Source organism: Microbacterium sp. 18062 (assembly GCF_902706225.1).
Lineage (GTDB): Bacteria > Actinomycetota > Actinomycetes > Actinomycetales > Microbacteriaceae > Microbacterium.
On sequence record NZ_CACSKB010000010.1, the window covers coordinates 1 to 56658 of the forward strand.

53 protein-coding genes and 4 tRNA genes (1 of these 57 only partly in view) are annotated in these 56658 nt (G+C 70.4%); 31 read left to right on the forward strand and 26 right to left on the reverse strand.

Annotation, left to right across the window (positions count from 1 at the left end; genetic code table 11):
• The first annotated feature begins 127 nt into the window (after window positions 1–127).
• Complete coding sequence (locus GVL03_RS05390) at window positions 128–1318, forward strand: APC family permease (RefSeq protein ID WP_200847072.1); 1191 nt, start codon at window positions 128–130, stop codon at window positions 1316–1318.
• Window positions 1319–1409: 91 nt separating this feature from the next.
• Here GVL03_RS05390 and GVL03_RS05395 read toward each other — a convergent pair.
• The 3 genes from GVL03_RS05395 to GVL03_RS05405 all read right to left on the reverse strand — a co-directional run bounded on the left by GVL03_RS05395 (window position 1410) and on the right by GVL03_RS05405 (window position 2262).
• A tRNA-His gene (locus tag GVL03_RS05395) sits at window positions 1410–1485 on the reverse strand.
• Window positions 1486–1522: 37 nt separating this feature from the next.
• Window positions 1523–2143, reverse strand: a complete 621-nt coding sequence (orn, locus tag GVL03_RS05400; RefSeq protein WP_159499972.1) for an oligoribonuclease — start codon at window positions 2141–2143, stop codon at window positions 1523–1525.
• Between the two features lie 46 nt (window positions 2144–2189).
• Window positions 2190–2262: transfer RNA gene (locus GVL03_RS05405), tRNA-Arg, on the reverse strand.
• Window positions 2263–2348: 86 nt separating this feature from the next.
• Between GVL03_RS05405 and GVL03_RS05410 the strand changes: the two genes are divergently transcribed.
• Window positions 2349–2552 (forward strand): methyltransferase, encoded by a 204-nt coding sequence (locus GVL03_RS05410; protein ID WP_159499973.1) that lies wholly within the window; start codon window positions 2349–2351, stop codon window positions 2550–2552.
• On the opposite strand, the gene GVL03_RS05415 is transcribed toward GVL03_RS05410, so the two are convergent.
• The gene (locus GVL03_RS05415; protein WP_159499974.1) at window positions 2512–3147 is read right to left on the reverse strand and encodes a YitT family protein; all 636 of its coding nucleotides are present in this window, start codon (window positions 3145–3147) and stop codon (window positions 2512–2514) included. The genes GVL03_RS05410 and GVL03_RS05415 overlap by 41 nt on opposite strands.
• A 61-nt stretch (window positions 3148–3208) precedes the next feature.
• Between GVL03_RS05415 and GVL03_RS05420 the strand changes: the two genes are divergently transcribed.
• The gene (locus tag GVL03_RS05420; RefSeq protein ID WP_159499975.1) at window positions 3209–4639 is read left to right on the forward strand and encodes a PLP-dependent aminotransferase family protein; all 1431 of its coding nucleotides are present in this window, start codon (window positions 3209–3211) and stop codon (window positions 4637–4639) included.
• A gap of 77 nt (window positions 4640–4716) precedes the next feature.
• Here GVL03_RS05420 and GVL03_RS05425 read toward each other — a convergent pair whose 3' ends face one another.
• On the reverse strand, window positions 4717–4965 hold the full coding sequence (locus GVL03_RS05425) for a hypothetical protein (RefSeq protein ID WP_159499976.1): 249 nt from the start codon (window positions 4963–4965) through the stop codon (window positions 4717–4719).
• A gap of 234 nt (window positions 4966–5199) precedes the next feature.
• Here GVL03_RS05425 and GVL03_RS05430 point away from each other — a divergent pair, with 234 nt between their 5' ends.
• From GVL03_RS05430 to GVL03_RS05450, 5 genes are all read left to right on the forward strand, one after another.
• Entirely contained in the window at window positions 5200–5685 is a 486-nt protein-coding gene (locus GVL03_RS05430) for a single-stranded DNA-binding protein (RefSeq protein WP_159499977.1), read from the forward strand.
• Between the two features lie 16 nt (window positions 5686–5701).
• Window positions 5702–6187, forward strand: coding sequence for a hypothetical protein (locus tag GVL03_RS22000; protein WP_200847074.1), 486 nt, complete (start codon window positions 5702–5704; stop codon window positions 6185–6187).
• 53 nt (window positions 6188–6240) lie between these two features.
• Window positions 6241–7920 (forward strand): energy-dependent translational throttle protein EttA, encoded by a 1680-nt coding sequence (gene ettA / locus GVL03_RS05440; RefSeq protein WP_159499978.1) that lies wholly within the window; start codon window positions 6241–6243, stop codon window positions 7918–7920.
• The gene (locus GVL03_RS05445) at window positions 7913–8413 is read left to right on the forward strand and encodes a thioesterase family protein (protein WP_159499979.1); all 501 of its coding nucleotides are present in this window, start codon (window positions 7913–7915) and stop codon (window positions 8411–8413) included. The genes ettA and GVL03_RS05445 overlap by 8 nt, the downstream gene beginning before the upstream one ends.
• 61 nt (window positions 8414–8474) lie before the next feature.
• Window positions 8475–8855, forward strand: a complete 381-nt coding sequence (locus tag GVL03_RS05450) for a PGPGW domain-containing protein (protein ID WP_159499980.1) — start codon at window positions 8475–8477, stop codon at window positions 8853–8855.
• Between the two features lie 27 nt (window positions 8856–8882).
• Here GVL03_RS05450 and GVL03_RS05455 read toward each other — a convergent pair whose 3' ends face one another.
• On the reverse strand, window positions 8883–9752 hold the full coding sequence (locus tag GVL03_RS05455) for an acyl-CoA thioesterase II (RefSeq protein WP_159500047.1): 870 nt from the start codon (window positions 9750–9752) through the stop codon (window positions 8883–8885).
• An 83-nt stretch (window positions 9753–9835) separates the two neighbouring features.
• Between GVL03_RS05455 and GVL03_RS05460 the strand changes: the two genes are divergently transcribed.
• Window positions 9836–10504: a hypothetical protein gene (locus GVL03_RS05460; protein WP_159499981.1), complete on the forward strand. Its 669-nt coding sequence runs from the start codon at window positions 9836–9838 to the stop codon at window positions 10502–10504.
• 11 nt (window positions 10505–10515) lie between these two features.
• Here GVL03_RS05460 and GVL03_RS05465 read toward each other — a convergent pair whose 3' ends face one another.
• From GVL03_RS05465 to pepN, 8 genes are all read right to left on the reverse strand, one after another.
• Window positions 10516–12180 (reverse strand): FAD-binding dehydrogenase, encoded by a 1665-nt coding sequence (locus GVL03_RS05465; protein ID WP_159499982.1) that lies wholly within the window; start codon window positions 12178–12180, stop codon window positions 10516–10518.
• A gap of 2 nt (window positions 12181–12182) precedes the next feature.
• On the reverse strand, window positions 12183–12659 hold the full coding sequence (locus GVL03_RS05470) for a globin (RefSeq protein ID WP_159499983.1): 477 nt from the start codon (window positions 12657–12659) through the stop codon (window positions 12183–12185).
• Window positions 12656–13828, reverse strand: a complete 1173-nt coding sequence (locus GVL03_RS05475; RefSeq protein WP_235038031.1) for a mechanosensitive ion channel family protein — start codon at window positions 13826–13828, stop codon at window positions 12656–12658. Before GVL03_RS05475 ends, GVL03_RS05470 begins: the two co-directional genes overlap by 4 nt.
• A gap of 52 nt (window positions 13829–13880) precedes the next feature.
• Window positions 13881–14549 (reverse strand): response regulator transcription factor, encoded by a 669-nt coding sequence (locus GVL03_RS05480; protein WP_159499984.1) that lies wholly within the window; start codon window positions 14547–14549, stop codon window positions 13881–13883.
• Window positions 14546–15850: a sensor histidine kinase gene (locus GVL03_RS05485; protein ID WP_159499985.1), complete on the reverse strand. Its 1305-nt coding sequence runs from the start codon at window positions 15848–15850 to the stop codon at window positions 14546–14548. Before GVL03_RS05485 ends, GVL03_RS05480 begins: the two co-directional genes overlap by 4 nt.
• Window positions 15851–15860: 10 nt before the next feature.
• Window positions 15861–16703, reverse strand: a complete 843-nt coding sequence (locus GVL03_RS05490) for an ABC transporter permease (protein ID WP_159499986.1) — start codon at window positions 16701–16703, stop codon at window positions 15861–15863.
• The gene (locus tag GVL03_RS05495; RefSeq protein WP_159499987.1) at window positions 16700–17611 is read right to left on the reverse strand and encodes an ABC transporter ATP-binding protein; all 912 of its coding nucleotides are present in this window, start codon (window positions 17609–17611) and stop codon (window positions 16700–16702) included. Before GVL03_RS05495 ends, GVL03_RS05490 begins: the two co-directional genes overlap by 4 nt.
• A gap of 166 nt (window positions 17612–17777) precedes the next feature.
• The gene (gene pepN / locus GVL03_RS05500; RefSeq protein WP_159499988.1) at window positions 17778–20318 is read right to left on the reverse strand and encodes an aminopeptidase N; all 2541 of its coding nucleotides are present in this window, start codon (window positions 20316–20318) and stop codon (window positions 17778–17780) included.
• Window positions 20319–20535: 217 nt separating this feature from the next.
• Here pepN and GVL03_RS05505 point away from each other — a divergent pair, with 217 nt between their 5' ends.
• From GVL03_RS05505 to GVL03_RS05525, 5 genes are read left to right on the forward strand one after another with little or no spacing between them, the layout of a single operon-like run.
• A complete protein-coding gene (locus GVL03_RS05505) occupies window positions 20536–21720 on the forward strand; it encodes a ferrochelatase (RefSeq protein WP_159499989.1) in 1185 nt (394 codons plus the stop codon).
• Window positions 21721–21740: 20 nt separating this feature from the next.
• Window positions 21741–22289: a ribose-5-phosphate isomerase gene (locus GVL03_RS05510; protein WP_159499990.1), complete on the forward strand. Its 549-nt coding sequence runs from the start codon at window positions 21741–21743 to the stop codon at window positions 22287–22289.
• Window positions 22289–23287 (forward strand): Fpg/Nei family DNA glycosylase, encoded by a 999-nt coding sequence (locus tag GVL03_RS05515; protein ID WP_159499991.1) that lies wholly within the window; start codon window positions 22289–22291, stop codon window positions 23285–23287. Before GVL03_RS05510 ends, GVL03_RS05515 begins: the two co-directional genes overlap by 1 nt.
• A gap of 24 nt (window positions 23288–23311) precedes the next feature.
• A complete protein-coding gene (locus GVL03_RS05520; RefSeq protein ID WP_159499992.1) occupies window positions 23312–23947 on the forward strand; it encodes an FMN-binding negative transcriptional regulator in 636 nt (211 codons plus the stop codon).
• The gene (locus tag GVL03_RS05525) at window positions 23944–25437 is read left to right on the forward strand and encodes an amidohydrolase (RefSeq protein ID WP_159499993.1); all 1494 of its coding nucleotides are present in this window, start codon (window positions 23944–23946) and stop codon (window positions 25435–25437) included. The genes GVL03_RS05520 and GVL03_RS05525 overlap by 4 nt, the downstream gene beginning before the upstream one ends.
• Before the next feature lie 60 nt (window positions 25438–25497).
• Here GVL03_RS05525 and GVL03_RS05530 read toward each other — a convergent pair whose 3' ends face one another.
• Complete coding sequence (locus tag GVL03_RS05530) at window positions 25498–25983, reverse strand: Dps family protein (RefSeq protein WP_159499994.1); 486 nt, start codon at window positions 25981–25983, stop codon at window positions 25498–25500.
• A 161-nt stretch (window positions 25984–26144) separates the two neighbouring features.
• On the opposite strand from GVL03_RS05530, the gene GVL03_RS05535 reads away from it, so the two are divergent.
• Together GVL03_RS05535 and GVL03_RS05540 are read left to right on the forward strand one after the other, a co-directional pair.
• Window positions 26145–28286: an acyltransferase family protein gene (locus tag GVL03_RS05535; RefSeq protein WP_159499995.1), complete on the forward strand. Its 2142-nt coding sequence runs from the start codon at window positions 26145–26147 to the stop codon at window positions 28284–28286.
• Window positions 28287–28338: 52 nt separating this feature from the next.
• Complete coding sequence (locus GVL03_RS05540) at window positions 28339–28875, forward strand: gamma carbonic anhydrase family protein (protein ID WP_159499996.1); 537 nt, start codon at window positions 28339–28341, stop codon at window positions 28873–28875.
• 466 nt (window positions 28876–29341) lie between these two features.
• Here GVL03_RS05540 and GVL03_RS05545 read toward each other — a convergent pair whose 3' ends face one another.
• From GVL03_RS05545 to GVL03_RS05565, 5 genes are read right to left on the reverse strand one after another with little or no spacing between them, the layout of a single operon-like run.
• Entirely contained in the window at window positions 29342–30733 is a 1392-nt protein-coding gene (locus tag GVL03_RS05545) for an HNH endonuclease signature motif containing protein (protein ID WP_159499997.1), read from the reverse strand.
• A gap of 45 nt (window positions 30734–30778) precedes the next feature.
• Entirely contained in the window at window positions 30779–31567 is a 789-nt protein-coding gene (locus tag GVL03_RS05550; protein ID WP_159499998.1) for a hypothetical protein, read from the reverse strand.
• Window positions 31568–31571: 4 nt separating this feature from the next.
• On the reverse strand, window positions 31572–32741 hold the full coding sequence (locus GVL03_RS05555; RefSeq protein WP_159499999.1) for a hypothetical protein: 1170 nt from the start codon (window positions 32739–32741) through the stop codon (window positions 31572–31574).
• A complete protein-coding gene (locus GVL03_RS05560; protein ID WP_159500000.1) occupies window positions 32741–33037 on the reverse strand; it encodes a hypothetical protein in 297 nt (98 codons plus the stop codon). Before GVL03_RS05560 ends, GVL03_RS05555 begins: the two co-directional genes overlap by 1 nt.
• Window positions 33034–33351, reverse strand: coding sequence for an SAV_915 family protein (locus GVL03_RS05565; RefSeq protein ID WP_235038032.1), 318 nt, complete (start codon window positions 33349–33351; stop codon window positions 33034–33036). The genes GVL03_RS05560 and GVL03_RS05565 overlap by 4 nt, the downstream gene beginning before the upstream one ends.
• 80 nt (window positions 33352–33431) lie before the next feature.
• Here GVL03_RS05565 and GVL03_RS05570 point away from each other — a divergent pair, with 80 nt between their 5' ends.
• Window positions 33432–34322 carry an alpha/beta fold hydrolase gene (locus GVL03_RS05570; RefSeq protein WP_235038033.1) on the forward strand — a complete coding sequence of 297 codons (891 nt, stop codon included), beginning with the start codon at window positions 33432–33434 and terminating at the stop codon, window positions 34320–34322.
• A 78-nt stretch (window positions 34323–34400) separates the two neighbouring features.
• Here GVL03_RS05570 and GVL03_RS05575 read toward each other — a convergent pair.
• Window positions 34401–34474 (reverse strand) — tRNA-Gly (locus GVL03_RS05575).
• Window positions 34475–34597: 123 nt separating this feature from the next.
• Between GVL03_RS05575 and GVL03_RS05580 the strand changes: the two genes are divergently transcribed.
• The 8 genes from GVL03_RS05580 to GVL03_RS05615 all read left to right on the forward strand — a co-directional run bounded on the left by GVL03_RS05580 (window position 34598) and on the right by GVL03_RS05615 (window position 41051).
• Window positions 34598–34671, forward strand: a tRNA-Pro gene (locus GVL03_RS05580).
• Window positions 34672–34744: 73 nt separating this feature from the next.
• Window positions 34745–36202, forward strand: coding sequence for a trigger factor (gene tig, locus GVL03_RS05585; protein ID WP_159500001.1), 1458 nt, complete (start codon window positions 34745–34747; stop codon window positions 36200–36202).
• A gap of 77 nt (window positions 36203–36279) precedes the next feature.
• Window positions 36280–36816 (forward strand): tetratricopeptide repeat protein, encoded by a 537-nt coding sequence (locus GVL03_RS05590; RefSeq protein WP_159500002.1) that lies wholly within the window; start codon window positions 36280–36282, stop codon window positions 36814–36816.
• 34 nt (window positions 36817–36850) lie between these two features.
• The gene (locus GVL03_RS05595; protein ID WP_159500003.1) at window positions 36851–37441 is read left to right on the forward strand and encodes an ATP-dependent Clp protease proteolytic subunit; all 591 of its coding nucleotides are present in this window, start codon (window positions 36851–36853) and stop codon (window positions 37439–37441) included.
• 28 nt (window positions 37442–37469) lie between these two features.
• Window positions 37470–38135 carry an ATP-dependent Clp protease proteolytic subunit gene (locus tag GVL03_RS05600; RefSeq protein ID WP_159500004.1) on the forward strand — a complete coding sequence of 222 codons (666 nt, stop codon included), beginning with the start codon at window positions 37470–37472 and terminating at the stop codon, window positions 38133–38135.
• A gap of 174 nt (window positions 38136–38309) precedes the next feature.
• Entirely contained in the window at window positions 38310–39578 is a 1269-nt protein-coding gene (clpX, locus tag GVL03_RS05605) for an ATP-dependent Clp protease ATP-binding subunit ClpX (RefSeq protein WP_159500005.1), read from the forward strand.
• Between the two features lie 586 nt (window positions 39579–40164).
• Complete coding sequence (locus GVL03_RS05610) at window positions 40165–40365, forward strand: hypothetical protein (RefSeq protein ID WP_159500006.1); 201 nt, start codon at window positions 40165–40167, stop codon at window positions 40363–40365.
• 122 nt (window positions 40366–40487) lie between these two features.
• A complete protein-coding gene (locus GVL03_RS05615) occupies window positions 40488–41051 on the forward strand; it encodes a dihydrofolate reductase family protein (RefSeq protein WP_159500007.1) in 564 nt (187 codons plus the stop codon).
• A 34-nt stretch (window positions 41052–41085) separates the two neighbouring features.
• Here GVL03_RS05615 and GVL03_RS05620 read toward each other — a convergent pair whose 3' ends face one another.
• The 3 genes from GVL03_RS05620 to valS all read right to left on the reverse strand — a co-directional run bounded on the left by GVL03_RS05620 (window position 41086) and on the right by valS (window position 46131).
• Window positions 41086–43143 (reverse strand): M3 family metallopeptidase, encoded by a 2058-nt coding sequence (locus GVL03_RS05620; RefSeq protein ID WP_159500008.1) that lies wholly within the window; start codon window positions 43141–43143, stop codon window positions 41086–41088.
• A gap of 167 nt (window positions 43144–43310) precedes the next feature.
• Window positions 43311–43559, reverse strand: a complete 249-nt coding sequence (locus GVL03_RS05625) for a hypothetical protein (protein ID WP_159500009.1) — start codon at window positions 43557–43559, stop codon at window positions 43311–43313.
• Between the two features lies 1 nt (window position 43560).
• Entirely contained in the window at window positions 43561–46131 is a 2571-nt protein-coding gene (gene valS / locus GVL03_RS05630) for a valine--tRNA ligase (protein ID WP_159500010.1), read from the reverse strand.
• 83 nt (window positions 46132–46214) lie between these two features.
• Here valS and GVL03_RS05635 point away from each other — a divergent pair, with 83 nt between their 5' ends.
• From GVL03_RS05635 to ndk, 5 genes are all read left to right on the forward strand, one after another.
• Window positions 46215–47081: a Cof-type HAD-IIB family hydrolase gene (locus GVL03_RS05635; protein WP_159500011.1), complete on the forward strand. Its 867-nt coding sequence runs from the start codon at window positions 46215–46217 to the stop codon at window positions 47079–47081.
• A 414-nt stretch (window positions 47082–47495) separates the two neighbouring features.
• Entirely contained in the window at window positions 47496–50972 is a 3477-nt protein-coding gene (gene ileS, locus GVL03_RS05640) for an isoleucine--tRNA ligase (RefSeq protein ID WP_159500012.1), read from the forward strand.
• Window positions 50969–52321 (forward strand): folylpolyglutamate synthase/dihydrofolate synthase family protein, encoded by a 1353-nt coding sequence (locus tag GVL03_RS05645; protein ID WP_159500013.1) that lies wholly within the window; start codon window positions 50969–50971, stop codon window positions 52319–52321. The genes ileS and GVL03_RS05645 overlap by 4 nt, the downstream gene beginning before the upstream one ends.
• Window positions 52318–52722: a DUF4233 domain-containing protein gene (locus GVL03_RS05650; RefSeq protein WP_235038034.1), complete on the forward strand. Its 405-nt coding sequence runs from the start codon at window positions 52318–52320 to the stop codon at window positions 52720–52722. The genes GVL03_RS05645 and GVL03_RS05650 overlap by 4 nt, the downstream gene beginning before the upstream one ends.
• 7 nt (window positions 52723–52729) lie before the next feature.
• Window positions 52730–53146 carry a nucleoside-diphosphate kinase gene (gene ndk, locus GVL03_RS05655; RefSeq protein ID WP_159500014.1) on the forward strand — a complete coding sequence of 139 codons (417 nt, stop codon included), beginning with the start codon at window positions 52730–52732 and terminating at the stop codon, window positions 53144–53146.
• Window positions 53147–53232: 86 nt separating this feature from the next.
• Here ndk and GVL03_RS05660 read toward each other — a convergent pair whose 3' ends face one another.
• The gene (locus tag GVL03_RS05660; RefSeq protein WP_159500015.1) at window positions 53233–53835 is read right to left on the reverse strand and encodes a vitamin K epoxide reductase family protein; all 603 of its coding nucleotides are present in this window, start codon (window positions 53833–53835) and stop codon (window positions 53233–53235) included.
• Between the two features lie 287 nt (window positions 53836–54122).
• Here GVL03_RS05660 and GVL03_RS05665 point away from each other — a divergent pair, with 287 nt between their 5' ends.
• Entirely contained in the window at window positions 54123–56576 is a 2454-nt protein-coding gene (locus GVL03_RS05665; RefSeq protein ID WP_159500016.1) for an Rne/Rng family ribonuclease, read from the forward strand.
• A 7-nt stretch (window positions 56577–56583) separates the two neighbouring features.
• Here GVL03_RS05665 and GVL03_RS05670 read toward each other — a convergent pair whose 3' ends face one another.
• Window positions 56584–56658: the 3' portion of a DUF4031 domain-containing protein gene (locus GVL03_RS05670; RefSeq protein ID WP_159500017.1), read on the reverse strand. Its footprint extends 198 nt past the window's final position; only the last 75 of its 273 coding nucleotides appear in the window; its start codon lies beyond the right edge, outside the window; the stop codon is at window positions 56584–56586.

Here is a 56658-nt window from a genome sequence, read left to right on the forward strand (position 1 = left end):
CAACGAGGTCCGCCCGCACGAGGCGATCGCTTGGAACCGGCCGATGGAGGTGCACCTCGGCCTGGCCGACCCCACCATCCCCAACTTCGAAAGAGAAGAAATCCTGCCAACTACTTGACGCGGGACAATGGGCCCCAGGGCGGCGCTGGTCGGCTCGTGGGGGATCGTGGGCGGGTATGTCACCGTGGCGATGTTCCAGTCGGTCGCGGTCCCGCGCGCTGCGGGCTATCTGTTCCCGGGGCTGAACCAGTTCTCCGTGTGGTCGGTGGCGGGGTCGGAGGTGTATCTGCCGTGGATCGTCATCGGTGTCGTGACGTCGATCCTGCTCACCGTGATGAACATCCGCGGCATCCGCTACGCGAGCCTGTTCCAGACCTCCGTGATGACGTTCCTCGTGGTCGTCGCGGTCGTGCTGGCGGCATCCGCCGTCTTCGGAGGACAGCCCGCCAACCTCGAACCCCTCGTGACGGGGGGCAGCGGCGGCGTGATCGCCGTGCTGCTGGTCGTGCCCTTCCTGTTCCTCGGCTTCGACGTCATCCCGCAGTCGGCGGAGGAGGCGAAGGTTCCGCCGCGGCAGATCGGGAAGCTGATCGTGATCTCGGTCATCATGGCGACCCTCTTCTACATCGTGATCGTGCTGGCGACCGCCTACGCCGCGCCACGTGACGAGGTGGTCGTCTTCGACCTCGACACGGCGGACGCGCTGGCCTACATGCTGGGCCACCCCTTCTGGGGCCAGCTCGTCGTCGCCGGCGGCCTGGCCGGAATCGTCACGACCTGGAACGCCTTCCTCATCGGCGCGTCGCGGCTGCTCTGGGCACTGGCGAACTCGGGCATGATCCCTGCCTGGTTCGGCCGCATGCACCCCAAGAACGGCACTCCCGTCAACGCCCTGCTGTTCGTCGGCGGCATCACCACCCTCTCGCCGTTCTTCGGCGTCGCGATGCTGGGGTGGGCGGTGGACTCGGGCGGGCCGAGCATCATCTTCACCTACCTGATGGTCGCGCTGGCGTTCCTCGTGCTGCGTCGCAAAGAGCCGGGCATGGATCGGCCGATGCGCATCGGACGACCCGGCGGTGCCCTCGGCCCGATCGTGGGAGCAGCGGCGGTGCTGTCGACAGCGGCGATGCTCTCGCTGTATCTGCCGGGGATGCCGGCCTTCCTCGACGTGGAGCCGTGGCTGATCTTCCTGGTCTGGTGGGCGATCGGCATCTGGTTCGCCGTGCGCATCCCCGGCGGCGTCAAAGCCGGCCCGGACGCCGAGCACGACCTGCTCGCGAAGCTGGCGGAACGGCGTCGGCGCAGGACGAAGGCGTGAGCGAACCGGGATCGGCTGTCCGCAGACGAGGGCGGGCAACGCCCTGCGCCCGGTTACGGCTCCACGGTCGAGAGCTCACCTCTCGCACAATTGGGGTGAGTAACGGGACTTGAACCCGCGGCCCCCTGGACCACAACCAGGTGCTCTACCAACTGAGCTATACCCACCATGTCTCCCGCTCGTGCGGGCAACCCAACGATTCTCTCACACCCGCGGGGCGAATGCCGACACGACGGAGGCGGCGACCGCGCGCGCGTCGTCGCTCGACGGGCCCGGGGGAGCGACGAAGACGGCCTCGCGATAGTAGGCGAGCTCGCGGATGGATTCGCGGATGTCGGCCAGGGCGCGGTGGCCGCCGTCCTTCGCCGGCGCGTTGAAATAGACCCGCGGGTACCAGCGCCGCGAGAGCTCCTTCACGCTCGAGACGTCGACGTTGCGGTAGTGCAGCCACCGGTCGAGGCGCGGCATGTAGCGGGCGAGGAACGCGCGGTCGGTGCCGATCGTGTTGCCGGCGAGCGGCGCCTTGCCCTCGACGGGCGCGAACCGCTGGACGTACTCGAGTGCCTGGAACTCGGCCTCGGCGACGCTCACCCCGTTCGGGATCTCCTCGAGCAGGCCGGAGGTGCGGTGCATCTCGGTCACGAACTCGCCCATGTTCTCGAGCGCGGATGCGTCCGGCCGGATCACCAGCTGGAAGCCCTCGTCGAGCACATTGAGCTCGAAGTCCGTCACGACGATCGCGATCTCGACCAGCTGGTCGACGTCGAGGTCGAGCCCGGTCATCTCGCAGTCGATCCAGACCAGCCTGTCGCCTTCGGTTCCCATACGGTGATCCTCCTCCTGGCCTCCGACGTGCGCCAGAAGCGGTGTGTCCCCCCGGGGTGACTCGAACACCCGACCAAGAGATTAGAAGGCTCCTGCTCTATCCGCTGAGCTACGGGGGGTAGCGGGCTCTAGGTTATCGTGGCCGCTCTGGTGGCGACCCCCTCCCACGGCGTACCGTCGGATCCACCGAGAGAGGAGTTCGATGATGAGCACGACCGAGGGACTGTGGGTGGCCTACGGGCAGAGCGGGGTGGTGGGCACCATCCGCAAGGACGCGGGGGAGTACATCGTCACGATCGCCGACGCCGAGGCATCGCTCGGCCACTACCCGACGATGGACATCGCGAAGGGGGCGCTGCACTCCCACCTCAGGCCGGGGGCCGACTGGCCGCAGTTCCGCCAGCACTGACCTCCGACGACGGCGAGGCGTCGCCGCGGATCGCCAGGAGCGGCAGCATCGCGTGCACCAGCGGCCCGATGAGCAGCGCGAACGCGACGGTGCCGATGCCCACCGTCCCGCCCAGCGCCCAGCCGATGACGAGCACCGTGAGCTCGACCGTTCCGCGCGCCAGCCAGATGGGCCAGCCGAACCGGGCGCGGAGGCCGGTCATCAGCCCGTCCCGGGGTCCGGGACCGAACCGGGCGCCGAGGTAGAGGCCGCTGGCCACCGAGACGGTCAGGATTCCGGCGGCGAGCACGGCGATCCGCGGCAGGAGTCCCTGCACCGGCGGCACGATCGCCAGCACCGCCTGCATGCTTGTGCCGACCAGCAGGATGTTCGCGATCGTGCCGATGCCCGGGCGCTGGCGCAGCGGGATCCAGAGCAGCATGATCGCGAGTCCTAGGATGTTGGTGATCCAGCCGACGCCGATGCCGGTGTGCCGTGAGATCCCCTGGGCGAGGACCGTCCACGGGTCGACTCCGAGTCCCGCCTCGACCGTGAGCGCGCAGCCCGCGCCGTAGAGGGCGAGTCCCGCGAGCAGGTGGACGATGCGGCGGATCATGGAGCCATCTCACCTCAGAATTGGACTGGAACCAAGAGTCCAATTCTCCTATAGTGGCTGCGTGGACTCCCGGATCTCAGCCCGCGCGCTGGCGGCTCTGCTCGGCGGCTGGCGTACCAGCGAGCCGGCGTACGAGGCGCTGGCGGACGGCATCCGGCTTCTGATCCTCGACAACCGGATCGCTCCGCGCACGGCGCTGCCGGCGGAGCGGGAGCTCGCGGGCGTGCTCGCCGTCAGCCGCACCACGATCGCCGCCGCCTACCGCAGCCTGCGCGAGTCCGGGCACATCCGGAGCATCCGCGGCTCGGGCAGTGTGACGCAGCCGCAGGCGTGGGCCGCGGGCGCACGCACGGCCGTCTCCGATCCGGGAGCGATCGATCTTCAGCAGGCGAGCCCGGCCGCATGGCCCGGCCTGTCGAGCGTCCTCGCCGAGGCGGCGGGGTCGGCGACCACGATCCTCGCCAGCCCGGGGTACGACGTCGTGGGTCATGAGGCTCTGCGCGCCGGCATCGCCGAGCGGTACACGCGAGTGGGGATCCCGACCGATCCTGGCGAGATCATGATCACGAACGGAGCCCAGAGCGCGCTGCACCTGCTGGCGACCACGCTCGTCAGCCGCGGCGACCGCGTGCTCATCGAGAGCCCGACGTACCCACACGCGGCGGACTGCTTCCGCGCGGCCGGCGCCCGCTTGGTGAGCCTGCCCGTGACGACGGCGGAGGGCTGGGACCTCGATCGCGCCGAGCAGGCGTTCGGACGTGCGGTGCCGACCCTCGCCTATCTGATGCCGGACTTCCAGAACCCGACCGGGCGCTCGATGAGCGACATCGAGCGCGACGTCATCGAACGTGCCGCCGAACGGGCGGGGACGCTCGTGATCGTCGACGAGACCACCGCGGATCTCGACATCGACCGGCTCGTGGCGCCCCGCGCGTTCGGCGCGGGTTCCGGGGCCGCGTCGGTCGTCCGGGTCGGATCCTTCGGCAAGACCGTGTGGGGAGGGCTGCGGATCGGCTGGATCCGGGCGAGTCCCGACCTCGTCCGCCGTGTGATGGCCGCTCGATTCGCGGTCGAGCTGGGCACGCCGGAGTGGGAGCAACTGGTTGCGCGGCTGCTGCTGCCGCGTCTCCCGGAGATCGTCGCCCAGCGCGCCCACCTGCTGCGTGCCGGGCGGGATGCGGCCGTGATGGCGTTGCGGGAGTCCCTCCCGGAGTGGGGGGTTCCGCACGCCGATGGGGGAGTGTCGCTCTGGGTCGACCTCGATGCTCCGCTCAGCGGTGCGCTGGTGATGGGCCTGCGGTCCGCGGGGGTGCTGCTCTCGGCCGGCCCGCGGTTCTCCGTCGACGGCGGATACGAGCGGAACCTGCGTATCCCGTTCACCGCGCCGCCCGAGCGGCTGGAGCGTGCGATCGACGCGATCGGCACGACCTGGCGACGCGTGCGCGCCGGGGCCGCGCCCGTGATGATCGACCGGATGGACGCCGTCGTCTGAGCCGCCCGGTCACTGGCCGGGGTCTCAGACGACCGGCGAAGGATGCGAAATCTCCCCAATCCGGGGAGAGCTTCGGGTCAACCGTTCCGCAGAGCCGACACGGCGTCGTCGAACCGCCAGAACTCGCCGATCGCCTGGAACGCCCGTGCGTTCCATCGATAGCGGAGAGAGCGGAAGCGCGTGCCTTGAGGGGTCGGAAGCTCTTCCACGAGGCCGGCCACCGTGCCGGTCGAGGTCAGGATGCGCCATCGCCCCCACCCCAGCGGGACGATCGTGGCCGAATCGCGCACGGACGTGCGCGTCGCGGTGATGCGGGATGCGTTCATGCGGACTCCTCGAAGGACGATGAGCCGAGCGTAGGCGCGGCCTCCGACATCGACCGCGCGCGAGCCGGCGGGCCTCCTCCCCAGGCGCGACGGTGTCCGTGCTGTCCACAGAACGCCCGCCGCGGCCGATCCTCGGCCCGCCCGCCCGCGACAGTGGATCTCAGCTGCGGCGCCCGACGGGCACTCGGGCGCCGCAGCACCCGGGGACGGTCCCCGGGGGGAGAGGACACGGACATGAACGAGAGCATCACCGTCGTCGGCAACGTCGCGAGCGTCCCCGAGCGGCGGGAGCTGCCGAACGGGGGAGCCGTCACGAGCTTCCGGCTCGCATCCACGGAGCGCCGGTTCGATCGAAACACGTCGACCTGGACCGACGGCCGGACCAACTACTTCACGGTGAACGCGTTCCGCGGACTCGGCGAGAACGCGCACCGGTCCCTGCACAAGGGCGAGCGCGTCGTGGTCGCCGGTCGGTTCCGCTTGCGCGAGTGGGAGACCGACGCGAAGAAGGGCGTGACCGCCGAGATCGAGGCGGATGCGGTCGGCCACGACCTGCTGTGGGGGACCAGTGTGTTCCGCAAGGGCATGCCGTCGCCCGCCGCGCCGCAGATCGGCGACACGCATCCGATCGCGGACGCGCCGCCCGCCGACGGACCCGATGCGTGGGCGGCACCGGGCGCGCCGCGCGAACTGGTCCCCAGCGGGGACACCCCGTTCTGATGCTTAGACTGGCCGGGTGACCTCGACCCGCTCCGGCCGATCCGCCGCATCCCTTCTCTGCGTGCTGCTCGGCGTCATCGCCCTGGCAGGGTGTACGGTCCCCGAGCCGTCCCCGTCGACGACGGCCTCCGCGACGGCGACCGCCACGGAGGAGCCGTTCGCCGACGCGCCGGAGCTCGTGCCGGACGGCACGGCCGACGACAACCTGCCGTTCTTCGCGGAGATCGTCGCGCAGGTGTGGAACGGGCCCGACCAGGCGTCGGGGCGGGCCTACATCGACGCGCTCACCGCCGCAGGCTTCGACAAGGCGGCGATGGAGGTCACGGCGGATGAGTCGACGGTGGGGAACGCGGCCGAGAGCATCCAGTTCTCGGTGCGATGGGGCGACGAGTGCCTCGTCGGCCAGGTGGGACCGGCGACGGGCGCACCGGTGTCGGTGGTGCTGCCGGGGCTTCCCGACGGCGGGTGCATGCTCGGGCAGACCCGTCCGATCGACTGGTGAGGGCGACGCCCGCGCCCGGCACGACCGGCCGTGACGGCTAGACTGGACCCGATATGGCTGAGTACATCTACCAGATGGTCCGTGCCCGCAAGGCGGTCGGCGAGAAGCTCATTCTCGACGACGTCACGATGGCTTTCCTCCCCGGCGCGAAGATCGGCATGGTCGGCCCGAACGGCGCCGGCAAGTCGACGATCCTGAAGATCATGGCGGGTCTCGACCAGCCCTCGAACGGCGAGGCGAACCTGGCGTCCGGGTTCACCGTCGGGATCCTCATGCAGGAGCCCGAGCTCGACGAGTCGAAGACGGTCCTCGAGAACATCCAGGACGGCATCGCCATCAAGGCGAAGGTCGACCGCTTCAACGAGATCTCCGGCCTGATGTCCGACCCGGACGCCGATTTCGACGCCCTGCTCGCCGAGATGGGGTCGCTCCAGGAGGAGATCGACGCCGCCGACGCGTGGGACCTCGACTCCCAGCTGGAGCAGGCGATGGACGCCCTGCGCACGCCGCCGGGCGACGCTGCGGTGTCGAACCTGTCCGGTGGCGAGAAGCGCCGCGTGGCGCTGACGAAGCTCCTGCTCCAGAAGCCCGACCTGCTGCTGCTCGACGAGCCCACCAACCATCTCGACGCCGAGAGCGTACTGTGGCTCGAGCAGCATCTGCAGTCGTACCCCGGCGCGGTGATCGCGATCACGCACGACCGGTACTTCCTCGACAACGTGGCCGAGTGGATCGCCGAGGTCGACCGCGGCCGCCTCATCGGCTACGAGGGCAACTACTCGACCTACCTCGAGAAGAAGGCCGAGCGGCTCGCCGTGCAGGGCAAGAAGGATGCGAAGCTCGCCAAGCGCCTGGCCGAGGAGCTCGACTGGGTGCGCTCGAACGCGAAAGGCCGTCAGGCGAAGTCGAAGGCCCGCCTCGCGCGCTACGAGGAGATGGCGACCGAGGCCGAGCGCACGCGCAAGCTCGACTTCGAGGAGATCCAGATCCCGGCGGGTCCGCGCCTGGGCAGCGTCGTGATCGAGGCGAGGAAACTGCAGAAGGGCTTCGACGGTCGCTCACTCATCGACGGTCTCAGCTTCAGCCTCCCGCCGAACGGCATCGTCGGGGTGATCGGTCCGAACGGCGTCGGCAAGACCACGCTCTTCAAGACGATCGTGGGTCTGGAGCCGCTCGACGGCGGGGACCTGAAGATCGGCGAGACGGTCAAGATCAGCTACGTCGACCAGAGCCGCGCGAACATCGACCCGAACAAGTCGCTGTGGGAGGTCGTGTCCGACGGCCTCGACATCATCACGGTCGGCAAGACCGAGATCCCCTCGCGCGCCTACGTGTCGAAGTTCGGCTTCAAGGGGCCGGACCAGCAGAAGAAGGCGGGCGTGCTCTCGGGCGGAGAGCGCAACCGCCTGAACCTCGCGCTGACGCTCAAGGAGGGCGGCAACCTGCTGCTCCTCGACGAGCCGACGAACGACCTGGACGTCGAGACCCTGCAGTCGCTCGAGAACGCGCTCCTGGAGTTCCCCGGCTGCGCCGTGGTCATCACGCACGACCGGTGGTTCCTCGACCGCATCGCGACGCACATCCTCGCTTACGAGGGCACCGACGAGAACCCGGACCGCTGGTACTGGTTCGAGGGCAACTTCGAGGCGTACGAGCAGAACAAGATCGAGCGCCTCGGTCCGGACGCGGCGAAGCCGCATCGATCGACGCACCGCAAGCTGACGCGTGACTGACGAGGGCGAGGCCGTCGGCTCCCGGCGGCTGCACGTCCCCATCCACCTGCGCTGGGGCGATCTCGACGCGTTCAACCACGTCAACAACACCTCGATGCTCAAGCTCCTCGAAGAGGTGCGCGTGCGTGCATTCTGGGAGCCCGAGACGGGCGAGTCCTCGTACCCGACGGCGGTCGTGCCCTCGAGCGTCGGGTCCGGCGTGCTCACGCTCATCGCCCGACAGGAGATCGAATACCTGCGACCCGTGCCCTACCAGCGTGCGCCGCTCGACGTGCAGCTGTGGTTCGGTAATCTCGGCGGCTCGAGCATGGAGGTCTGCTACGAGGTCTTCAGCCCCGTGGGGGCCGAGCCGCAGACGCTGTACGCACGGTCGTCGGTCGTCGTCGTGCTCGTGGACGCCGAGTCGGGCCGTCCGGTCCGGCTGACCGAGCGGATGCGGACCGCCTGGGCGCCGTTCCGGGGCGAGCCGATCGTCTACGCGCGGCGTCGCTGACGGCGGGGCCTGGAGCACGCGGGCACAGACTGCTTCCAGACTCGCGATATATCGTGTCTCCATGGACGTGAACGAGCAGCCGACAGTCATCCGAATCGACGAGGAGCCACGCCCGGGTCTCGCCCGGGACCTCCGTGAGACCCTGAGGCGTCACCCGCGGGCGGACCGCATCTACCGCACGTCGGTCGGTGCTGCGGGAGGAGCGGCGACCGCGCTGGGCGTCGTGCTCATCCCGCTGCCCGGCCCGGGGGCGGTCATCGCCCTCGGCGGCCTCGCGCTGCTGGGCACCGAGTTCGAGGGCGCGCGCACGGTGAACGCGAAGGCCGTCGACCTCGTCAAGCGCGGCACCGAGCAGGTCAAGCGGAGCGTCGAGAAGAGGAAGAATGCTCGTGCCGAACGGCATGCCGCCGGTCACCCCGCAGCGGGTGCCGCCGCGGGGTGACGCCATCCGGGCGTATGTCCCGCGGGCTCACTCCGACCCGCCGGGCACCCTCACCATGACCTCCTGCGCGACGCTCGCGACGAGAGCGCCGTCCCGCGTGTAGATCCGTCCGGTCGCGAGTCCCCGCCCGCCCCGCGCCGTCGGCGACTCCTGCACGTACAGCAGCCACTCGTCGACGCGCGCCGCCCGATGCCACCACATCGCGTGGTCGAGGCTCGCGACGCTCAGGCCCGGCGTCGTCCAGGTGAGTCCGTGGGCGCGCAGGATCGACTCCTGGATCGTCATGTCCGAGAGGTACGCGAGCGCCGCGCGGTGCAGGAGCCGATCGTCGGGGAGGCCTCGCCGCGTCCGCAGCCAGACCGTCTGCCGCGGATCCGGGGCGACCGGCTCGTCGCGATAGAGCGACCCGGGAACGTGCTTCACCTCGACCGGCAGGTCACCGAAGCTGCGCATCGTCATGGGGTGCAGCCCGCCCGTCTCCAGGTCGGGGACGTCCTCCGGACCGGGCACGTCGGGAGCGGGCTCGCTGTGATCGAGTCCGGCGTCCTCCGTCTGGAATGAGGCGATCATCGAGAAGATCGGCACGCCCTCCTGATAGGCCTGGGTGCGGCGGGCGCTGAACGAGCGGCCGTCGCGCAGCCGATCGACCGAGAACGTGATGCCGCGCGCGGAGTCGCCCGGGCGCAGGAAGTACCCGTGCATCGAGTGGATGGGGCGTTCGTCCTCGACCGTTCGCGACGCCGCGACGACCGCCTGCGCGAGCACCTGACCGCCGTAGACCCGCCCGAACGGCATCGGCTGGCTGAGGCCGGTGAAGATGTCCTCCGTCGTGCGCGCCTCGGTCGAAGCCAACGACAGCACGGAGATCAGCGAGGAGACGGGATCCGTCTCCGTCACCGGGGGCTGTCCGGAGGGATCGGATCCGGGTGCGTTCACGCTGTCTCCTCGATGCTCGGCTCGCTCTTGGTAGTTTAGGTCGGATGTCCCCACGCCTCGTCTTCCCGGATGCGGACGCCGCCGCCGATGTGCTGACCTTCGCCGGACGGCTCAGCGCCGTCGATCCCGACGCGAGCATCCGACTCGTCGCGGACCGGGGAAGGCTCGTCATGACGACCGGCGTGCTCGCGCCCCGGGGCCTGATGGACGCGATGCCGACCGTGCTCGCCATGCGTGTGCTGCCGGTCGACGCTGAGCTCGAGTGCGACCTCGTAGTCACCGCATCCGGACTGACCGCGACGGCGGCGGACGCGGAGGTGGCTCTTCCGGACACCGCGGTCCGCGCGGCGTGGGCGGGGGTGTCACCGCCGCGCAGCGGCTGGGACCCGGCCGGGAGATTGGCGTCCGCGGTGCTCGCGTCGCGCGCGCAGTGGGGCATGGCGGCGGTCGCGCACGAGCTTCCGGCCGACCCCGGAGAGGACCTCGTGCGCGCGGTGCGCGCGCGGATCTGGGGCGAGGACGACGAGGAGCTCGCGGGGCTCGTCCGTGGAACGGCGTTCGCCGCGGTGTCCATGGGGTTCGTGCACGGCGAGGAGGACGCTCAGGTGTTCCGGGCCCCGGGCTGGGCACGGGTGACCCTCCGTCGCGGACACGTGCTCGTGCGCGGCCCGGTGCGCAGCGGGCTCACCGAGGTTCGCGCGACCGGGCGCTGAACCCGTCCGGCTCAGACCGCGCGGGCCGCGGCGCGTCCGGCGGCGCGTCCGGAGAACAGGCAGCCGCCGAGGAAGGCGCCCTCGAGCGCGCGGTATCCGTGCACGCCGCCGCCGCCGAACCCGCTCGCCTCGCCCGCGGCGAACAGGCCGGGTATCGGCGAGCCGTCCGAGCCCAGCGCCCGCGCGTCGAGGTCCGTCTCGATGCCACCGAGGGACTTGCGGGTGAGGACGTGCAGCTTCACCGCGATGAGGGGACCCGCGGCCGGGTCCAGGATGCGGTGGGGCGCGGCGGTGCGCACGAGCCGGTCGCCGCGGTACGAGCGCGCGGAGCGCAGCATCGCGATCTGCGCGTCCTTGGTGAAGTCGTTCGCCATCTCGCGGTCGCGGGACTCGATCTCGTAGCGGACGCGGGCGGGGTCGAGCACGTCTCCTCCGGGGAGCTCCCGCATCCCGTCGATGAGCGCTTCGAGCGAGTGCCGCACGACGAAGTCCGCGCCGTGATCGAGGAAGTCCTGCACGGGGCCGGGGGCGCCCCTGCCCAGCCGTGACCGCACGAGCAGACGGACGTCCCTGCCGGTCAGATCGGGGTTCTGCTCGCTGCCCGAGAGGGTGAACTCCTTCTCGACGATCCGGTGCGACAGCACGAACCACGAGTGGTCGTGCCCCGTCGACCGCAGATGCGCGAGGGTGCCCAGCGTGTCGAACCCGGGGAACAGCGGCGAGGGGAGTCTGGCACCGGTGGCATCGAGCCAGACCGACGAGGGGCCGGGGAGGATGCGGATGCCGTGCTGCGGCCACACCGGGTTCCAGTTCTGGATGCCCTCGACGTAGTGCCACATGCGGTCGCCGTTGATCAGGTTCGCCCCGCCGCGCGCCGCGGTCTCCAGCATCCGGCCGTCGACGTAGGCGGGCACGCCCGTCACCATGGTGGCGGGCGGAGCGCCGAGGGACTCGGGCCAGCGGGCGCGCACGAGGTCGTGGTCGCCGCCGATCCCGCCGGAGGCGACGATCGTCGCTCCCGCGCGGACGGCGAACGTGCCGACGGGGTCGCGCGAGGTCGCGACGCCGCGCGGCTCGGCCGCATCGGCGAGGACCTCGCCCTCCGCGCCGACGACGGCGCCGTCCTCGATCGTCAGCGCGGTGACGCGGTGGCGCGGGAGGACGGTGATGCGGCCGAGCCCTTCCGCATCCTCGACGGAGCCCTGGAAGGGGGCGACGATGCCCGGCCCGGTTCCCCACGTGATGTGGAACCGGGGAACGGAGTTGCCGGGCCCGGTCGCGATGTATCCGCCGCGCTCCGCCCAGCCGACGACGGGGAAGAACCCGACGCCCTTCTGCCGCAGCCAGGAGCGCTTCTCGCCGTGGGCGAAGTCGAGGTAGGCCTCCGCCCACCGGCGGGGCCATGCGTCTTCGGCGCGGTCGAAGCCGGCCGTGGCGAACCAGTCCTGCCGGGCGAGCTCGATCGAGTCGTGCACGCCCATCCGGCGCTGTTCCGGGGAGTCGATGAGGAACAGTCCGCCGAACGACCACCACGCCTGCCCGCCGAGGTTCGCGCGGCCCTCCTGATCGACGACGACCACACGTCGCCCGGCCGCGGCGGCCTCGCTCGCCGCGACGAGCCCTGCCAGCCCCCACCCGATCACCAGGACGTCGGTCGATACGGGGGAGGCGGTCACGGCTACTCCTTCGTGGGCTCGTCGTTCCGAGCCGTCACCGACAGCCCGTGGCCGTCCCGACCGGCTGCCGTCGGACCGATCCCGGTCGACTCGAACGTGTTCACCATGGCATACGCCGCGCGCTGCAGGTAGTCCCAGAGCGTCGCCTCCAGCAGCGGGGGCAGCTCGACGGCGTCCACCGCGCGGCGCATGTGCGCGAGCCAGCGGTCGCGGGCGTCGGGGTTCACCGGGAACGACGCGTGGCGCATCCGCAGGCGCGGGTGTCCACGGCGCTCGCTGTAGGTCGTGGGCCCGCCCCAGTACTGCTCGAGGAAGAGCAGCATCCGCTCCCGGGCGGGGCCGAGATCCTCCTCGGGGTACATCGGACGCAGCACCGGGTCGTCGGCGATCCCCTCGTAGAACACGCCGACGAGGCGCTCGAAGAACGGTCTCCCGCCGACCTGCTCGTAGAAGCTGATCGGGGATGCGGGATCGCTCACGTCTCCTCCTCGTCCTCGGCCGACGCCGTGTTCTTCGACGACGTCGCGGGCTTCGACGTGCGGCGCGGCTTCTTCGTCGGGGCGGCCGGCTCCGGGGCGGCCGCACGGTCCTCCGCGTCGGCGTCCTCGGAGTCGGAGGTCGCACCCGCCGGTCGCCCGGTGCGCTTCGGCTTCCACACCGGCCGCTCCGGCGTGGCTACCGGGGTGGGCCTGGTGATCGGGGGATTCGCGCCGCGGACGCGCTGCGCGCCCTCGAGGCCGGTGAGCACGATCGAGTTCAGCTGCGGCAGGCGCACCTCCATCGCGTCCATCGCCCGCTTCAGCCGCATCCGCAGCTCGCGAGCGACGTCGTCCTTGGCGTTCGAGCGCGTCTTCATCACGAGCCGGATGACGAGGGCGTCGCCGGTGACGGACTCGAGGCCCCAGATCTCGGGCTGCTCGATCACGCGCGTGCGCCATTTGGGGTCCTTCGCGAGCCCGCGGGCGGCGTCGAGCATCGCCTTCTCGACGGCGTCGATGTCGGCGTCCGTGGGCACGGCGAGGTCGATGATGACTCGGGACCAGCCCTGCGACATGTTGCCGATCCGCGTGATCTCGCCGTTGCGCACGTACCAGAGGGTGCCGTTCACGTCGCGTACGTGGGTGACGCGGACGCTGACGTACTCGACGACTCCGGTGGCCAGGCCCAGGTCGACGACGTCGCCGATGCCGACCTGATCCTCCGCGACGATGAAGATGCCGTTGAGCACGTCCTTGACGATGTTCTGCGCGCCGAAGCCGAGACCTGCGCCGATCGCGGCGGTGAGCAGGGCGAACGAGCCGATCACGCCCGGCGCGAGCACGTTGACGACGAGGACGATCGCGATGATGACGATCGTGACCGCGGCGATGTTCTGCAGGATGGAGCCGAGCGTGCGGGTGCGCTGCACCAGACGCACAGCGGCCAGCGGGGATCGGTCGAGGGCCTGGGTGTCGTCGACGCGGGCCTTGGACTTGGCGCCCGAGACGATCTTCTCGACGACGCGGTGGATGACCTTCTTCAGGATCCATGCCACGAGGAACGCGCCCGCGATGATCAGCAGGACGCTCAAGAGGTTCCCCCCGACGCCGAGGAAGAAGCGTCCTACTGCGGCCCAGGTGTCGGCATCCGTCAGATCGAAGTCGTCCATCATCCCGATGCTATCGAGCACACCTTCGGCGCTCCTGTGCGCGGCCGGTGGATCACGCCGGATCCTCCGGCGGCACCAGCCCCAGACGGTGTGCGAGGACCACCGCGTGCACGCGATCGCGGGCCTCGAGCTTGGCCAGGACGCGTCCCACGTGCGTCTTCACGGTGGACTCGCTGAGGAACAGCTCCGCCGCGATCTCACCGTTGGTGCGGCCGCGCCCGATCGCGAGGAAGACATCGCGTTCGCGATCGGTGAGGGATGCGGTGGGGTCGTGCTGCGGGACGGGCTCGGGCGTGCGCCCGACGAGCTCGATGAGGCGGCGGGTGACGCGCGGCGACAGCGACGCGTCGCCGCGGTGCACGGCGCGGATCGCGGCGACGAGCTCGTACCGCTGCGCGTCCTTCAGGAGGAACCCGCTCGCGCCCGCGCGGATCGCGGCGAACGCGTACTCGTCCAGGTCGAAGGTGGTGAGCACCAGGACGCGCGCGTCGGGATGGGCGCGCACGATCTGCTCGGTGGCGGCGATGCCGTCGGTGCGCGGCATCCGCACATCCATCAGGACGACGTCGGGTCGATGTCTCTCGACCGCACGGACGGCCTCTTCGCCGTCGCCGGCCTCGCCGACCACGGCGAAGTCCTTCTCCTCCTCGAGCACCATCCGGAACCCGAGCCGGATGAGCGCCTGGTCGTCCACGAGCAGGATGCGGATGCCGGTCGTCATGCCTTCTTCTCCTCGCTTGGGGCGGCCGCGGCCGGGATCTCGGCGTGCACGCGCCATCCGCCGCCCTCGCGCGGACCCGCTGCGAACGTGCCGCCGGCGACGGACACGCGCTCGTGCAGTCCGCGCAGCCCGAAGCCGGTGCCCTCGGCCGGACCGGCGACCCCGTCGTCGTCCACCGTCACGTCGGCGCCCTCGTCGGAGTGGGCGATCGCGACGCGGATGCTGCGCGCTCCCCGGGCATGACGCATCGCGTTGGTGAGCCCCTCCTGCACGACGCGTCCGAGCGCGAAGCGGCCGACGGGAGACAGACCGGCCGCATCCCCGCTCGTCGTGAGGGTCACCGGGTAGCCCGCCCGCTGGGCGGTGGCGACCAGATGATGCGGGTCGGGCGGGGCGTCCGGCAGGCGCGGGGCGCCTTCGTCCTCGTCGGCGTCGCGCAGCACGCCGAGCATGGCGCGCATCTCGGTGAGCGCGCCTCGTGCCGTCTCGGCGGCGCCGCGGGATGCGGCGCGGGCGCGTTCGGGATCGCGGGTGGCCGCGGCGCCCTCGGCCAGGGCGACGATGACCGTGAGCGAATGCGAGACGATGTCATGCATCTCCCGCGCGATGCGGGTGCGCTCGGCGGAGGCCGCGAGACGCGCCTGCTGGTCCCGCTCGACGAGCAGCTGCCGGGAGCGGCCGATCAGCGCGTCGATGTAGCGCTTGCGGTTGCCGACGTTGACGCCGACCGATGTGCCGATGAGCAGGAGCACGCCGCCGCTGAGCGCCGTGTTCAGCGCGACGGAGTCGGTGGTGACGCCGTTGAGCATGAGCATCACCGCGAGCGCGCCGACGGAGCCCGCGCCGATGCTCGCCGCGGTCCAGCCGGCGCGGCTGGAACGGTAGACGGCGACGCTGTACGCGGCGGCGACCAGGACCGGGGCACCGGCGGGCAGAGGGGCGAGCAGGAAGGACGCCTGCGCGACGATCGCGAGGACGAAGGGCAGAAGCGGCCAGCGGCGCCGGAGGAGCAGCGCGGCACAGGCGAGGCTGACCGTCGCCGAGACGATGGCCGCCCCCAGGGCGGAGTCGATCGCGGCGGAGGGCGTGACGATCGTGACGACCCCGGCCGGGTCGTCGGAGTCGAGATCGCCCGCCTGGAAGCTCGCGGCGGGCGTCAGGGAGAACAGGAGCGAGCCGAGGGCGAGCAGCACGTCGGCGAACACCGGGTGCCGTGTCCAGAACCGCCGGATGACGCCCGGCGGACGCGGCAGCCGGAGCTCGACCTCGCGAGGGTCGGCGCTCCGGCTGCGTGCAGGCACGGCGTCGACTCTACGCGTCGCGGGTCCGCAGGACCGCCCACGATCCGGCAAGTCCCACCGCGACCCAGGCGACGAGCGCCGTGCCCGCGCTCGCGTCGTCGAGGCCGAGCTCCATGCCCGGCGACATGAGCGCCTGCCCGGCGTTCATCGGAAGGTACCGGGCGACGTCGGCCACCCACTCCCAGCCCGGTGCGGCGGCGAACAGACTCGGCAGGATGGGCAGGATGAACAGGATGCCGACGGTGAGGGCGATCGCCCCCGGGCCGCTGCGGAGCAGGAAGCCGCACGAGAGTCCGATGAGTGCGTACGCCGACATCGACAACGCGCCGTAGAGGAGGGGCAGCAGCGACTGGGTCGGGTCCTGCCAGTCGATCGCCGCCCCGGCGTCGGCGGCGATCGGGGCCACGATCGCCACCGAGATCGCGAAGATCAGCACGCTGGCGAGGAACAGGAGGGCGCCCACGACGACGGCCTTCGCGGCCAGGACCGCTCCGCGCCGTGGCTCCGCCGTGAGCGTCGAGCGGATCATGCCGGTCGAGTACTCCCCGGTGACCGCGATCGCCCCGAGTGCACCGGCGAGCAGCATCGTGAACTGGGTCGGGCCGAGGACGGCGACGATGCCCGCCACCTGGAAGGCGTCTTCGCCCGCCGCCGCCGAGGCCCCGATCGACGCCGACAGGGTGCTCGCGATGAGCAGTGCGAGCAGCACCGACAGGACGGCGACGACGCCGATGGACCACCAGGTCGAGCGCAGCGTGAGCAGCTTGATGGTCTCGCTGCGCAGAAGCCCCACGGCGCTGAGACGGGCCGGTGCGACGTGCGTGGCGCGGGTCGAGACGGGCGCGGCTGTCATGCGATCTCCTTGCTCTTGTACTCGATGGATTCACCGGTGAGGGCGAGATAGGCGTCCTCCAGGGACCCGCTCGTGGTGTGCAGCTCGTGAAGCGGGATGCCGTGCGCCGCGGCGAGGTCGCCGATCTCGGCCGCTGTGCGCCCCGTCACCTGCAGCTCGTCGGCGACGGTCGCGGCGAGCTCGACGCCGGGTGCGGACAGCGCCGTCGCGAGCTCGGCGAGCCGCGGCGAGCGGATGCGGACGGTGGACGTCGTCCACGCCCGCACGAGATCGTCGAGCGGGGCGTCGGCGAGCACGCGCCCGCGCCCGAGGACGACGATGTGGTCGGCGGTCATCGCCATCTCGCTCATCAGGTGGCTCGACAGCAGCACCGTGCGTCCCTCGGCGGCGGCGCGGCGCACCAGGTTACGCACCCAGAGGACGCCCTCGGGGTCGAGCCCGTTCACGGGCTCGTCGAGGATGAGGGTGTGCGGGTCGCCGAGGAGCGCGGTGGCGATGCCGAGGCGCTGTCCCATGCCGAGCGAGAACTTCCCGGCACGTTTTCCGGCCACGGCGCCGATGCCCGTCGCCTCGACGACCTCGTCCACGCGAGAGCGCGGGATGCCGTGGGTGGCGGCGATCGCCCGCAGGTGCGCGCGGGCGCTTCGTCCGGTGTGCACCGCCTTGGCGTCGAGCAGCACGCCCACCTCGGTGAGCGGCGAGCGCAATGTGCGGTACTCCCGGCCTGCGACGGTGACGGTGCCGCGGGTGGGCCGGTCCAGTCCCACGATCATCCGCATCGTCGTCGACTTCCCGGCGCCGTTCGGGCCCAGGAAGCCGGTGACCCTGCCGGGGCGGACGGTGAAGCTGACGTCGGAGACGGCGTGCTTCGCCCCGAAGTCCTTGCTGAGGTTCTCTGCGACGATCATGCGTCCGACGTTACGAACGGAGGACGTCGACGCGCGTCCCCCCGCGGTACCGGATGGGGACCGGCGGAATGGTCTCCCGGGACGACGGAGACCGTGGACGCCTCGCCCCGACGACGGACGCCTCGCCCCGAGCGGGAGGCGAGGCATCCGTCGTGTGTCGCGCGGGCTACTGCGCGTCGCGCTCCTGCACGGTGAGGGCGCGCTCTACGCCGGCGAGGTTCTCGGCGATCAGGCGCCGCAGCGCGGCCGGGGCGTCCGCGTTCTCGACCAGCCACGCGCGCGTCGCGTCGCGCAGGGCGACGTTCGCGAGCGGCGCGGGGTACAGCCCCACGATCAGGTAGCTGGCGATCTGGTAGCTGCGGCTCTCCCAGATCGGCAGCAGCATGTCGAAGTACGCCGGGACGAAGGGCGTGAGCAGCTCCACCGTCGCGGGGTGGGTGAAGCCCGCCGCGGCCGCGCGCACGACCGTGTTCGGCAGGTCGGTCTTGTCGACGAGACCGCTCCACGCGGCCTGCTTGGCGTCGGCATCGGGAAGCGCCGCCTTCGCCTGTGCCGCGAACTCGCCGCCCTTTGCGGTGTTGTCGGCCGCGAGCGCCGCGTCGATGTCGGCCGCGGTCACGGCGCCGCCGGCCGCGAGCGACACGAGCAGCGCCCAGGAGAGGTCGGCGTCGATCTCGAGGCCGTCGAGCACGATCTCGCCGTCGCGGAGGGCTCGCACGGTCTCGACCTGGTCGGGCGTCGCCGCTGCGCTCGCGAAGGCGGTCGTGAACTGCAGCTGGCTGTCGCTGCCCGTCTCCGCCTGCTGCGCGAGCGCCCAAAGGCCGTCGGCGACCGTGACACGGCTCTGCGCGCGCTTGTCCGGTGCGACGTACGAGTTCGCCGTGAGCTGCAGCTGTGCGAGGGTCGTGCGCACCGTGGTCGACTCGGTCTCGGTGCCGATGTTGCCGAGCACGAGGTCGATGTAGTCGGATGCGGACGACTCCGCGTCGCGGGTCTGATCCCATGCGGCGCCCCACACGAGCGAGCGCGCGAGCGGGTCGGAGATCTTCGCGAGGTGCGCGATGGCGGTGGCGAGCGATCGGTCGTCGAGGCGGATCTTCGCGTAGGCCAGGTCCTCGTCGTTGAGGAGGATGAGGTCGGGACGGTGGTGACCGGCCAGCTCGGCGACGTCGGTGCGGTCGCCATCCACGTCGAGCTCGATGCGGTGCACCCGCACCAGCCGGTCGCCCTGCAGGTCATAGAAGCCGACGCCGAGGCGGTGAGGGCGGATGGTGGGGTAGTCCGCGGGCGCCGTCTGGATGATCGAGAACTTCGAGATCGTGCCGTCGACGGACTCGTCGACCGCCGGGGTGAGGGTGTTGACGCCCGCCGTCTCCAGCCACTTCCTCGACCAGGCGGAGAGCTCGCGCCCGCTCGTCGCCTCGAGCTCGACGAGCAGATCGGCGAGCTCGGTGTTGCCCCAGGCGTGCTTGCGGAAGTACGCGGAGACACCGGCGAAGAACTCCTCGATGCCGACCCACGCGGCCAACTGCTTCAGCACCGAGCCGCCCTTGGCGTACGTGATGCCGTCGAAGTTCACCTGGACGTCCTCGAGGTCGGTGATCTCCGCGACGACGGGGTGGGTGGAGGGCAGCTGGTCCTGACGGTAGGCCCAGGTCTTCTCCATCGCGTTGAAGGTCGTCCACGCCTCGGTCCATTCGGTGGCCTCGGCGGTCGCGATGGTCGACGCCCACTCTGCGAACGACTCGTTGAGCCAGAGGTCGTTCCACCATTTCATGGTGACGAGGTCGCCGAACCACATGTGAGCGAGCTCGTGCAGGATGGTGACGACACGGCGCTCCTTGACGGCATCCGTCACCTTGCTGCGGAACACGTACGTCTCGGTGAAGGTCACCGCGCCCGCGTTCTCCATCGCGCCGGCGTTGAACTCCGGCACGAACAGCTGGTCGTACTTGGTGAACGGGTACGGCACGCCGAACCTGTCCTCGTAGTACTCGAAGCCCTGGCGGGTCTTCTCGAACACGTAGTCGGCGTCGAGGAACTGCCACAGGCTCCTGCGTGCGTAGACGCCGAGGGGGATGACGCGTCCGGAGGCGCTGGTGAGCTCCGAGAACGTGGACTCGTACGGGCCGGCGATGAGCGCGGTGATGTACGAGGAGATCCGGGGCGTGGGCTCGAACGTCCACGTGGCGGACTCTCCGCTGACCTCGGGCTCGGGGGTCGGAGAGTTGGACACGACCTTCCAGGCGGCCGGCGCCGTGACGGTGAACTGGAACGTCGCCTTCAGATCGGGCTGCTCGAACACCGCGAAGACGCGGCGCGAGTCCGGCACCTCGAACTGCGAGTACAGGTAGACCTCGCCGTCGACCGGGTCGACGAAGCGGTGCAGACCCTCACCGGTGTTCGTGTAGAGGGCGTCGGCGTCGACGACCAGCACGTTGTCGGCCTCGAGCCCGTCGAGCGCGATGCGGGAGTCCGCGAGGGCGGCGACGTCGATGTCACGGCCGTTCAGCGTGATCGTGCGCACGTCGCGCGCGATCAGGTCGATGAAGGTCGCGGCGCCGGGGGTGGCGGTGAACCGCACCGTGGTGGTCGAGCGGAAGACCTCCGGACCGGTGGTGAGGTCGAGCACGACCTCGTAGGACTGCGTGTCGACGACCGCGCGGCGCTCTTGCGCCTCGATGCGGGTGAGGTTCTCTCCAGGCACTGCGTTGCTCCCGTGGGGTATGGGGTGAAGGACGCCGGGGCGCCGCTGCTGGCGGCGCTGACGACCCGTCCAGCCTACGGTCGGCGGGACCCTTCCGGTATCGCCGGGCGTCATCCGGCGTCCGATACCACGGCACCCGCTCCGGCGGCCATCGGCCCCGGAGGCGGAGCCCGAGTGGAAGGATGAAGGGGTGAGTCCTGTGGAGTCGAGTGAGTCCGTGTCGGCCATCGCCCCGGACGGGGTGCCGTTCGCGTCCGAGCAGGCGGTGACGGGCCCGCCGCACGTCGAGGTGCCGACGCCCTACGACGGGATCCTGCTCGCGGGCTTCGGCGGCCCGGAGGGGCAGGAGGACGTGATCCCGTTCCTGCGCAACGTCACCCGTGGCCGGGGCATCCCCGACGAGCGGCTCGAGGAGGTCGCGCACCATTACCGGGCCTTCGGCGGAGTGAGCCCCATCAACGCGCAGAACACGGCGCTCAAGGCGGCGCTCGAGGCCGAGCTCGCCCGACGCGGTCTCCAGCTCCCGGTCTACTGGGGAAACCGCAACTGGTCGCCGTATCTCGAGGAGGCCGTCCGCGAGGCCGCCGCCGACGGCGCCTTCACCCTGCTCGCGATCGCCACGAGCGCATACAGCTCCTTCTCGAGCTGCCGGCAGTACCGCGAGGACTTCGCCCGGGTGCTCACCGACACGGGCCTGGTCGGCACGGTCACGATCGACAAGGTGCGTCAGTTCTTCGACCACCCTGGGTTCGTGGCGCCGTTCATCGAGGGCGTCCGCGACGCCGTCGCGACGCTGTTGGCGGACGGCGTCGACCCGGCGCGCGTGCACGTGCTGTTCTCCACCCACAGCATCCCGATCGCGGACGCCCAGCGCTCCGGCCCGCGCGACGTCGACTTCGGGCCGGGCGGCGCCTATGCGGCGCAGCACGAGGCGGTGGCGGACCTCGTCATGCGCGAGATCGCGATCGACATCCCCGCTGCGGCCGAGATCGCGTGGGAGCTCGTCTACCAGTCCCGCTCGGGCCCGCCGTCGCAGCCGTGGCTCGAGCCCGACGTGTGCGACGTCATCGGCGAGCTGCCGGGTCGCGGCGCGGAGGCCGTCGTCATCGTGCCGCTCGGGTTCGTCAGCGACCACATGGAGGTGCTCTGGGACCTCGACACCGAGGCGATGGAGGCGGCCGCCGAGGCGGGGATCCGTGCCATCCGCACGCAGACGCCGGGGGTCGACCCGGCGTACGTCGCCGGGCTCGTGGACCTCGTCGAGGAGCGCTTCCGGGGCATCCCCGCGAAGGACCGCCCGCACGGGACCTCCCTCGGCCCGTGGTTCGACGTCTGCCGTCCGGGGTGCTGTGAGAACGTGCGTGCCGGATTCAAGCCGGCGGCGGCGGGGATCGCGCCCTGACCGATCTCTAGGATGGGCACATGCGCATCCACATCGCCACCGATCACGCCGGCCTCGAGTTCTCGACGCGCCTGCAGCATCACCTCGCCGAGCAGGGTCATGAGGTCGTCGACCACGGCCCGCTCGACTACGACCCGGTGGACGACTACCCGGCCTTCTGCATCCGTGCCGCCCAGGCGGTCGTGCGCGACCGGGCCGCGGGCGTCGAGACCCTGGGCGTCGTGTTCGGCGGCTCCGGCAACGGCGAGCAGATCGCGGCCAACAAGGTCGCCGGCGTCCGCGCCGCGCTGGTCTGGAACATCCCGACCGCGGAGCTGGCGCGCGAGCACAACGACGCCAACGTGATCGCGATCGGCGCCCGTCAGCACACGTTCGAGGAGGCCGCGTCGTTCATCGACCGTTTCGTGGCGACCCCCTTCTCGGGCGAGGAGCGCCACGCGCGCCGGATCGCGCAGATCGCCGCCTACGAGCAGGACGGCTCGCTGCTTCCCGATCCGCGCGCCGGTGCCGAGCGCGGCCCGGACGTCCTGGACGAGGACACCAGCAGCTTCGACCCGGAAGCGGGCTGATGCCCGAGGGTCACTCCGTCCATCGCATCGCCCGCCAGTTCGAACGCAACATCGTCGGGCGCCGGGTCGCCGCCTCCAGCCCGCAGGGGCGGTTCGCCGAGGGCGCGGTGCTTCTCGACGGACGCGAGGCGATCGGGGTGCGCGCGGTCGGCAAGCAGATGTTCCTGGCGTACGAGGGAGAGCTCTGGTTGCGCGTCCACCTCGGCATGTACGGGGCATGGGACTTCTCCGGCGAGATCCTCGTCGACCCGACGATCGCCTCGGCGAACGGGCGGATGGGGCAGACCAACCAGCGCGGCACGGTGCTGGACGAGCCGGTCCTGGATGCCGCGGGGGAGAACTCCCTCGCCTCGATCGGCGCGCCCCGGCGCGCCCGGGTGCACGTGCGCATGTCGGAGCAGACCACGGGGCTGCCCGAGGACGACGCCGAGTGGCCTCCGCCCGTGATCGGCCAGGTGCGGCTGCGCCTGCTGACCGATCTCACCTGCGCCGACCTGCGCGGTCCCACGGCGTGCCAGGTGCAGACGCCCGACGAGGTGCAGGCGACGATCGCGAAGCTCGGACCCGACCCGCTCGTGGACGATCCCGACGAGGGCGAGGAGCGATTCGTCTCGGTCGTGCGGCGCAAGCCCACGCCGATCGGGCTGCTGCTGATGGACCAGGGCGTCGTGAGTGGGATCGGCAACGTCTACCGTGCCGAGCTGCTGTTTCGCGCGCGGCTGAACCCGCACACGCCCGGACGCGACGTGCCGGAGGACGTCGTCCGCGGCATCTGGCGGGACTGGGTGCGGCTGCTGCGGATCGGTGTCGAGACCGGCCAGATGATGACGATGGACGACCTCTCGCCGGAGCAGTGGCGTGCCGCGATGGCCCGCCGCGACGACCGGCATTGGGTGTACCACCGTGCGGGCCTGCCCTGCCGGGTGTGCGGGACGGCGATCCTCCTCGAGGAGATCGCCGCACGCAAGCTCTACTGGTGCCCGTCCTGCCAGGCGTGAGGGAGCCATGAGCGTGGGGGAGCCATGAGACAGAATCCCAGCTTCGCGATGACGGACGTCGGGGAGATTCGCCGGCTCATCGACCGGAACCCCTGGGTCACCCTGGTGAGCCAGACCGAGACGGGGCTCGTCGCCTCGCACTACGCGGTGCTGCTCGACGAGGACCGCGACGACCTGTCCATCGTCGGGCACGTCGGCAAGCCCGACGACCTGATCCACGGCCTCGGCGAGCGCGAGCTGCTCGTGGTGGTGCAGGGGCCGCACGGATACATCTCGCCGGACTGGTACGGCGACGTCCCCGCCGTCCCCACCTGGAACTTCGTCTCGGCGCATCTCGGCGGCGTGCCCGAGATCCTGGAGACGGCGGAGAACCTGGCGGTCCTCGACCGGCTGGTGGATCGCTTCGAGCGCGGCATGCCGCATCCGCGGGGGATGTGGCACGCACCGAACGACGAGGCGTTCGTGGAGCGGCTGGAGAAGGGGACGGTCGGGTTCCGGCTGACCCCGACGCGGGTCGTGGCCAAACGCAAGCTCAGCCAGAACCGGCCGGCGGAGACCGTCGACCACATCGTCGACATGCTGCGGGCGGAGGGACCCCACGCGAACCCGGTGCTCGCCGACGAGATGGCACGCGCCCGGGCGGCGCGGAGCGGGTCGTGATCGGCGAGACCGTCGCCGCGATCGCCCGCGTGCGCGTCGCCGGGCCTGGCGCGGAGCTCCTTCCCGACGACGGCCTCTACGACATCGTCATCGCGGACGGACGCATCGCCGACATCGCGCCGTCCGGTGCGCTCCGGCTGCCGCGTGCGGTGCTCGACGCCGACGGGGCGTTCCTCGTGCCGGGTCTGTGGGACCACCACGTCCATGTGACGCAGTGGGCGCTGACTGCGGAGCGGGTCGCGCTCGGCGACACCGGCTCCGCCGCGGAGGCGGCCGGGTGCATGGCCCACGCGCCCGTGCTCGGCGACGGTCGCCGGATCGGCGTCGGGATCCGGGACGCTCTCTGGCCCGACGCGCCCCGGCTCGACGTGCTCGACGCGGCGACCGGCGGCATCCCTGCGTATCTGGTCAACGCCGATCTGCACAGCGTCTGGCTGAACTCCGCGGCGCAGGCCAAGGAGGGGTTCGCGGCCGTCGACGGCATGCTGCGGGAGGAGCCCGCGTTCGAGGTCTGCCGGCGGTTGAACACCGTGTCGCCGGCGGATGCGGACGCCCGTGTCGCGGCCATGGCGGCTGCGGCTGCGGCGCGGGGCGTGGTGGGCCTGGTCGACCTCGACCTGCTCTGGAACGAGGAGTCGTGGCAGCGCCGGGCGCACGCCGGCTTCGACGCCCTGCGCATCGAGTTCGGGATCTATCCCGAGCACCTCGACCGCGCGATCGCCGAGGGACTGCGCACGGGAGAGCGTCTGCGGGGATCCGCGTCGGATCTCGTGCGGGTCGGTCCGCTCAAGGTCATCACGGACGGGTCCCTCGGCACGCGCACCGCGGCCTGCTCGCACCCGTACCCGCACGACCCGGACGACCGCGGCGTGCTCGCGGTGCCGCCCGTCGAGCTCGCGCGGCTGATGACCGCGGCGGCCGGGGCCGGCATCGCCTGCGCCGTCCACGCGATCGGCGACGAGGCCGGACGCCATGCCCTCGACGCGTTCGCGACGTCGGGGGCGTGGGGCACGATCGAGCATGCACAACTGCTGTCGCGCACCGACATGCCCCGCTTCGCCCGTCTCGGCGTGGGCGCGAGCGTGCAGCCCGAGCACGCGCTCGACGACCGCGACCTGACCGACACGATCTGGGCGGGACAGACGGCGACGCCCTATCCGCTGCGCTCGCTCGCCGACGCGGGGGCGAATCTGCTCCTCGGGTCGGATGCGCCGGTGGCGCCTCTGGACCCGTGGGCGGCGATCGCCGCCGCGGTCTTCCGCTCGCGTGACGATCGTGCGCCGTGGCACCCCGAGGAGACGGTGCCCTTCTCGGTCGCGCTGGCCGCGTCGACCCGCGGCGGATCGCTGCATCCGTCCGCCATCGCCGTCGGCGCTCCCGCGGACCTCGCACTCTGCGCGACCGATCCGCGGATCGCGGGGGATCGGGAGCTTCGTGGCATGGAGGTGCGCGCGACGCTCCTCGCGGGCAGGGTCACCCACGACGCCTGACGATGCGAAGAGGCCCCGCCGAACGCAGGATCGGCGGGGCCTCTTCGCGGGGGACGCGGACTACTCGGCGAGGTGCGCCGAGAGAAACCAACGGTCCTTCTCGAGGCCGGCACGCACGCCGATCACGAGGTCCTGGCTCGTGAGGTCGATCTCGTCCAGGCCGTCGATGGCTGCCTGCACATCGACGATCACGGCGTCGATGTCGGCCACCACGTGGCGGATGATCTCCTCCCACGGGGTGAACCCTGCGGGAACGGTGGACGGCTTGCTCTTCGCGGCCACGGTGCTCAGACGCGCGTCGACCGGCAGGCCGAGGGCGACGATGCGCTCCGCGGCGAGGTCCGCGTACTCGCGGGCGTGGTCGACGACCGTGTCCAGCAGCTCGTGGATAGCGATGAAGTTCGAGCCGCGCACGTTCCAGTGCGCCTGCTTGCCGTTGACGGCAAGGGCCTGGAGTCCCAGGGTCACGGGGGTCAGGAACTGAGCGGCGCCCGCGGCGACCGTGGGGTCCGCAGCGGTTGCCGGGATGGTCTGGTTCTTCGACATGATGATGCCTCCGTCTTTCTGCAGTTCGCCTCTGCGGGTTCAACGCTAGCGACGTGACAGAATTCCGCAAGCAAGTTGAGGCTGTGCTTATCAGGTTCTGAGCGGACGGGTCGGTCGCGTCGCAGCGCGGAAACCCGGTCGGGAGCGGCTAGCGTCGAGGGGTGGCAGCGGCAGATCACGAGGCGGTCCCCCCGGGGTTGGACGAACCGGGGCGAACGGTGCGGCGCCAGCGGACCGACCGGTCGCCCGAGCACGCGGAGCCGTCGCGGTTCCTCCCGCACGTGCAGGGGCTTCGCGCGATCGCCGTGCTGCTGGTCGTGCTCTATCACTTCTGGCCCGGGCGCCTTCCCGGCGGGTACGTGGGCGTCGACATCTTCTTCGTGATCTCCGGCTTCCTGATCACCGGCCACCTCGCCCGTGAGCTGACGGCCACCGGAACGGTCCGGCTCGGGCAGTTCTGGGCCCGTCGAGCCCGGCGTCTGCTCCCCGCCTCGCTCCTCGTCCTGCTCGTGTGCGCCCTGGTCGCCGCCTCGCCGTACCTGATGCCGGTCTCCGGGCTGCAGCGGGAGATCAGCGAGATCATCGCCTCCACGTTCTACGTCGAGAACTGGTATCTCGCCTTCACCTCCGCCGACTACCTGAACCACGCGGGCGATCCGTCGATGGTGCAGCACTACTGGTCGCTGTCGCTGGAGGAGCAGTTCTATGTCCTCTGGCCGCTGCTCATGCTTCTCGCGGCATGGATCGGCGTGCGGTTCTTCCGGGGGCGGCGGCTGCGCGCCATCCTCGTCATGCTCGGTCTCGTCAGCGTCGCCTCGCTCGTCTTCTGCATCGTCTTCACCGCGACCGACCCGGCGCCCGCGTACTTCGTGACCTTCACGCGGATGTGGGAGTTCGGCCTCGGTGCGATCATCGCGCTGGTGCCCGCTCTTCGCATCCGCCATGCGATGGGCAGCTTCGTGCTCGGCTGGGCCGGGATCATCGCGCTGGTCTACACCGGGTTCCGCTTCGACGCCTCGACGCCGTTCCCCGGGTACACCGCGCTGCTGCCGGCGCTCGGCGCCGCCGCGGTGATCGCCGCGTCGAACAGCGACCGGTGGTGGTATCCGACCCGCGTCCTGTCGATCCGGCCGATGCGGTTCACCGGCGACATCTCGTACTCGCTGTACCTGTGGCACTGGCCGCTGATCGTGATCGCCCCCTCCGTGCCGTTCTGGGGGCTGACGATCTACCACCGCGTCGCCCTCCTGGTCATCTGCTTCGTGCTCGCCTGGCTGACGAAGAGGCTCGTCGAGGATCCGGCGCGGGGGTGGCGCGTGCTGACGCGGCGCCCGGCGAAGGTGACGCTCTGGGCGTCGCTCGGCGCGATGCTGCTCGTGGCCGGCACCGCGGGCGGTGCGTGGGCGATGAACGCCCCGGCCTACCAGGAGGGCGTGCGCCAGCTGGCGGAGCTCCGCGTGGATCCGCCGGCGTGCTTCGGCGCGGCGGCGGTGCTCGACGAGGCGTGCGCGGACCAGGAGCCGGCGGACACGATCCTGCCGAGCCCTGGCTTCGCGGGCGCCGACAAGCCGGTCGACGAGCAGTGCTTCGTGCAGCTCAACGACGCCCGGCCGGTGTCGTGCGAGTTCGGCTCGGAGGCCGCCGACGCGCCGACGGTCGCCCTCGTGGGCGACAGTCACGCGTTCCAGCTGGTGTCGACGTTCGAGCGGATCGCCGAGGAGAACGGCTGGCGCCTGGTGACCTACTTCAAGGGTGCGTGCCCGTGGAACCCGACGCCGTTGTCGACCTCGGGGGCCTTCGGTGACGCCTGCACGCAGTGGCGCGAGGCCGTCTCGGCCGAGCTGGCCGAGAGTGCACCCGACGTGCTGTTCACGTCGGCGCTCGCCACGACCCCCTATTCGTCGGCGGGCTACGACTCCTCGTACGACGCGGCGGTCGCCGGGTACCGCGCGGCCTGGTCGACGATGACGGATGCCGGGATCCCCGTCGTGACGGTCGTCGACAATCCCGTCTGGGAGACCGACCCCAACAAGTGCCTGCGCACGCGCGACGCCGCCGCGTGCGACGGCGCACGGTCGGACGTGCTGGTCGCGGACGATCCGCTGCGAGGGGCGGCAGAGGGACAGTCGGGGGTCACGCTGCTCGACTTCACCGACGTCTACTGCGACGAGACGACCTGTTTCCCGGTCGTGGGCGGCGCGAACGTGTACCGCGACCAGGACCACCTGACGGTGACCTTCGCCGACACGCTGGCGCCGCAGTACGCGGGTGCCATCCGCGAAGCGCTGGCGGCAGCCGGCTGATCCGGCGCGGGGCGCTGCCGGCCCGTGGGGCGGCGCCGGTAGGGTCGACGGCATGACGGTTTCCGACGGTGCCTCTGTCCTCGGGCTCGGCGACGCGCGCCCGCACATCGAGCCGACGGCGTTCGTCGCGGCCGGAGCGCGCATCATCGGCGCGGTCTCGCTCGGCGATCGGTCGAGCGTCTGGTACAACGCGGTTCTGCGCGCGGACGGCGACACGATCACGATCGGCGCGCGCAGCAACCTGCAGGACAACGTCAGCGTCCACGTCGACGCGGGCTCGCCGGTGGTGATCGGTGAGGACGTCTCGGTCGGGCACAACGCCGTGGTGCACGGCTGCACGATCGGCGACGGCTCGTTGATCGGGATGGGTGCGGTCGTTCTGAACGGCGCCCGGATCGGCGCGGGGTGTCTCGTGGGCGGGGGAGCGGTCGTGCTGGAGGACGCCGAGATCCCGGACGGCTCGCTGGTCGCCGGTGTGCCGGCGAAGGTCCGGCGGGAGCTCACCGCGGAGGAACGCGCGGGCCTGGTGCACAACGCCGAGACCTACCTCGCCCACTCCGCCGCGCACGGCGGCGCGCAGCCGGGGTGACGTCCGGTCGCTGAGCGAGCGCAGCGAGTCGACGCGTGAGGACTCGCGCCGACCGAGGCTCGTCCGCGTCTCTCGTGCGCGAATGCGGGACGAAGAGCCGCCGAACCTGGCGCCGGCAGAGGGCGAATCAGGGCGAGCACCATCGCGGGCAGGGCGCCGACGGGCAGCGACATGAGAAACGCCGTCGCTGTGTTCGTCCGGAACCGGATCCAGAGAAGAAGCGGCGCTGCGTACAACGCCCCCACGAGCACCACCCCCGGGAGGAGCCGGAGGAACAACTGTGGCTCTTTCGCCCACCAGCCGACAGGGTCGCCCATGATCGCATCGGTCTCGGGCGGCGTGCCGAGGGCGAACGGTATCGAGACGACCGCAACGGCGACCACGAAGGAGCCGCATGGGCGACCCCGTCGAGAAGAGGGTGTGGCGCTGCGGCGCGCCGTGGGTGCAGCACGATCGTGCGCGGTGTTCAGAAGGGCGGAGGTTCGTGATCGGGGAGGAATCGCACGACCGGGCACGGGGGATCGTCGAGGTAGACGTGACCGAGGGGCGACGTCCACTCCAGGACTCCGTCTGCGAGTTGGCGGACGGACCAGGTCGTGGCGTGCTTGAGCACATGATGTCGTCGGCAGAGGCAGGCGAGATTGGAGCTGGCGGTGGCACCGCCATGGGCGGCATCGACCGTGTGATCGAGGTCGCAGCGGACGGAGGACATGCGGCATCCGGGGAATCGACAGTGCTGATCTCGGGCACGGAGATGACGTTTGAGATCCTCGCTGGGGCGGTACCGATCGACGGCGAGCACGGCGTCGGTGACCGGGTGGGTGAGGATGCGGTCCCAGCCGGTGCAGGATGAACCCGCGAGCCGACGGGCGGTGTCGGCGTCGATGGGGGAGCGTCCGGCCAGATCGGCCGGTTCTGCGTCGTGGCCGAGAAGGGTGAGGGCGGAGACGGTGACCTGCACGGTCGCGCGGATGACGCCGAGAGTGCCCGGGCCGTCGCCGGTGACGGTCGGGTCGGCCTCCGGTGCGCCGGTGAGGAGGATGTCGGCGAACACGTCGGCGCGGAGCTGGTCCATCGTGCGCCGATCGGAGGCGATCGCGGCCCGTGCTGCCGCTCGTTCGACGTCGGCACTCGTCGCCGATGCTCCTGTGCCGGTCTCATCGACGCGCTCCTGATCGTCGACGAGCTCTTGGACGGCCCCCGAGCGCACATCTTTGAGCGCCTGAGCCTGTTGGGTGAGCCGGTCGTAGATGCCGTCGGCGAGGACGTTCGGAAGCGTGGCGATCACGTCGGACATGCCGTCGCCGAGAGGCATGATCCGGACGGCGCGCGTCTCCCGCGCCGCGTGGTGCCGTTCGGTCAGCGTGCGAGGATGCACGCGCTCGGCGAGCATCTCGAGCCCCCGGCGCGCGCGCCCGGACGTCTCCTTCGCGCAGATCGCGAGTGCGGCGGCCTCGAACTCGCCACGTGCCTCGGACGGGAGCGGGGTGCCGGCGTCGACGATCGCGAGAACATGGCTGCGGTTGATGCGGGCGTCGCCCCAGGCCTGAAGAGTTGCGGCGTAGTCGGTGACGAGCACTGCCGCCTCGCTCATCTGGCGTTGCGCCGTGCGATCCGAGATCCGGAGTGCGCAGCCGACCTCCGCCGCGATCGCGCGCGAGCTCATGTCGCGTTCCCGTGCGGCGGCGGGGTGGCCGGCGGCCACCTGGGCGGCCACGTCGTCGAGTCGGGCCATCGCCCGCACCCGTGCGACCTGCGCGGCGGCTATCGCGCCCTCGGCCGCCGCAAGGTCGTCGAGGGCCGCGGCGACCGCGGCGCTCTGCGCCTCGGTGAACCCCGCGATCCTTTTCGAAGACATGTTCTAATCTTGGAAGGGGGCTCCGACATCGGGCGAGATCGGCCTCTATGTCGTGCGTTCGCGCAGTGCGTCCTCGACGCGGCGCACCGCGGCGATCCCGCCGTCGGCGAGCACGGTGCGCTCGGCGGGGCGCTCGAGATAGTAGCGCACGATCGCGGCGACCTGGTTCGGGTCCGAGCCGAGCGCGATCGCCGGAGCGAGAACGGGACTCCCGGTCCCGCCCCGCGACACGAGCGACAGCTTGGCCGCCGGGCCGGCGACGACGCCCGCCTCGGCAAGATCCTCCCACCGCCACTCGACACGTGCCCGGCCCCGGATGCCGCGCAGGCCCTCGGGCGACAGCTCCAGCCCGGCGGGCACGCGCGTCTGCCACAACCGCACGGCGAGGATCACCACGCCGAGCGCTCCCAACGCGTACGGGCCGCGGGACAGGAGAAACGACGCCGGCATCGTCGGCAGTGCCGCCACGTCGACCACGAGCTGCGCGAGCGCCGGGAGCAGCAGAGCGAACGCCATGACGAGCGTGGGAGCCGTGGCCGCGGCCGACGGAGCGAAGCGCAGGGCACGCGCAGCTGCATCGATGCTGACGACCCGCGGCTCGACGGCGCCGAGCATCACGTGCAGTCCGACGCCGACCGTGAGGATCGTCAGCGCCAACGCGCCCATCACCAGCCGGAACCCGACCCGGTCGTCGACGAACGCGAGGGACGCGGGCAGGAGTGCGAACGCGATCACGAGCCACGCCAGTGGGCGAGGACTGCGCCCGTTCGGGAACACCGGGACTGATGCTTCGCCCACCGGCTCTACGCGGGGTGACATCCGCTGCAGGGTCATGCGCTCAACCTCCCGACGGCACCCGCCGCATCCGCGGCGACGGGGGCGAGTAGCCCTCCAGCCGCGGCGTGCCGCCGGTGAAGTAGTCATCGATGCTCTCTCGGGCGTCCAAGGGCACTGCCGCCTCCCACAACCACCGCGAACCCGCCCCGACCGCCACGCCGCCCACGATGACGCCGCCCACGACCCACCCGACGGGGTTGCTGCCCAGAGCGGCGGCGATGCCGCCTGCGGCTGCGCCACCGGCTGCGCCACCGGCGATGCCGCCGCCCAGCTCGGCGAGCCCTGAAGTGAGAGATCCTCCTGCTGCCACGTCGGAGGCGATCGACACGATGTCGATCACGGCGCCGGCCACGGGGATCACCTTCGCGAACTTCGAGACGCGCCCGATCTGTTCGGCCAGCGCTTCGACGCCTTGCCGCATCGCGCGAGGGTCGGCGGCCTCGGCGGCCGCGCGGACGGCCGGGTTGCCCGACCGCAACTGGTTCCGGAAGGTCTCCGCGGCATCCTGGAGCGTGTCGTGCTCCTTCCGCCAGTCCCCGAGACGCTGATCGAGGAAGCTCTCGTATCCGTCCAGGACGGCTCCCGCGACGGTGTCGTTGCCGTTCCCGACCAATGCATCGACGGTGCCGGAGAGCTGCTGCAGTTCCTCGACGCGCGCGACCAGAGGGACGATGTTCTCACCGATCCAGGCGTCCAGCTCACCCATGATCGTGCCGACCTGAGTGCCCAGATCGTTGTAGCTGGCGATCTTGTCGAGGTAGCTCTCGTACTCCGCGAGGTCTTCCTCGGGGGCACCGGGTGCGGGGCAGTAGCTCAGACTGGTCGTCGGGGGGAAGACCGTCGACCCGATCACGCTCAGTCCGACCTCGCCCGCCTGGAAGAGGAGGGTGGCGTAGTCCTCCTGGGCGCGCTCGAGGCGATTCGCGTAGGCGCGGAAGACCTCGACGGCATCGGTGATGAACCCCGGCGCGCTCTTCGCGCGGTTGCGCACTTTGCCGACCGTGTCGCGCCATGCCTGGCCGGCTTCGCCCGTCCAGTAGTAGCTCGAGTCGCCCCAGATGTATGCAAGTTCGACGTCGACATCCGACATCCGGCTCTTCACCGAATCGAGCCAATCGGCGACGGCTCGCACGCCGGCGGGCGAGCCGGGCATCCGCACCTCGATCGACATCAGCCCTCCAGCTCCGCCTCGAGGCTGGAGAGCTCATCAGCGATCTGATCTTCGGTGGCGAACGTGTCCTGCATGACGTCGTCGGTGATCGCGCCGATCAGGCGCACGGCGCCGCCGTACTCGTTGGCCGCCTCGGCGCCGGCCGCCGCGATGAAGCCGATGAGAGCCGATGCCGCGCCGGCGTCCGCCGCCGGCGGCATATCGGTGAGGGCCTCATCGAGCTGGTCCACACGATCGACGACCTCGCCCATCCGCCGCTGCATGTTGTCTCGGTCCATGTAGATCGGATCGTTCATGCAAGCCTCCCGCCCGCGCGCTCGCTCCGCGGTATCTCGAGATCGAACGCGACGACGTCGAACGGCTGGCCTGCCTTGATCCGGCCGAGTTCGGATGTCATCAGCAGCATCCACGGCTGATCGGGGCCGCACTTGTCGGCGAGACGATCGAGTGCCGTGTAGGCGAGGAGACCGCGTCGACCGTCGGCCAGTCTCCGAACCACGGCCATCTGGCCTTCGCTGTCGGGGTTGTCGACGATGGGCAGATAGAGCACCGGGGGCACGATGACCTCGGGCTGCTCGATCTGCCCGTCCTGCCTGACTCTGGATGCCACTCGCGGTCCTCCCGCCGTCGAAAGCTGCGAGCCCGAGTCTATCGAGACGGATGTCGCGGCATGCCCCGGGGATCGTCAGCGTGACATCTCGCACGGTGGGAGTCCGCCCCGCCGGCGTCGACGGCTTCGTCTCGTCGCCCGCGCGAGGTCGGGACGGGATGTCGGTGCGTGCGGGTACGGTCGCGGGTATGCACGTCGTCGAACGCGGGTCGGGCACGCCGTTGGTTCTGTTCCACGGGTTCGGAGTCGACCATCGGCTGCTGCTTCCGCTGGACGCGGCCGTCCAGAGCGCCGGGGGGTGGCGGCGGCTGTACATCGATCTTCCGGGGCATGGGGGCAGCCCTGCGGGCGAGGTGGCCAGCGCGGAGGACGTCGTGGTCGCGGTGGAGACAGAGCTACGCGACCGGGTCGGCGACGAGCCGTTCGCGGTTCTCGGAAACTCGTTCGGCGGGATGATCGCCCGACGGGTGGCCCATGATTTCCGGCATCGAATGCTCGGTCTCGCCACTATCGCGGGCGTGTTCATCGCGAACCATGCGGACAGGACTCTGCCCGATCGAACCGTGCTGGTGGAGGATCCATCCGTGCTGGACGAGCTCGGGGAGATCGCACCCCAGTACGCGGAGATGGCGGTGATCCAGAGCCGGGAGAACGCACGAGCATTCCTCGAGCACGCGCATCCGGGACTCGCTTCGGCCGACCCGACAGCGGCGGAGCGCATCTCCGAGCGCTACGCGCTTGCCGTCGAGCCCGAGGACGCCTCGCCCGCACCGTTCACACAGCCGGCGCTGTTCATCACGGGGCGCCAGGACCCGGTGGTCGGTTACCACGACGCCTGGGCGCGGATGGAGCACTACCCTCGCGCGACGTTCGCCGCGCTCGACGCCGCCGGACACAACGTCCACCTCGACCGGTCTGCGGTGGCCCAGGCGCTGGTGGCGGACTGGCTCGCCCGCGTCTCCACGTCGTAGGCGAAGGGCTCCGCCCTCCACACGAAAAAGGGCCCGGACGAGCCGGACCTTCTCTCTTGCGGAGGCGATGCTCTCTTGTGGAGGGGATGACGGGAATCGAACCCGCACCATCAGTTTGGAAGACTGAGGCTCTACCATTGAGCTACATCCCCGAGGCAGTGCGAACTGCGGCATCCGTCAGTGTAGCCGAGTTCCGTACGACGTCCTGACGGCGGGGCGGGGTCGGCTAGACTTGCGGGGGCCGATTCCGGTGCACGTTCGCGTGCCCGCTTGCCCGGGGCGTAGCTCAGTTTGGTAGAGCGCCCGCTTTGGGAGCGGGAGGTCGCAGGTTCAAATCCTGTCGCCCCGACGTATCGGTCCCCAGAGACCCCCGGCCTTCAGCCACCGCGCGCTGTCGCGGGAACCAGAGGAGAACAACAGGCATGGTCACCAGCACCGTCGAGCAGCTGAGCCCCACCCGGGTCAAGCTCCACATCACGGTCTCGCCCGAGGAACTCAAGCCCAACATCGCCCACGCCTACGAGCACATCGCTCGTGACGTGCAGATCCCCGGCTTCCGCAAGGGCAAGGTTCCGGCGCCCATCATCGACCAGCGCATCGGCCGCGGCGCCGTCATCGAGCACGCCGTCAACGACGGCCTCGACGGCTTCTACCGCGCCGCGGTGCAGGAGAACGAGATCCGCGTTCTCGGTCGCCCCGAGGCCGAGGTCGTCGAGCTCCCCGAGCTCTCCGACTTCTCGGGTGATCTGAAGGTCACCGTCGAGGTCGACGTGCGCCCCGAGTTCGAGCTGCCCGCCTACGAGGGCCTGACCATCACGGTCGACGCCGTCGGGACCGACGAGGCCGCGATCGACGCAGAGCTCGAGAGCCTGCGGGCGCGCTTCGGCACGCTCGTCACGGTCGATCGCCCGGCCGCGACCGGCGACTTCGTGGAGCTCGACCTCGTGGCCGCCATCGACGGCACCGAGATCGACCGCGCCGAGGGCGTGTCCTACGAGGTCGGCTCCGGCGAGCTGCTCGAGGGCATCGACGAGGCCATCGACTCGCTCACCGCGGGCGAGGAGACCACCTTCCGCTCGAAGCTGGTCGGCGGCGACCACGCCGGCGAGGAGGCCGAGGTCGCGGTCAACGTCAAGGCCGTCAAGGAGCGCGAGCTCCCCGACGCCGACGACGACTTCGCGCAGATGGCCAGCGAGTTCGACACGATCGCCGAGCTGCGCGAGAGCCTGTCGGAGCGCGTCGCCCAGCAGTCGACCTTCACCCAGGGGGCCGCGGCGCGCGACAAGCTCGTCGAGCTGCTCCTCGAGAAAGCCGACATCCCCGTGCCGCCGAAGGTCATCGAGGACGAGGTGCACAACCACCTCGACGGCGAAGGCCGCCTCGAGGACGACGTGCACCGCGCCGAGGTCACCGAGGCCAGCGAGAAGCAGTTCCGCACGCAGATCCTCCTCGACAAGATCGCCGAGGATGCAGCCGTCCAGGTCTCGCAGGACGAGCTCACGCAGTACCTCATCCAGTCGTCCGCTCAGTACGGCATGGCCCCGCAGGACTTCGTGAACGCGCTGCAGGAGGGCAACCAGCTGCCCGCCATGATCGGCGAGGTCGCCCGTAACAAGGCTCTCGCGATCGCGCTCGGCCGCGTCACCGTCGTCGACGAGAACGGCAAGGCCGTCGACCTGAGCGGTTTCGTCGCGGTCGAGGACGAGCCCGCCTCCGAAGAGGACGTCGTCGAGGAGGCGCAGGAGATCGCCGACGCTGCGGCGGACGCAGAAGAGGCGCCCGCCGAGAAGGGGTCCGAGAAGAAGGCCCCGGCCAACAAGGCTCCCGCCAAGAAACCGGCCGCCAAGAAGGCTCCGGCCAAGAAGGCGGACGCCGAGTAATCGGACCCGACGTCACGGAACGGGCGGATGCTGCGGCATCCGCCCGTTCCGTCTTTCTGCGAGAGGACGCGACGACCATGACCGATGACTGGGACGCCCGGATCGACGCGGTGTGGGCCGACGATGCCCTGGACGATCAGGCTCGCATCGATGCCATCGAGGCACTGGCCGCGGAGCGTCCGGCAGAGGACGCGCGGGCGCTGTTCGAACGTGCCGGCGCGTACGACTCGGCCGGCCGCGAGGCAGAGGCGGAACCCCTCTATCGGCAGACCCTGGCCATGGGACTCGACGACAGCCACCGCACGCAGGCCGTCATCCAGCTCGCGAGCACCATCCGCAACCTCGGCAAGGCCGAGGAGAGCCTGGCACTGCTCGCCGCGGAGTACGACAGGCGAGACCGGGACGGGATGCGGGATGCCGTGGCCGCGTTCTACGCCCTCGCGCTCAGCTCGTCGGGCGATGACCGGAGAGCCCTCGCCGTCGCGCTCGACGCCCTCGCTCCACACCTCGCTCGCTACACCCGATCGGTCGCCGGATACGCGGCCGAACTCGTGCATGCGCCGCAGCGTATGCCGACGGCGAACATCGGCGAGGGTCCCGAACCTCGCCGGTAGATTCAAAGCCAAGACCACGGAATCAGGAGTGAACATGGCCGAACCCCTTATGGCGACCAGCGTCTTCGACAGACTGCTGAAGGACCGCATCATCTGGCTCGGATCCGAGGTGCGCGACGAGAACGCCAATGAGATCTGCGCCAAGATCCTGCTGCTCGCGGCCGAGGACTCGCAGAAGGACATCTACCTCTACATCAACTCGCCGGGCGGATCGATCACCGCCGGCATGGCGATCTACGACACGATGCAGTTCGTGCCGAACGACATCGTCACCGTCGGCATCGGTATGGCCGCGTCGATGGGGCAGCTGCTGCTGACCGCCGGGACCAAGGGCAAGCGCTACATCACCCCCAACGCGCGCGTGCTGCTGCACCAGCCGCACGGCGGCTTCGGCGGAACCTCCAGCGACATCCAGACGCAGGCGCAGCTCATCATCTCGATGAAGAACCGCCTCGCCGAGATCACCGCGGCGCAGACCGGCAAGTCGGTCGAGCAGATCAACGAGGACGGCGACCGCGACCGCTGGTTCACCGCCGACGAGGCGCTCGAGTACGGCTTCGTCGACCACATCCGCGAGTCCGCGACCGACGTCATCGGCGGCGGCGGAACCGCGACCGACAACTAGGCTCCCGAAGGCGAAAGAGAGAACCCGAATGAACACCCCCACCTTCGGCGCCCCCCAGGGGCTGCAGATGCCCTCGAGCCGGTATGTGCTGCCGCAGTTCGAGGAGCGCACCGCCTACGGCTACAAGCGCCAGGACCCCTACAACAAGCTGTTCGAGGACCGCGTCATCTTTCTGGGCGTGCAGGTCGACGACGCCTCGGCCGACGACGTGATGGCGCAGCTGCTCGTGCTCGAGTCCCAGGACCCCGACCGCGACATCATCATGTACATCAACTCGCCCGGCGGATCCTTCACCGCGATGACCGCGATCTACGACACCATGCAGTACGTGTCGCCGCAGATCCAGACCGTCGTGCTGGGCCAGGCGGCGTCCGCGGCATCCGTGCTGCTGGCCGCAGGCGCCCCCGGCAAGCGTCTCGCGCTGCCGAACGCCCGCATCCTCATCCACCAGCCGGCGATGGGTGAGGCCGGTCACGGCCAGGCCTCCGACATCGAGATCCAGGCGGCGGAGATCCTGCGGATGCGCACCTGGCTCGAGCAGACGCTGTCGAAGCACTCGAACAAGACGCCCGAAGAGGTCAACAAGGACATCGACCGCGACAAGATCCTGTCCGCCGCTGATGCGGTGGCCTACGGTCTGGTCGATCAGGTGCTGACCACGCGCAAGCGCACGCCCCCGGCGCTCACCTCCTGAGAGCGCACGACATGTCAGACGACGCCCCGGTCTCCACAGCCGGGGCGTCGTCGTGCTCCGGCGAAGAGCAGGGGACCCCGCGAGGCCCACGACGTGCGGCCCAATGCACCCCGTTGTCGGAGGCAGAGGTTAGGCTCGGGGGAGAGCGGACGCATCCGGGGGAAGAGAGGCATCATGGCACGCATCGGTGAGAGCGCCGACCTGTTCAAATGCTCTTTCTGTGGAAAGAGCCAGAAGCAGGTGCAGCAGCTCATCGCGGGCCCGGGGGTCTACATCTGCGACGAGTGCGTCGAGCTGTGCAACGAGATCATCGAAGAGCGCATGGCGGAGCAGACCTCCGGCGAGGTCGCTGAGTTCGACCTCCCGAAGCCGCGCGAGATCTTCGCATTCCTCGAGGACTACGTCGTCGGTCAGGAGCAGGCCAAGCGTGCCCTGTCCGTCGCGGTGTACAACCACTACAAGCGCGTCCGGGCGCAGTCGACGATCATCTCCGCCGAGCAGCGCGCCGATGAGATCGAGATCGCGAAGAGCAACATCCTGATGCTCGGTCCGACCGGATGCGGCAAGACCTACCTGGCACAGACGCTCGCGAAGCGACTGAACGTGCCGTTCGCCGTCGCCGATGCCACGGCGCTGACCGAGGCCGGGTACGTCGGTGAGGACGTGGAGAACATCCTCCTGAAGCTCCTTCAGGCCGCCGACTTCGACACGAAGCGCGCCGAGACCGGCATCATCTATATCGACGAGGTCGACAAGATCGCCCGCAAGGCCGAGAACCCCTCGATCACCCGTGACGTCTCGGGCGAGGGCGTGCAGCAGGCGCTGCTGAAGATCCTCGAGGGCACCGTCGCATCGGTGCCGCCCCAGGGCGGCCGCAAGCACCCGCATCAGGAGTTCATCCAGATCGACACGACGAACGTGCTGTTCATCGTCGCGGGCGCGTTCGCCGGGCTGGAGGAGATCATCTCCGCCCGCGTCGGCAAGCACGGCGTCGGGTTCGGCGCACCGCTGCAGCGCAAGGACGAAGGCCCCGACCTCTTCGGCGAGGTGCTCCCCGAAGACCTGCACAAGTTCGGCCTCATCCCCGAGTTCATCGGACGGCTCCCCGTCATCGCGGCCGTGTCGCCGCTCGACCGCGAGGCGCTCATGGAGATCCTCACCGAGCCGAAGAACGCGCTCGTCAAGCAGTATCAGCGCATGTTCGAGCTCGATGACGTCGAGCTCGACTTCGAGCGCGATGCTCTCGAGGCCATCGCCGAGCTCGCCGTGTCGCGCAAGACCGGTGCGCGCGGTCTCCGTGCGATCCTCGAGGACGTCCTGGGGCCGATCATGTTCGAGATCCCCTCGAGCGAGGACGTCGCGAAGGTGGTCGTGACCCGTGCCGCCGTCGAAGACGGCGCGGCGCCCACGCTGGTGCTCCGGCAGAAGCGCAAGTCCGCCTGACCTTCGCGTCTGAGCCCACACAGCGACAGCGCTGAATCGGACGAACGGGGAGACGATAGACGTCGACTTCGCCCAGCATCGCGCACGTGGCGGCGGAAGTCACGCGCACCGCATCGACGGCCTATCGTGACGCGGACGATGCCGTCGGCAGAGCGTGGAGCATCTGAGCCCATGACAGCACGGGGAGAAGACACCTCGTCCGGACGGAGAAGGATGACCTCCCGAGGCGACGGCGCCGACATGCGTATCGTCCTCGTACGGTGGAACGGTTTCACACCTGGAAGCGTGCGCTTGTTCGTGCGCCTCCATCCCACGGCTGCGCTACGGACGGCCGTTGGGCACCTTCGATCCGCCGGATTCGCAGCCGGTGACGACACGTTCCCGCGGAAACTGCGGGATGCCAGGTCCGAATGGCTCGCGCAGGACCTGCGCCTGGGTGAGGTCCGACGCTCGTGGAAGCGCGGCATCGTCGAGTATCTGGCAGACGGCACGGGTCTCGAGTTCCTCCGGCGCTTCTGGCGCGGCGCGACGCCCACGCTCATCGTGGCGTGCGCACGCACGCACGACGAGCGACGGCACGGAACGGGTGATCTATCCGCACGTATCGACGATCGGCGGATCGGACCAGAAGGACACGAACCCGTTGATGCGACAAGCATTGGCGGCGCTCGACGAGGAGTTCGCCCGAACCGACGTGCTCGTCTCCCGCGAGACCATTCGGAGCATCAAGAACGACGGATCACCGGCATCGCAGGCGGTCGTGCGCGAGATGCTCGACTGGCGCTGAGCCGCGCTGCTGATGGGTCGCGACCACGGCCGCGCGGTCTGGCTCGTGCGGCGGCGGTGCGTCCGCGGACGTCGCGACATGTGTCGAGCGGGCGTGTCGGAGCCTTGCTCTAGCCTCGTGCCATGACCCGGATCGTCTTCGACACTGCGACCTCGATCAACGGCTGGATCGCCGACGAGAACAACTCCCTGACCTGGCTCTTCGCCGTACCGGGCGGTGAGAGCCCCGATGCCGAGCTGCTGCCTCCATCGGCCACGGTACTGGTCGAGGGCTCGACGACGTATGAGTGGCTGCTGGACGAATCCGATCTCCTCGTACATCCCGAGAAGTGGCGTGTGTTCTACGGCGACCGGCCGGTCTTCGTGTTCACCTCCCGCCGGTTGCCGGTGCCCACGGGCGCCGACGTGCGTTTCGTCTCCGGCGATGTCGCCGCCGTCCTGCCGCGCATCCGCGAAGCGGCCGGCACGGGCGACATCTGGGTGGTCGGCGGCGGAGACCTGGCCGGTCAGTTCCTGGATGCGGGTGCGCTCGACGAACTCGCCATCTCTATCGCGCCTGTGGCTCTGACCGGTGGCGCGCCGCTGCTGCCTCGCCGCATCGAGTCGGATCGCCTCGTGCTCACCGAGGCGAAGGCCGTCGGTCAGTTCGCCCGTCTACGCTACGAGGTGCGCCCGCTTCTCGCATGATGACGTGCGCGCGCCCTTCCGCGTGACGCGCCGGTCAGGTCTCGAGGCCGCGACGGTGCAAGAGCGGCGTGACGTCGGCATCCCGGCCGCGGAAGTCGCGGTACGCTTCGAGCGGGTCCTTGGACCCGCCGGCCCCGAGCAGCCGCTGACGGAACCGCTCGCCGTTCTCCCTGGTGAGCCCGCCGTTCTCCCGGAACCACTCCACGGCGTCGGCGTCCAGCACCTCGCTCCAGATGTACGAGTAGTAGGCCGCGCTGTAGCCGCCGGAGAAGACGTGCGCGAAGTACGTCGACGAGTATCGTGTCGGCATGACCGGGTCGTCGAGACCGATGTCGGCCAGAGCTGCCGCCTCGAAGGCCGCGACGTCGATGTCGGCAGCAGCCGCATCCGCACCGAGCGCGTGCCACGCCTGGTCGAGCCAGGACGCCGCGAGATACTCGCTGGTCTCGAACCCCTGATTGAAGCTCTCGGATGCGGCGAGCTTCGCGACCACGTCGGCCGGCAGCGGCTCGTCGGTGTCGACGTGGCGCGCGTAGCGCGTGAGGATCTCGGGCCAGGTGATCCACATCTCGTTGACCTGGCTCGGGAACTCGACGAAATCGCGGAACACCGCGGTGCCGGCGAAGTGCGGGTAGGTGACGGTGGCGAACAATCCGTGCAGTGCGTGTCCGAACTCGTGGAAGAGAGTCGTGACCTCGTCGAGGGTCAGGAGGGTCGGCAGACCCGCCCCCGGCCGGGAGACATTGAGGTTGTTCACGACGACGGGCGCGGTCCCGCGAACGCGCGACTGGGAGACGATCGAGTTCATCCACGCGCCGCCGCGTTTCGTGTCGCGCGTGTAGAGGTCCAGGATGTAGAGCCCGAGCGCCGAGCCGTCGGCCTCGAACACCTCGAAGATCCGTGCGTCCGGGTGGTAGGCCGTCAGATCGTGCCGTTCGGTGAACGTGACGCCGTAGAGCTCGGTGGCCGCCCGGAAGACGCCGTCCTGCAGCACGCGCTCGGCCTCGAACCACGGACGCAGTGCGGCGCGGTCGAGGTCGTACTCCGCAGCACGCACCTTCTCGGTGTAGAACGCCCAGTCGTGGGCGGCCAGCGGGAAGGGCTCCGGCTCGGCGTCGATGATCCGCTGCAGCGCGGCGCGTTCATGCCCGGCGTTTCGTGCCGCGGGCACCGCCAGCCGGTGGAGCAGTTCGCGTACTGCCTCGGGCGATCCGGCGGTCTGATCCGCCGTCACGTACGCGGCGTGCGAGCCGTAGCCGAGAAGCGCCGCGCGTTCGGCGCGGAGCCGGACGATCTCGCGGAGGACGGCGCGGTTGTCGTGCGCGTCTCCCCGCGATGCGCGCGACCTCGAGGCGGTGAGGATCCGCTCCCGACTCGACCTGTTCGTGAGGGACGACAGATAGGGGTGTCCGGTGAACAGCGTCAGCGTGACCAGATGCCCGCCCTCGACACCTCGGTCGTGCGCCGCCTGCGCCGTGGCGGAGAGCTCGCCGTCGGTGAGCCCGTCGAGCTCCGATGGGTCGTCGAAGACGACCGCGAGATCGTTCGTGTCGGCGAGGAGATTCTTCTCGAATGTCGTCGTGAGCGTCGACAGTCGCCGGTTGAGATCGGTCAGGCGCGCCTTCTGCTCGTCGTCGAGCCCGGCGCCGGCGTGCGACATCTCCCGGAAGTGACGTTCGACGAGGTAGCGCCGCTCCGGCTCGAGTCCGAGCGCGTCGAGCTGTCCGTGCACCTCGGCGACCCGTGCGAACAGGCGGCTGTCGAGCTGAACCGCGTCGTGGTGCGCCGACATCAGCGGCGCGAGCGTCTCTTCGATCTCCTGGATCTCGGGCGTCGCATCGGCCGACGACACCGTGTAGAACGTGCGGGAGACACGGTCGAGCAGCTCTCCGCTGCGCTCGATCGCGTCAAGGGTGTTCTCGAACGTCGGCGCGTCCGCATCCGTCGTGATCGTCTCGATCTCGGCGCGATGTGCGGCGAACGCGCGCTCGAAGGCGGGCAGGTAGTGCTCGGACCGGATCCGACGGTAGTCGGGCAGGTCGTAGGGCAGCGATCCCCGCCCGTCCAGCAGGGGATTGTCGGCGTCCGTCATCATCCCAGCGTAGGCGCCCTATGAAAGGATGCTGATTCGCCGGCCGTGGCTGACGCGGGTGCCGCTGCGGGACACCGACGGTCTGTCGCCGGCCGAGGCGCGGGCGCCGCACCGCTGGATGCGCGAGACGGGCACCGGCTGACCCTTGCACGTGAATCTCGTCGCGGTCAGCCGAACTCGTCGTCCGGATCGTGGCGCACGATCGCCGCGCCGTCGTGGTTCAGCGACACGATGACCCCCGTGTCGAGCTCCGCGATCGGCCGGCCCTCGAGCCAGGTGAGGGTCCACCGGGGAGTGGGCTGGCCGAGCTGATCCGCCGGCAGTGCCTCCTCGACGCCGGAGATGCCGGCGCGCAGCTCGGCCGGCACGGCGGCAGGCGGGGTGGAACGGGCGGTCCAGCGGGTTCCGAGCTGCATGTCAGGCCTCCTGAGGGGCGAAGTCGATGCCGAGCACGGCGACCGTGTCCGCCTCGATGAACGAGAGCTCCGCGACCCGGCCCACGGCCTTGAGGTCGCCGTCTGCCGAGGCGAGCGCGTCGGCGAGCCCGGCGGGGGCACCCAGCACGAGCCGGGCGACGGCCGTCTTCTGCGAGACCTTCGCCTCGGTCTTGGCGCGACGGATGCCGATCAGCGCCTCGCTCACCGCTGTGAGCACGACCGGGTCGCCCTCGATGCCGAGGGGCTCGGGCCACGCCGCGGTGTGGATCGAGTCCTCATGGAACCACGACCAGGCCTCTTCGGTCGCGAAGGCGATCACCGGCGCGAACAGACGCAGAAGAGTCTCGAGCGCGATGCGCAGGGCCAGTGCCGCCGACGCCTGGCCGCTGTCGGCCTGATCGTACGCGCGCTCCTTGACGAGCTCGAGGTAGTCGTCGCAGAACGTCCAGAAGAACGCCTCCACGATCTCGAGCGCCCGCGCGTGGTCGTACTGATCGAACGCCCTGGTCGCGTCGCGCACGACGCCGTCGAGGGTCGCCAGCATCGAGGCGTCGAGCGCGTGCGTGATCGTGGCGCCCTCGGGCACCGGGAACGACAGCACGAACTTCGCGGCGTTCAGCACCTTGATCGCGAGGCGGCGTCCGATCTTGATCTGCGTCGGGTTCTGCGGATCGAACGCGGCATCCGTGCCGAGGCGGCTGGAGGCCGCCCAGTAGCGCACCGCATCCGAGCCGTGCTGGTCGAGGATCGCCGCCGGGGTCACGACGTTGCCCTTCGACTTCGACATCTTCTTGCGGTCGGGGTCGACGATGAAGCCGGAGATGGCCGCATCCGTCCACGGCGTCCGGTCGTCCTCGAGGGCGCTGCGCAGGAGGGTCGAGAACAGCCAGGTGCGGATGATGTCCTGCCCCTGGGGACGCAGGTCGAAGGGAGCCACGAGGTCCCACAGCTCGTCGTCGCGCTGCCAGCCGCCGGCCAGCTGCGGGGTGAGCGAGGAGGTCGCCCAGGTGTCGAAGATGTCGCGCTCCGCGTCGAAGCCGCCGGGCACGCCGCGCTGGTCCTCGTCATACCCGGGGGGCACGTCGGTGGTCGGGTCGACCGGCAGCTGACCGAGATCGGGCACGAGCACCCGGCCGTAGTCGCGGTCGCCGTTCTCGTCGAGCGTGTACCAGACCGGGATCGGCACGCCGAAGAACCGCTGCCGCGACACGAGCCAGTCGCCGGTGAGGCCGTTGGTCCAGTTCTCGAAGCGCACGCGCATGAAGTCCGGGTGCCAGTCGATCTCCTGGCCGAGTGCGATGAGCTTGTCGCGCAGCGCCGCGTCGCGGGCGCCGTTTCGCAGATACCACTGACGGGTAGAGACGATCTCGAGCGGACGGTCGCCCTTCTCGAAGAACTTCACCGCGTGGGTGAACGGCTTCGACACCTCGATCAGCTCGCCGGTCTCCTGCAGCAGCTCCACCACGCGCTTCTTCGCGCTGAAGACCGTCTTGCCGGCGAGCTCCGCATAGGCGGTGCGTGCCGCATCCGACACGATGACGTCGGGCGCCGCGGCGACGATCCGTCCGTCCTGGCCGATGATCGTGCGGTTCGGCAGGTCGAGCTCACGCCACCAGACGATGTCGGTGACGTCGCCGAACGTACAGATCATGGCGATGCCGGAGCCCTTGTGGGGCTGCGCGAGCGGGTGCGCGAGGATCGGCACCTCCACGTCGAACAGCGGCGTGCGCACCGTCGAGCCGAACAGCGGTCGGTAGCGCTCGTCCTCGGGGTGCGCGACGAGGGCGACGCACGCGGCGAGCAACTCAGGACGCGTGGTCTCGATGTGCACGTCGCCGCTCCCGTCGCTCTTGTGGAACGCGAGCCGGTGGTAGGCGCTCGGCTGGTCGCGGTCCTCGAGCTCGGCCTGGGCGATGGCGGAGCGGAAGTCGATGTCCCACAGGGTCGGTGCGAGAGCCTGGTAGGCCTCGCCGCGCTCGAGGTTACGCAGGAACGCGAGCTGGCTCACCCGGATGGTGTCCTCGGAGATCGTGCGGTACGTCTGCGTCCAGTCGACGCTGAGTCCGAGCTTGCGGAAGAGCTCCTCGAACTGCTTCTCGTCCTCGATCGTCAGCTTCTCGCACAGCTCGATGAAGTTGCGGCGGCTGATGGGGATCTGGTCGGCCGCGCGGCTCGACTTGTTGTCGCCGCCCTCGAACGGCGGCGTGAAGTCGGGCTCGTACGGCAGCGACGGGTCGCAGCGCACACCGTAGTAGTTCTGCACGCGGCGTTCGGTCGGCAGGCCGTTGTCGTCCCAGCCCATCGGGTAGAAGACGGTCTTGCCCCGCATCCGCTCGAAGCGGGCCTTCAGATCGGTGTGCGTGAACGAGAAGACGTGACCGATGTGCAGCGAGCCCGAGGCGGTGGGCGGGGGAGTGTCGATCGAGTAGACGCCCGCGCGACCGGACGCTCCCGCCGCATCCCGGTCGAAGAGGTATGTTCCGCGCTCCGCCCAGGTGCTGTCCCACTTCGCTTCGAGGCCTTCGAGGGCGGGCTTGTCGGGAATGGCCATGCGGGATCTCCTCGATATGTGCGGCACTGTGTGAGCGTGCCTGAGTGTGTGAGTGCTGTCCCGAGTCTACTCGGGCAGCGAGAATGGACACCGTGACCTCATCGCGGCGCCGCATCGCCTTTCTCGACATCGACGGGACCATCACCCATGAAGGAGCCCGGATCGCGGACTCCACGATTGCCGCGATCCGCCGTGCACGACAGGTGGGACACCTCGTCTATCTGAGCACGGGCCGTTCCGCCGGCGACATCGCGCCGAGCGTGCGCGAGATCGGCTTCGACGGCGCGGTGACGAGCGCCGGAGCCTACGCGACGGTGCGCTCCGAGACCGTGCTGGCCCGACCGATGGGGGAGCACCGCACCCGCAGGCTCGTCGAGTACTTCAGCGCCCACAGGATCCTCTACTTCCTGCAGTCCAACGCCGAGGTCTTCGCGAATGCGGAGATGCGCCGCTTCATCGTGGGCTTCCGGGAGGAGCGCCGTGCCCGGGACCGCGACGGCGGCAGCGAGGACGAGACCACCGCGCCGCCGCGCGACCTGCTCGACGTGGCCGACGCCGATCTCGCGACGATCGCCCGTGCCGTCTTCGTGAGCACCGCCGATGACACGATCGAGCGCCTGCGCGCAGATCTCGGCGACGCGTTCGACGTGATCCCGGGCAGCATGCCGCAGCAGGGCGGCTCGAACGGCGAGATCGGCGCGGCCGGGGTGACGAAGGGGTCCGCGATCGCGGTCGTGCTGGATCACCTCGGCATGGATGCGTCCGACGCGATCGGCATCGGCGACAGCTGGAACGACGTCGAGATGTTCCAGGTCTGCGGGGTGAGCGTCGCGATGGGCAACGCCGATCCCGAGATCCGTGCTCTCGCCGACCGGGTCACGACCGACGTGCTCGACGACGGCGTCTGGAACGCATTCGACCGGCTCGGTCTGCTGACGCCGCGCGACTGATCTGCGCGGGCGTCCGCCGGTCGCCGATTCCCCTCTCGACCGGGAGCTCGTCGAAAGCCCCGTCGACGCAGGCGGATGCGGCCTCGACCGCGTATCCACGATGCCACTCGTCTCGCCGGAACATTGGGATCGGCCTTTCTCCGGCAGATGGCCTCCCTCCGGCAGGTTCCGCCCGCCGCGCGCGCCCCGCCTCGTCGGCGCGGTAGGATCGCGGTACACGTATCGATCCGGCCATCACCGGGGAGCACTCGGAAGAACGGCGTTCGCGCCCATTAGAACCGAGCGGGGCAGGCCCGTCATCGCCGCAGTGAGAGAGGTCGTCGCATCCACCGGATGCCCGGCAACGCAGGGTGGTACCGCGGTCTCGGTGAGATCGTCCCGGCAGACCGCGTTCGACTTCCCTGCGAGATGACGATGACCTACCCCCGAACCTCCGCCGCCGGCAGCTCGTTCGGCGCTGCCGGCGCCACCGCGCCGTCTCCCGACGGTAGCGTTGCACCGCCCGGGATTGTGGCCCCGGTCACCCCGAGCCCCCGGTTCCCCGACATCGAGCGGGAGGTGCTCGACTTCTGGCGGGATGACGACACCTTCCGTGCGTCGATCGCGCAGCGCGAGGGCGCCGAGGAGTGGGTCTTCTACGACGGCCCGCCGTTCGCGAACGGGCTGCCGCACTACGGGCATCTGCTCACCGGCTACGCGAAGGACCTCTTCCCGCGCTTCCAGACGATGCGCGGCAAGAAGGTCGACCGTGTCTTCGGCTGGGACACCCACGGCCTGCCCGCCGAGCTCGAGGCGATGAAGCAGCTCGGGATCACGGAGAAGGACGAGATCGAGCGCATGGGCGTCGCGACGTTCAACGCCAAGGCGCGCGCCTCGGTGCTCGAGTACACGCACGAGTGGGAGGACTACGTCACCCGTCAGGCGCGCTGGGTCGACTTCGAGCGGGGCTACAAGACGCTCGACACCGGCTACATGGAGTCCGTGCTGTGGGCGTTCAAGACGCTCTGGGACAAGGGCCTCGCCTACGAGGGCTACCGCGTGCTGCCGTACTGCTGGCGTGACGAGACGCCGCTGTCGAGCCATGAGCTGCGCATGGACGACGACGTCTACAAGATGCGGCAGGACCCGTCGGTCACGGTCACATTCCCGCTCGTCGGCGCGAAGGCCGAGGCGCTGGGGCTGACCGGCGTACGGGCCCTGGCCTGGACGACGACGCCGTGGACGCTGCCCACGAACCTCGCGCTCGCGGTCGGTCCCGGCATCCGGTACGTCGTGCTCCCCGCGGGTCCGGCGGGTGCCGCCGACGTGCACCATGCCCCGGACGGCGGGTCCGACGACCGGCTCGAGGCTGCGGCGCACCGCTACCTGATCGCCGAGGACCTGCTGGGCGGCTACGCGAAGGATCTCGGCTACGAGTCGGCGGATGCGGCGAGCGAGGCCGTGCAGCAGACGATCACCGGAGCCGAGCTCGGCGGCGTCGCCTACGACCGGCTCTTCGACTACTACGCGGACGCCGAGGCATGGGGCACGCAGGACGCGTGGCACATCCTCGTCGACGACTACGTCACGACCACCGACGGCACCGGCATCGTGCACCAGGCGCCCGCCTACGGCGAGGACGACAAGCGGATCGCGGACGCCGCGGGCCTGCCCACGATCGTGAGCGTCGACGACGGCGGCCGTTTCCTGCCGCAGGTGACGGACGTCGCGGGGGAGCTGTGGCTCGACGCCAACCGCCCGCTCATCCGGCTGCTGCGCCAGGCCGGGCGGCTGCTGCGCGAGGCGAGCTACGAGCACTCGTACCCGCACTGCTGGCGCTGCCGGAACCCGCTCATCTACAAGGCCGTCTCCAGCTGGTTCGTGCGGGTCACCGACGTCAAGGACCGCCTGATCGACCTCAACGAGCAGATCACCTGGGCGCCAGAGAACGTCAAGCACGGCCAGTTCGGCAAGTGGGTCGAGGGCGCACGCGACTGGTCGATCAGCCGCAACCGGTACTGGGGCTCGCCGATACCGGTGTGGAAGAGCGATGACCCGGCGTACCCGAGGACCGACGTGTACGGCTCGCTGGAGGACCTCGAGCGGGACTTCGGGCGTCTCCCGCGCGATCCCGAGGGCGACGTCGACCTGCATCGCCCGTTCATCGACGACCTCACGCGCCCCAACCCGGACGACCCGACGGGGGCGTCGACCATGCGCCGGATCGAGGATGTCTTCGACGTCTGGTTCGACTCCGGCTCGATGCCGTACGCGCAGGTGCACTACCCGTTCGAGAACCGTGAGTGGTTCGACACGCACGCTCCCGCCGACTTCATCGTCGAGTACATCGGTCAGACCCGCGGCTGGTTCTACGTCATGCACGTGCTCTCGGGCGCACTGTTCGACCGCCCGGCCTTCACGGGCGTCTCGTGCCACGGCATCGTGCTCGGCAGCGACGGCCAGAAGATGTCGAAGTCGCTGCGCAACTACCCGGACGTGAGCGAGGTGTTCGACCGGGACGGCTCCGACGCCATGCGCTGGTTCCTGATGTCGAGCTCGGTGCTGCGCGGGGGCAACCTCGTGGTCACCGAGGAGGGCATCCGGGCGGGGGTGCGCGAGTTCCTGCTGCCGCTGTGGAACACCTGGTACTTCTTCGCCACGTACGCGAACGCGGCGCTGCCGGTCGCCGAGCGAGCGCAGCGGGACGACGCGTCCGGCGGGTACGAGGCGCGCTGGCGCACCGACTCCACGGATGTGCTCGACCGCTACATCCTGACGCTCACCGGCGAGCTCGTGCGCGAGGTCGCCGCCGACCTGGAGGCCCTCGACTCGACGACCGCGGCCGCGCGGCTGCGCGACTTCGCCGAGGTGCTGACCAACTGGTACATCCGCCGGTCGCGCGACCGGTTCTGGCAGGGAGTCTCGGACGACCCGTGCAGCACCGAGGCATTCGACACCCTCTACACGGTGCTGGAGACGCTGACGCGCGTCGCCGCGCCCCTCATCCCCCTCGTGGCGGAGCGGGTGTGGCAGGGGCTGACCGGGGGACGCAGCGTGCACCTCGAGGACTGGCCGGATGCGGCCGCCTTCCCGGATGCGACCGACATCCGTGCGGCGATGGACGCCGTGCGCGAGGTGTCGTCGGTCGCGAACGCGCTGCGCAAGCGCGAGGGCAGGCGTGTGCGTCTGCCGCTGCCGCTGCTGACGGTCGTGGTGCCGGATGCGGGTGCTCTCGCGCAGTTCGACGGCGTCCTCCGGGAGGAGCTGAACGTGAAGGCGGTCGAGCTGGTCGACCTCCGCGCCGACACGGCCGCGGAGTACGGGATCACCCACCGGCTGACGGTCAACGCGCGGGCCGCGGGACCGCGCCTCGGCAAGCAGGTGCAGCAGGTCATCAAGGCGGCGAAGGCCGGCGACTGGGCCGAGACCGACGGCCGTGTCATCGCCGGCGGGATCGTCCTCGAGGCGCCCGAGTACGAGCTCGCGCTCGAGACGAGCGGCCGGCCCGAGGGCGAGGCCCTGGCGGTGCTCGTGGGCGGCGGCTTCGTGCTGCTCGACACGCGCACCACGCCCGAGCTCGAGGCGGAGGGACTCGCGCGCGACGTCATCCGCGCGGTGCAGGACACCCGAAAGGCCGCCGGCTTCGACGTCAGCGACCGCATCCATCTGCAGCTGCTGTTCGACGACGCGGCGGACGGCGAAGCGCTGATCGCCGGCTTCGACGCGGCCGACGTCGCCGGCGAGACGCTCTCCGTGGCCTATGTCGTGGGCGTGCGCGGCGCGACCCTTCTGGAGTCGTCCGCTGGGCTCGGCGCCCATGCGACCGAGTACGAGGCGGTCGTCGAGGCGGGCACGTATGTCAACCGAGGCGCCTTCACGGTGTCGGTGGCGCGAACGGGAGATTCGAAATGAGCGCTCGGGAGAGAGCCGACGCGGTGTACGCCGCGCTGCTGACACGCCAGGGCGAGCAGTGGGTGCAGCCGCGGGTGGAGCGCACCCGCCGCGTGCTGGAGCTGCTCGCCGACCCACAGCGCACCTACCGCGTCGTGCACGTCACGGGCACGAACGGCAAGACGTCGACGAGCCGCATCGTCGAGAGCCTGCTGCGCTCGTACGGCCTGCGGACCGGGCTCTTCACGAGTCCCCATCTCGAGCGGTTCACCGAACGGATAACGATCGACGGCGAGCCTATCGCCGACGACGCGGTGGCCGACGCCTGGGACGAGATCGAGCCGTTCGTCGACCTCGTCGACGCCGAGCTCGTCGCGGCGGGAGACGCCCCGCTGACCTTTTTCGAGCTCCTCACCGTGCTCGCGTTCGTCGCGTTCGCGGACGCACCGGTCGACGTGGCGGTCGTCGAGGTCGGCATGGGCGGCTCCTGGGACTCCACGAACACCGTCGACGGCGACGTGGCCGTGATCGCGCCCATCGGCCTCGACCACGCCGACCGCCTCGGCGGCACCATCGCCGAGATCGCGACGGTCAAGGCAGGGATCATCAAGCCGGATGCGGCGGTCGTCTCGGCCGCGCAGACCCCCGAGGCCGAGGCGGTGCTGCGTGCGCGGGCCGAACGCGTGGGGGCGACGATCGCGTTCGAGGGTGAGGACTTCGGCCTCACCGCCGCGCGCCTCGCCGTCGGGGGGCAGCTCGTGGACATCCAGGGGCTCGCGGGGGAGTACGCGGAGCTCTACCTGCCGCTGTATGGCGTGCACCAGGGGCGCAACGCGGCGCTCGCGGTCGCCGCCGTCGAGTCGCTCATCGGCGGTGCGTCGCAGGCGCTCGTCGGCGACGTGCTCACTGACGCGTTCGCGCAGACGACCTCGCCCGGCCGGCTGCAGCTGGTGGGCGCGCATCCGACCGTGATCGTGGACGCCGCACACAACCCGCACGGCACCGTCGCCCTCGTGGAGGCCCTTCGCAGCTCCTTCGACTTCGACGAGTGGGGCGTCGTGCTCGGCGTGCTCGGCGACAAGGACGCGCGCGGCATCGTCGCGCAGCTGCAGCCGATCGCGACCCACGTGTTCGCGACCGCGCCGGACTCCGAGCGTGCTAACGACGCCGATGCGATCGCAGACCTCGCCGAAGAGGCGGGGCTGCGCGTGACGGTGCACGACGACCTGCCGTCGGCGGCGGAGGCGGCCCGGGAATGGGCAGCGGCATCCGAGCGCCGTGCCGTCGTCGTGGCGGGATCGGTCGTGCTCGCGGGTGAGGCGATCGCGCTGGCCGCGGCGGAGTCCTGGAAGGACGGGTGGTCGGAGTGAGCGCGGCCGAGGCGCGGGTGCGCCGCCGTCGCGGAGCGCAGGAGTCGCTGGCGCAGATCGTGCTGGTCTTCGAGTCCGTCATCGTCTTTCTGGCGGGGCTCGTCGTCTACGGGCTGAACGCGCTGCCGTTCGGGCTCGCCCCGTGGTGGGGCATCGTCGCCGGCGCGGTGTTCGCGTTGCTCATGGTGCTGGCGAGCGGTGTCGTGCGGTGGCGGTGGGGCATCGTCGTCGGCTGGGTCATGCAGGTCGTCCTCGCCCTCGCCGCGTTCCTCGTGCCGGCGATCCTCATCGTCGCGCTCATTTTCGGGGGGATGTGGGCGTATGCGACGATCAAGGGGGCGGCGCTCGATCGACGCAATGCGCGACTGGCCGCTCAGGAAACCCTCTCGAACGGAGACTGATCCCACCATGGCCACCGAAGAAACCCTCGTCCTCGTCAAGCCCGACGGCGTCGCGCGCGGCCTGACCGGCGCCATCCTCGCCCGGATCGAGGCGAAGGGGTATGCCCTCGTCGACATCCGGCTCGTCGAGCCCGACCGCGGTCGACTCGAGCAGCACTACGCCGAGCACGAGGGCAAGCCGTTCTACGAGCCGCTCCTGGAGTTCATGCTGTCGGGTCCGTCGGTGGCGATCCGCCTCGCGGGCAACCGTGTCATCGAGGGGTTCCGCTCGCTCGCGGGGACCACCGAGCCCACGACCGCGGCTCCCGGCACGATCCGCGGCGACTTCGGTCGCGACTGGGGCCTGAAGGTCCAGCAGAACCTGGTGCACGGCAGCGACAGCCCCGAGTCCGCCGCACGCGAGCTCGGCATCTGGTTCGCCTGAGCCCGAATCGCGCTGCGCCTGAGTCCGCGGGGCAGAGGTAGTCGTCGCTCTGCCGCTCCGTGGCTGGAGCGACGGCCGAGGTGGCGTCAGAAGAGCGAGGCGAGGACGTCGAGACGAACCTCGGCGATCACGGCGACGACCGCGAAGCTGAGGATGGCGACGAGCGGCACCCAGGCCATGAGCGCACCGGCCGCCCGCTGGACGCGCGGGCCGGCCGGGACGAGCCCCGTGCGGAGCAGGTGCACGCTGACGGCGTAGAAGGTCGGGATGGTGACGACCCAGGTGACCATGCACCAGGGGCACAGCGTGCTCAGCACGAAGATGCTCTGACCGATCAGCCAGCAGACGAAGCCGAAGGCGAACGCCAAGCCGGCCCAGAACAGCCACCAGAACCAGCGGGCGAACCGCGCTCCGGCCAGGATCGCCACGCCGACGACGATCGGCGCCACCCATCCGGTGAGGCCGAGGATCGGATTCGGGAAGCCGAACACGCTGCCCTGAGCCGACTCGAGATTCGCGGTGCACTGGACGAGCACGCTGAAGTCGCACGACGCGGTCGCCGTCGGGTCCAGCAGCAGATAGAAACGCTCCATCGTGAGCGAGAATGCGGCCCACCATCCGATCGAGCCGGCGACGACGAGCCAGACCGCGAGGACCGTGGGGCGCGCGGGGACCGGCGCGTGGGACATGCAGGGATTATGGCACTCGGCGATGTCCGCGACCCGTCCGTTCGCCGGGAGACACGCATCGGTGACACCGGATCGCACGGAATCGTCCGCGAGGTGCGATAATGACTCCTGATGCACCGCGCGGCCGCGCCACGCGGGCATCGACGCAGACTTCGGGCGATGAACGCCCCGCAGCCCGAGCCGAGGGCCGGCTGCAGACCGAGTGAGTTCGTGGCACCGCAGGTGCGGCGCCACACGAGATTTCGCCGGGCGACGCGCGGTGTCGTCCGGTGGGGAGTATGCCGGTGATGGCGGACGATGCAGATCAGCAGAGCAATCGCGACGACCTGGGCGACGCGCTGACGCCCGAGACGCCGTCCGCGGACGTCTCCGCGTCGAACGACGCGCCGACGGAGTCCGAGCCGGCCTCGCCGGACGCGGACGCGCCGGCCGAGATCTCAGGATCCTCCGGCGAGCCCGCTTCCGCGGTTCCCGATGAGGCTGCGGCCGGCGCGGGGGAGGTCGGGGAGCCCGTCGAGGCGGATGCGGACGCCGCGCCGCCGCTCGCCGCCGACGCCGTGACCGACCCGGTGTCGCCGACGGAGCCGGCGGCACTCGCCGTGGCCGTACCCGAGCCTGAGGCCGCCGAGCCCGAAGCTCAGCCCGAGGCCGAGGCCCCGTCCGAGTCTGGGGACGGACCGGTGACCGCCGTCGCACTGGGGCTGCTGCCGGAGACGTTCGTGTCGGCCGTCTCGACCGCCCTGCACTTCTATGCGCCGCCCTTCGTGCCGCTTCCGGCGTTGCCGGAACCCGCGGACGAGGACGACGCACCGGCCTCGGGCAATGCCCGGCGCCGGGGACGTCGTCGCGGGGGAGCGGAGCGCTCGGAGGACACGGACGCACCGGAGCCGGCACGCCCGTCGCGCCAGCGCGCGGTCGAGGTCATCACCGAGCCGCAGCGCATCAAGGGGTCCACCCGCCTCGAGGCGAAGAAACAGCGTCGTCGTGACGGTCGTGACGCCGGACGTCGTCGACCGGTGGTGACCGAGGCGGAGTTCCTCGCCCGTCGCGAGGCGGTCGACCGCGTGATGATCGTCCGCTCGAAGAACGGACGCATCCAGATCGCCGTGCTCGAGGACAACGTCCTCGTCGAGCACTACGTCGCCCGCAATCAGGACGCATCGCTCATCGGCAACGTCTACCTCGGCCGCGTGCAGAACGTCCTGCCCAGTATGGAGGCGGCGTTCGTCGACATCGGTCGCGGACGCAATGCGGTGCTGTACTCGGGCGAGGTCGACTGGGATGCCGTCGAGACCGGCAACCAGCCCCGTCGCATCGAGCTGGCGCTCAAGAGCGGCGACCGGGTTCTCGTGCAGGTCACCAAGGATCCGGTCGGGCACAAGGGCGCGCGTCTCACGAGCCAGATCTCGCTTCCGGGGCGCTACCTCGTGTATGTGCCGGGAGGGTCGATGAACGGCATCTCGCGGAAGCTCCCCGACACGGAGCGCGCGCGTCTCAAGCGCATCCTCAAGGAGGTGCTGCCGGAGTCGTCGGGCGTGATCGTCCGCACGGCGGCGGAGGGCGCGACAGAGGACCAGCTGACGATCGACGTGCAGCGGCTCACGGCCCAGTGGGAGCACATCAGCCAGCAGATCAAGACCGGGCAGGCGCCGGCGATGCTGCACTCCGAGCCCGATCTCCTGGTGAAGATCGTCCGCGACGTGTTCAACGAGGACTTCACCCGGATGCTGATCCAGGGCGAGGACGCGCAGCACACCATCGAGAGCTACCTCGCGGGCGTCGCCCCCGACCTGCTCGAGCGGGTGGAGCGCTACGAGAGCGACGGGGATCCGTTCGACGACCTCCGGGTCACCGAGCAGATCGAGAAGGCGCTGGACCGCAAGGTGTGGCTGCCCTCGGGGGGCTCGCTCGTGATCGATCGCACCGAGGCGATGACGGTCGTCGACGTCAACACGGGCAAGTTCGTCGGCTCCGGGGGCAACCTCGAGGAGACCGTCACCAAGAACAACCTGGAGGCGGCTGAGGAGATCGTGCGCCAGCTGCGGCTGCGCGACATCGGCGGCATCATCGTCGTCGACTTCATCGACATGGTCCTCGAGACCAACCGCGATCTCGTGCTGCGCCGTCTGGTCGAGTGCCTCAGTCGCGACCGCACGAAGCATCAGGTCGCCGAGGTCACCTCGCTCGGACTCGTGCAGATGACGCGCAAGAAGATCGGTCTCGGACTGCTCGAGACCTTCAGCGAGGCGTGCGAGGTCTGCGCCGGCCGCGGTGTCATCGTGCACCACGATCCGGTCGTCAAGCATCGCCCCAGCGGCAACGCGGGCGGCGGCAACGGGAGCAACGGCGGAGGTCGTCGTGGCGGTGGCGGGCGCCCGCAGCAGGCGCCGGCCGGACCGACAGGCGGCACGCACGTGATCACCGAGGGCGTGAAATCCGCGCTCGCTCAGATCGCGGCGTCCACGATCCACGGCACGGCGGACGAGGTCGAGGTCGCGGTCGAGCAGCCCAGGGTCGCCCCGAACGTCGAGGTCGTCGAGCAGGCGGAGGAGCGCTCGCGACCGAAGCGGAAGAAGCCGCGTCACGACAGCAAGCCGAAGACCGAGACGGACCTGCTGCTCGACTCCGTGCTGAGCGCCCTTCCTGAGCCGAAGGCGCCCGGTCAGGGGCGCGCCCGGCGCCGGGTGACCACGGCCGCCCTCACGGGCACCCCGGTCGCCCACGTCGCCGACGAGGACTGAGGTCGTGTCACCGTCCGCGACGTTCGCGGGCGGTGACACGCAGGCCCGAGGCCAGCAGGGCACGGACGAGCGTGTGCCCGTC

Bases quoted from the DNA above. Each gene is read 5' to 3' on its own strand.
- GVL03_RS05390 (WP_200847072.1), top strand. From the start codon at position 128: ATGGGCCCCAGGGCGGCGCTGGTCGGCTCGTGGGGGATCGTGGGCGGG.
- orn (WP_159499972.1), bottom strand. From the start codon at position 2,143: ATGGGAACCGAAGGCGACAGGCTGGTCTGGATCGACTGCGAGATGACC.
- GVL03_RS05410 (WP_159499973.1), top strand. From the start codon at position 2,349: ATGAGCACGACCGAGGGACTGTGGGTGGCCTACGGGCAGAGCGGGGTG.
- GVL03_RS05415 (WP_159499974.1), bottom strand. From the start codon at position 3,147: ATGATCCGCCGCATCGTCCACCTGCTCGCGGGACTCGCCCTCTACGGC.
- GVL03_RS05425 (WP_159499976.1), bottom strand. From the start codon at position 4,965: ATGAACGCATCCCGCATCACCGCGACGCGCACGTCCGTGCGCGATTCG.
- GVL03_RS05430 (WP_159499977.1), top strand. From the start codon at position 5,200: ATGAACGAGAGCATCACCGTCGTCGGCAACGTCGCGAGCGTCCCCGAG.
- ettA (WP_159499978.1), top strand. From the start codon at position 6,241: ATGGCTGAGTACATCTACCAGATGGTCCGTGCCCGCAAGGCGGTCGGC.
- GVL03_RS05450 (WP_159499980.1), top strand. From the start codon at position 8,475: ATGGACGTGAACGAGCAGCCGACAGTCATCCGAATCGACGAGGAGCCA.
- GVL03_RS05460 (WP_159499981.1), top strand. From the start codon at position 9,836: ATGTCCCCACGCCTCGTCTTCCCGGATGCGGACGCCGCCGCCGATGTG.
- GVL03_RS05475 (WP_235038031.1), bottom strand. From the start codon at position 13,828: ATGGACGACTTCGATCTGACGGATGCCGACACCTGGGCCGCAGTAGGA.
- GVL03_RS05480 (WP_159499984.1), bottom strand. From the start codon at position 14,549: ATGACGACCGGCATCCGCATCCTGCTCGTGGACGACCAGGCGCTCATC.
- GVL03_RS05490 (WP_159499986.1), bottom strand. From the start codon at position 16,703: ATGACAGCCGCGCCCGTCTCGACCCGCGCCACGCACGTCGCACCGGCC.
- GVL03_RS05495 (WP_159499987.1), bottom strand. From the start codon at position 17,611: ATGATCGTCGCAGAGAACCTCAGCAAGGACTTCGGGGCGAAGCACGCC.
- GVL03_RS05510 (WP_159499990.1), top strand. From the start codon at position 21,741: ATGCGCATCCACATCGCCACCGATCACGCCGGCCTCGAGTTCTCGACG.
- GVL03_RS05515 (WP_159499991.1), top strand. From the start codon at position 22,289: ATGCCCGAGGGTCACTCCGTCCATCGCATCGCCCGCCAGTTCGAACGC.
- GVL03_RS05520 (WP_159499992.1), top strand. From the start codon at position 23,312: ATGAGACAGAATCCCAGCTTCGCGATGACGGACGTCGGGGAGATTCGC.
- GVL03_RS05530 (WP_159499994.1), bottom strand. From the start codon at position 25,983: ATGTCGAAGAACCAGACCATCCCGGCAACCGCTGCGGACCCCACGGTC.
- GVL03_RS05540 (WP_159499996.1), top strand. From the start codon at position 28,339: ATGACGGTTTCCGACGGTGCCTCTGTCCTCGGGCTCGGCGACGCGCGC.
- GVL03_RS05545 (WP_159499997.1), bottom strand. From the start codon at position 30,733: ATGTCTTCGAAAAGGATCGCGGGGTTCACCGAGGCGCAGAGCGCCGCG.
- GVL03_RS05550 (WP_159499998.1), bottom strand. From the start codon at position 31,567: ATGACCCTGCAGCGGATGTCACCCCGCGTAGAGCCGGTGGGCGAAGCA.
- GVL03_RS05555 (WP_159499999.1), bottom strand. From the start codon at position 32,741: ATGTCGATCGAGGTGCGGATGCCCGGCTCGCCCGCCGGCGTGCGAGCC.
- GVL03_RS05560 (WP_159500000.1), bottom strand. From the start codon at position 33,037: ATGAACGATCCGATCTACATGGACCGAGACAACATGCAGCGGCGGATG.
- tig (WP_159500001.1), top strand. From the start codon at position 34,745: ATGGTCACCAGCACCGTCGAGCAGCTGAGCCCCACCCGGGTCAAGCTC.
- GVL03_RS05590 (WP_159500002.1), top strand. From the start codon at position 36,280: ATGACCGATGACTGGGACGCCCGGATCGACGCGGTGTGGGCCGACGAT.
- GVL03_RS05595 (WP_159500003.1), top strand. From the start codon at position 36,851: ATGGCCGAACCCCTTATGGCGACCAGCGTCTTCGACAGACTGCTGAAG.
- GVL03_RS05600 (WP_159500004.1), top strand. From the start codon at position 37,470: ATGAACACCCCCACCTTCGGCGCCCCCCAGGGGCTGCAGATGCCCTCG.
- clpX (WP_159500005.1), top strand. From the start codon at position 38,310: ATGGCACGCATCGGTGAGAGCGCCGACCTGTTCAAATGCTCTTTCTGT.
- GVL03_RS05615 (WP_159500007.1), top strand. From the start codon at position 40,488: ATGACCCGGATCGTCTTCGACACTGCGACCTCGATCAACGGCTGGATC.
- GVL03_RS05620 (WP_159500008.1), bottom strand. From the start codon at position 43,143: ATGACGGACGCCGACAATCCCCTGCTGGACGGGCGGGGATCGCTGCCC.
- GVL03_RS05625 (WP_159500009.1), bottom strand. From the start codon at position 43,559: ATGCAGCTCGGAACCCGCTGGACCGCCCGTTCCACCCCGCCTGCCGCC.
- valS (WP_159500010.1), bottom strand. From the start codon at position 46,131: ATGGCCATTCCCGACAAGCCCGCCCTCGAAGGCCTCGAAGCGAAGTGG.
- GVL03_RS05635 (WP_159500011.1), top strand. From the start codon at position 46,215: ATGGACACCGTGACCTCATCGCGGCGCCGCATCGCCTTTCTCGACATC.
- ileS (WP_159500012.1), top strand. From the start codon at position 47,496: ATGACCTACCCCCGAACCTCCGCCGCCGGCAGCTCGTTCGGCGCTGCC.
- GVL03_RS05645 (WP_159500013.1), top strand. From the start codon at position 50,969: ATGAGCGCTCGGGAGAGAGCCGACGCGGTGTACGCCGCGCTGCTGACA.
- ndk (WP_159500014.1), top strand. From the start codon at position 52,730: ATGGCCACCGAAGAAACCCTCGTCCTCGTCAAGCCCGACGGCGTCGCG.
- GVL03_RS05660 (WP_159500015.1), bottom strand. From the start codon at position 53,835: ATGTCCCACGCGCCGGTCCCCGCGCGCCCCACGGTCCTCGCGGTCTGG.
- GVL03_RS05665 (WP_159500016.1), top strand. From the start codon at position 54,123: ATGGCGGACGATGCAGATCAGCAGAGCAATCGCGACGACCTGGGCGAC.